Source organism: Geobacillus sp. YF-1, from assembly GCF_052692335.1.
The window spans coordinates 492,456-549,435 of record NZ_CP199850.1; the positions used below are offsets into that span (position 1 = coordinate 492,456).

The window sequence follows — 56,980 nt, forward strand, 5'->3', positions numbered from 1 at the left end:
CTAGTATAGCCAACAGGCAGCCAGATCATACGAGATGTCCGAAAATCGGGCACCTCTGCTTTCCTATTGCCTTCTTTGGCCATTTTCAGTATACCCACACGGATCAGGAGCGTATACAGCACTCACCCAGTGGTGGGGATTTTCACAGAAAAGATCCATGGGCAGCGCGATCTGCCCTCCACCCGGGGATGAAAATCCGCGTCAGTTCAGCATTTTCACAGAAAAGAAAGATTTTTTCCATAACCGAGAAAAAGCAGTATAATAGAAGGAGATGAGACAACTGCCGATAGGGCGATCCAAAGGGAAAGGGCGTGGAACCGACATGGAAAAATTCCAGCAAAGCATGTATGACTTGATCGTGGAGACGTCAACGAAGCTGCCGAAGGACGTTCGCCGAGCGATCGCTCGGGCGAAAGTGCGCGAAAACGCCGGCACACGGGCGGCGATGGCGCTCGATACGATCGTTGAGAACATTCAAATGGCGGACGAAAACGTGTCGCCGATCTGTCAGGACACCGGCTTGCCGACGTTTAAAATCAAAGTGCCGGTCGGCGTGAATCAAATCGAAATGAAAAAAGCGATCCGCGCCGCCATTGTTGAAGCGACGAAAAACGGCAAGCTGCGTCCGAACTCGGTCGACTCGCTTACCGGCAAAAACAGCGGCGACAACTTGGGAGAAGGCGTGCCGGTCATCAAATTTGAACAATGGGAAAACGATTACATTGACGTCCGTTTGATTTTAAAAGGCGGCGGCTGTGAAAACAAAAACATTCAATACAGCCTGCCGTGTGAACTCGAAGGGCTCGGCCGCGCCGGCCGCGACCTTGACGGCATTCGCAAATGCATTTTGCATGCGGTGTACCAAGCGCAAGGGCAAGGGTGCAGCGCCGGCTTCATCGGCGTTGGCATCGGCGGCGACCGCTCATCGGGCTATGAGCTCGCCAAAGAGCAGCTGTTCCGCCCGGTCGATGACGTCAATCCGATCGAAGAACTGCGCCAACTCGAAGAATACATTATGGAAAACGCCAACAAGCTCGGCATCGGCACGATGGGCTTTGGCGGCGAATCGACGCTGCTTGGCTGTAAAATCGGTGTCATGCACCGCATCCCGGCAAGCTTCTTCGTTTCCGTCGCTTACAATTGCTGGGCGTTCCGCCGCATGGGCGTGAAAATCGACCCGGCAACGGGCGAGATCATCGAATGGCTGTACCAAGACGGCGAAGACGTCGATTTCGCGAAAGAATTGGAAAAAGCGGAAGCTGCCGCGGCGCTTGAACAAGGCGACACACGCGTCATCGACCTCGTTCCGCCGCTGTCGGAGGAACAAGTGCGCCAGCTTCGCGTCGGCGATGTCGTCCGCATCAGCGGCATGATTTACACCGGCCGCGACGCTATTCATAAATATTTGATGGACCATGACGCGCCGGTCGACTTGAACGGGCAAATCATTTACCATTGCGGCCCGGTCATGTTAAAAGATGAAGAAGGCCGCTGGCACGTCAAAGCCGCCGGCCCGACGACGAGCATCCGCGAAGAGCCGTACCAAGGCGACATCATGAAAAAATTCGGCGTCCGCGCCGTCATCGGCAAAGGCGGCATGGGCGCGAAAACGCTGCAAGCCTTAAAAGAACACGGCGGCGTCTACTTGAACGCCATCGGCGGCGCCGCGCAATATTACGCCGATTGCATCAAATCCGTAGAAGGCGTCGATTTGCTGGAATTCGGCATCCCGGAAGCGATGTGGCATTTGCGCGTCGAAAACTTCACCGCCGTCGTCACGATGGATTCGCACGGCAACAGCTTGCATGAAGATGTGGAAAAATCGTCACTTGAAAAGCTCGCTCAATTCAAAGAACCGGTGTTCAAATAAAAAGAAAGAAGCGATTTCAAACGAACGGCTGGTCGCTCAGCTCACCTGGCCCCAAACGCGTGTGCCGCAGGCGCGTTTGGGGCTTTTTTTGCAAAAAATGGCGCGCGTAAAGCGCGGAGGCGGGAAAACAATAAGAAAAAGGAAACGATCGCAGCCAAGGAGGCATTGTGCGCATGAAATGGCTTCTTTCTCTTTTGTTGCTGTTCACGTTGATCCCCGCCCCCGCGTTCGCGGCAAGCCATGCCCCGATCCATTGGGGATTCAAGCGGAGCGAAAACCATCAGCCCCCATCGGCGGGAAAAGAGCTTGACGAACTGCTCGCCAAATACGATGCCTTTTATTTAGGTGATACGAGCGAAAAAACGATTTATTTGACGTTTGACAACGGCTATGAAAACGGCTATACGGCGCAAATTTTAGACGTGTTAAAAGAAAAGAACGTGCCGGCTGCCTTTTTTGTCACCGGCCATTACTTACAAACCGCCCCTGAGTTAGTGAAACGAATGGCCGCCGAGGGGCACATCATCGGCAATCATTCATGGCACCACCCCGATTTGACAACGGCAAGCGAAGAGCGGTTCCGTGAAGAGCTGGAAAAAGTAAAAGAAAAGACCGAGGAATTGACCGGGCAAAAAGGGATGGCGTACCTTCGCCCGCCGCGCGGCATTTTCAGTGAACGGACGTTGGCGCTCGCCCGCGAGCTTGGCTATTACCACGTCTTTTGGTCGCTGGCGTTCGTCGACTGGCAGACCGACCGCCAGCGCGGCTGGCAATACGCGTACGATCAAATCATGAAGCAAATCCATCCCGGGGCGATTTTGCTTTTGCACTCGGTCTCAAAAGACAACGCCGACGCGCTGCCGAAGGTGATCGACGACTTGCGCAAACAAGGGTATACGTTTGCCAGCTTAGATGAGTTGATGGCGAAAAAGATGGGCCTCCATCCGTGGCTGTTTCGTCCGTAACGCCTTCAGCGCGGCCTGTCTGCTCATGGAAGTGAGCGCTTTTCGGTGCAGAAGTCAGTGCCGACAGCTTCTGTCCCCGTGTCCGTCGTCGCGTTGCGGATGGTCAAAACAACAGGGTGCGCCGCTAGGCTATTCCCCGCCTCGCCACTAGAAACGGATCGGCTGCTTGTCCGATTCGTTGGTTTGGCGGGGCGTTTTTCGTTATAATAAGGGCACGGACGAACGAGAAAGGTGAGAACGATGTGGAAACAAACGATTACCGTGCCCGCGCCGTACGATTTTGCCCATGCGTTGGAGCGATTGGCGCTCGATCCGCTGCTGGCGGTTGATCTAGAGCGGCAGCGCGTCACCGTGCCGCTTCATCTCGATGACGTAAAAGTGCCCGTCGCGGTGGAAAGCATCGGCACAAAAGACGCCCCACGCTTGATCGTGTCGGGTCCGCATCCCGAGCGGCAACAGGAGATCATCGAACGGATTTCCGATCTGTTTCAATGGCGGACGCCGCTCGCTTCGGTACACGGCCATTTTCAGGCGACCGAGCTGGCGCCGCTATTTGCCCGTTATGAGGGGCTGCCGTTGGTGCTTGATTTTGATTTGTATTTTTGCCTCGTCAAATGTTTGATCCACCAACAGCTTCATCTCAAAGTCGGCTATCGGCTCACAGAGCGGTTTGTGAAAACGTTCGGCGAGGAGCGGGACGGCGTTTGGTTTTACCCGCGCCCGGAAGAGATCGCCGCCCGTTCGTACGAGGACTTGCGCGCTTTGCAGCTGAGCGGACGGAAAGCGGAATATATCGTCGATATGTCGCGCCTCATTGCCGAGGGGAAGCTGCGGCTTGATGAACTCAGGCAGATGGAGGACGGCGAAGTGATGGAACGGCTGACCGCCATCCGCGGCATCGGGCCATGGACCGTGCAAAATTTTCTCGTGTTCGGGCTCGGCCGCCCGAACGTCTTCCCGCCGGCGGATATTGGCTTGCAGCGGGCGGTGGAACAACTTTTTCAGCTGCCGAAGCGGCCGACCGCCCACGAGCTGGCGGCGCTCGGCGAGCGGTGGAAGCCGTATGCGAGCTACGCGGCGCTTTATTTATGGAGAAGCATTGAATGAGAGGGACCGATATGGCAAAGCGACAAACGAAGGTGAAGATTCGAAAGGGAGACCAATTTCCGCTGACGATTCAGCGAATCGGCATTAACGGCGAAGGGGTCGGCTATTTTCAAAAACAAGTCGTCTTCGTCCCCGGTGCCTTGCCGGGCGAGGAAGTGATCGTCGAGGCGACCGACATCCACCCTACCTATGCCGAGGCGAACATCAAGCGCATCCGCAAGCGCTCGCCAAACCGCATCAAGCCGCCATGCCCGCTCTATGACCAGTGCGGCGGCTGCCAGCTCCAGCACTTGGCGTACGAAGCGCAGCTGGAGGCGAAGCGCGACATTGTCATCCAGGCGCTGCGCCGCCACGCCCGCCGCCTCGATGTTGACAAACTTGACATCCGTCCAACGATCGGCATGGACGACCCGTGGCATTACCGAAACAAAAGCCAGTTCCAAGTCGGGATGAAAGAAGGGAAGGTGCTCGCCGGGCTGTACGGCCTCAACTCCCATCGGCTCATCGACTTGTCGGAATGCCGCGTCCAACACCCGCAAACGACGCGCGTGACAAACATCATCAAAACGATTTTGCAAGACTTGCGCATCCCGATTTACAACGAGCGGACAAGAACCGGCGTCGTGCGGACGATCGTCGCTCGCGTCGGCTTTCATACCGGCGACATCCAAGTCGTTCTCGTCACGGCGACGAAAGACATTCCGCGCCAAGAGCTGCTCATTGACGAAATTCGCCGCCGTCTCCCCGAAGTCAAATCGATCGTGCAAAATATCAACGGCGAAAAAACATCGCTCATTTTCGGCGATGAGACGGAAGTGCTCGCCGGCGACGAATACATTCAAGAAACGCTCGGCGACTTGTCATTTGAGCTCTCCGCGCGCGCGTTTTTCCAGCTCAATCCGATCCAAACGGTGAAATTGTACGATGAAGTGAAAAAAGCGGCCGCTCTCACCGGAACAGAGAGGATCGTTGACGCCTATTGCGGCGTCGGCACGATCGGGTTGTGGCTCGCCTGCGATGCCAACGAAGTGCGCGGCATGGATACGATTCCAGAAGCGATCGCAGACGCAAAGAAAAACGCCAAAAAACACGGGTTCACGAACACCCATTATGTCGTCGGCAAAGCGGAATATTGGCTGCCGAAATGGGTGAACGAAGGCTGGAAGCCGGACGTCATCATCGTTGACCCGCCCCGCGTCGGCTGCGACCGGGCGCTGCTCGAAACGATCCTCCGCGTCCGCCCGCAAAAAGTCGTCTACGTCTCGTGCAACCCGTCCAGCCTCGCCCGCGACCTCGACATCCTAGCGGCCGCCTATCGCGTCGCCTACATCCAGCCGGTCGACATGTTCCCGCATACGGCGCATGTCGAATGTGTCGCGCAGATCGTGTTACGAGAAACGTAAGCAGGAAACGGGTTTGTTTCCTGCTATTTCATTTTCGGAACAGAGAATCGATAAAAACGTTTTGGGCGTTCCATCGGGTTTCCACACGACCGATGAGGCGAGGGGAGAATTTTCGTTGTCCATCCATCATGAATGACGAAATCTTGCCAAATCGAAGTTTCTACCAACGATAAAACGATGTATAATTAAATTTGGAAATAATAAGGGGGCATCTATATGATGACAGGAGAATTAAAGAACAAAGTCGATAAAATATGGGAAGCATTTTGGACGGGCGGTATTACGAACCCGCTGACGGTTATTGAACAGTTTACATACTTGTTATTCATCAAAGGTCTCGACGAAGTCGAAACGCAGCGCGAACAGGAAGATGCTTTGCTGGGCATCGAATCGGAACGCATCTTTCCGCCCGATAAGCAGCACTTGCGTTGGAGCAAATTCAAACATTTTGAAGCCGCCCATATGTATGAGGTCGTTTCCAACGAAGTGTTTCCATTTATCAAAAACTTGCATGGTAACAGGGAGTCCGCTTATGCGAAATATATGGGCGACGCCATGTTCATGATCCCGACGCCGCAACTGCTCGTCAAAATTGTCGACGGCATTGACCACATTCCGATGAAAGACCGCGATACAAAAGGCGATTTGTACGAGTATTTGTTATCGAAAATCGCCACCGCGGGGACGAACGGCCAATTCCGGACACCGCGCCATATTATCAACATGATGGTCGAACTCGTAAAACCGACGCCGGAAGACATCATCGTCGACCCGGCCGCCGGGTCCGCCGGGTTTTTAGTCGCCGCCGGCGAATATTTGCGCAACCATCGCAGCGACTTATTTTTAGTGCAAAGTTTAAAAGAACATTTTCACAACCATATGTTTTACGGTTTTGACATGGACCGCACGATGCTGCGGATTGGCGCGATGAACATGATGCTCCATGGCATTGAAAACCCGAATATCGAATATCGCGACTCCTTGTCGGAACAAAACAAAGATCGCGACAAATACACCCTTGTCTTAGCCAATCCGCCGTTTAAAGGCTCGCTCGACTATGAAGCGGTATCGAGCGATTTATTAAAAGTGGTCAAAACAAAGAAAACGGAGCTATTATTCTTGGCGTTATTCTTGCGCATCTTAAAACCGGGCGGCCGCTGCGCCTGCATCGTGCCAGATGGGGTATTGTTCGGCAGCTCGACGGCGCATAAAGCGATTCGCAAAGAAATCGTCGAAAACCATAAGCTCGAAGCGATTATTTCGATGCCAAGCGGCGTGTTTAAACCGTACGCCGGCGTATCGACAGCCATTATGATTTTCACGAAAACAGGCGCCGGCGGAACCGATCACGTCTGGTTTTACGACATGAAAGCCGACGGCTATTCGCTAGACGACAAGCGCAATCCGGTGGAAGAAAACGACATTCCGGATATTTTAGCGCGCTTTAACAACTTGGAAGCGGAAAAAGAACGGAAACGAACAGAGCAATCGTTCTTCGTGTCGGTGGAAGAAATTCGGGAAAACGGCTATGACCTTTCGATTAACAAGTATAAAGAGATTGAGTATGAAGAAGTGCAGTATGAACATCCTGCAGTAATCCTTTCAAAAATTAAATCTTTAGAGGAAGAAATTGCAGAGGGGATTAAAACTCTAGAGGAGATGCTAGATTGACAATGGGAACATATAAGAAAGTCAAACTGACGGATATTGCAGATATTAATCCCAAAACAAGCTTTGAAAATCTAGAACCTTCAACTGAAGTGAGTTTTATACCTATGCAGTCAATTTCTGAAGAGGGCAGGATTATAGATTATCAAGTAAAGCAATTTGATGAAGTAAAAAAAGGATACACATCTTTTGTTGAAAACGATATATTGTTGGCTAAAATAACACCATGTATGGAAAACGGTAAAAGAGCAATAGCCACTAATTTAAAGAATGGGATTGGATTTGGTTCAACTGAATTTCATGTTATACGTCCAAAGGAATCGGTAATTCCGAAATATTTATTCTATTTTACTGTAGATGAGCATTTTTCATTACAATAATTTCCATGCCCTAAGAGACAAACAGGGGACCCCTTAGGCGACATGGAGCTGTTTTTTGATCACATCAATGGGAATATTTTGCTTCGCGGCATCGTAGATGAACTCGACGACGCTGTGCCCTTTCCGAGACCGAAGAAGCTCCAGGCCGGAAGAGAGGTCTTGCTGAGATTCGGCGATGCTGTATACGCAGGCGAACAGCACCACGGCCCAATACCGTTTCACCGCCCGAATGTGACGAACACGGTACCCATCGAGCTTCAGCTGGTCTTTGGCCTGCCGGAAAAAGCATTCGATCGTCCAGCGCTGGGCATAATAACGCAAGATCTCTTCATCGCCTAGCTCCCGGTCGGTGCTCAAGACGACATGGAGATGATCTGGCGTCATCGGTTCATCCGCCTTCCAAGCCAGCAGCACCACCGCGTCATCGAGGCCATGGATCGCTCCCTCGTAGCGATACACGCGGTAACGCTCCTTCCCCACCGTGACGAGGTGGGTGTCGTTGGGCTCGATATAGCGGGCGAACTTCTTCGCTTGGATGGCGATACCTTTCGGATAGAGAATCCGGTTCGTCTTGAGCATGGCGATGACATGGAATCCTTGTTTCAGGCAGGCTTCGATGAGCGCTTGGGACGGATACCAGGAATCCATGAGCACATACACCGGCTGAGCCCGCTTCCCCTTGAGCGAGGAAAGCATCTCGATCGCCAGGTCGATTTTGCTTCTTCCCGCCGTCTTGTCATACAGACGAAAGGCGAACGGAAACGCTTGCGAGAAAGTATGCACCATCAGCCAAACAAGCGAATGCCCCCAAACGGATTGATGATCTTTGTGCGAGTAGTGCCAATCACACCCTTGAATGGCGCGGGCAGCCCGTGACGAAGGCTTCGTTTTTTGGCAAATCGTATCATCAATCGAAACAAAAAGGGGTTGATTCTCCCGTTTGGCTAGGCGTTCGATCTGGCGAAGAATCCATTCTTGAAGCTTCTCAAGCAGTTTTTCCTCGTTCCAAGGGCTTTTCGTGAAAAAATGGCTGAGCGTGGTTCGATGGTTGGGATGAAAACTCCAGTACCGGACATCCGTCAATGTCCCCGAAAATCCCTTGGTAGTCAAGGCGTCGACAAGGTAAACGAGATGCTTGATGACCGGCTTCGAGAAATAAAGCGCCAATCCCAACGTCATGAAAAACTTGTGGATTCCTTGATGATGTGCTAATCTATTCATGAGACATGAACCTCCTTGTGTGAATGGGTTTGAGCACATCTATTTTACTCAAGGAGTTGGGTTCATGTCTCCTTTTTTGTTTAGTTGTCAATTTATGTTAGCAAATTTGCTCATCTACAGTATTTTATTAGTCAAGATCGATTTAGAAAACTAGCAGAACAAAATATGACAGGTAGTGCAGGACAAAAAAGAGTACCAGCTACATTTTTAAAATCTATCTCGCTATATGTTCCACCTTTGGACATTCAGCGCAAAATTATCTATATTCTCGATAAAGCCCAAGAACTCATCGACAAACGAAAAGCCCAAATTGAAGCGTTAGACCAGTTAACGCAAAGTTTGTTTTTGGAGATGTTCGGAAAATTAAAAGGTGAAAAGGTACCTTTAAGTGAATTGTGTGACGTGAACCCTTCAAAAAAGGAAATTGAAAATATTAACAAGGAACTTCCAGTTACATTTTTGCCGATGTCAAATGTATCAGAAAATGGAGAACTTGATCTTTCTGAAACTAGATTAATAAAAGAGGTTTTTGACGGCTTTACCTATTTTAGAGAAGGCGATGTTCTTTTTGCGAAGATAACACCTTGTATGGAAAATGGAAAAGGGGCCATAGCCCGCAATTTAATAAATAATGTAGGATTTGGCTCAACAGAATTTCATGTTTTAAGACCAAAAGAAAAAGTCAATAGTACATGGCTATATTATTTAACAAGTTTACAATCTTTTCGAAAACAAGCTGAAGCGAATATGACCGGTAGTGCTGGCCAGAAACGTGTACCAAAGCAATTCTTTAGTAAATATAAAGTAGTTTTGCCGCCTATTGAGCTTCAAAATCAATTTTCCGAAATAGTACATAAAATACAATCTCAAAAGGAGATAATGAAGAAAAGTTTAGAAGAACTCGAAAACAATTTCAACTCCCTCATGCAACGCGCATTCAAGGGAGAGTTGTTCAACGATTAACCGACAGGAAAGGAATTCGTACCGGTTAAGGAGGGGCGTTGATTGCGATCCAACTTTCAGTTTTTAATCGGCAAACCTCATTATGAGAGCTTTGCGAATGCGTGTTTGGAGGCGGAGAAAAGTTTGGTTGTCAGTCCGGCGACGTGCGCGATTTTGACGCGCCGGGCGCTGGAGCTGGCGGTGAAGTGGGTGTACAGCTTTGATGGCGCGCTGAAAGTTCCGTATCAAGATCGTCTTTCGAGCTTGATTCATGACCCCGGTTTTTTGGCCATTATTGATGAAGCGTTGCTGCCGCTGTTGCGTTACATTGTCAAGCTGGGAAATGTCGCGGTTCATACGAACTCGATGATTACGAGGGAAGAAGCGATTCTTTCCCTCCACAATCTTCATCAGTTCGTCTCTTGGATTGATTATTGTTATTCAGATGACTATACGGCGGCGGAGTTTAATGAATCGTTATTGCCCATCGGTGAGGAAAAGCGCGAGCGTCCGGAAGAGCTGAAAGATTTATACGAGCGGCTCAGTTCGAAAGACAAGCGTCTGGAAGAGATGATGAAAGAAAACGAACAGCTCCGCGCTCTTCTCACCGCCAAACGGGAAGAAAACACGAAAGAGTCCCATTTCCAAGTCGACGCACTGAGCGAATGGGAAACAAGGAAGAAATACATTGATTTGGATTTGAAATTAGCGGGCTGGGAATTTCAAAAGGACGTTGTGGTCGAATATCCCGTCGTTGGCATGCCGAATCAAGAAGGGGTCGGCTATGTCGATTACGTCTTGTTTGGCGACAACGGAAAGCCGCTGGCGGTCGTGGAAGCGGAACGGACAACCGCTGACCCGAACAAAGGAAAGCAACAAGCCAAACTATATGCCGACTGTATCGAAAACATGCACGGCCAACGTCCGATCATTTTTTACACCAACGGTTTTGAAACGTATCTTTGGGACGACCTTGCCTATCCGGCGCGGAAGGTTTCCGGCTTTTACAACAAGGAAGAATTAAGCTTGCTGATTGACCGCCGGACGATGAAAAAGCCGCTAAAACATGTGCAAATCAATGACAACATCGCGAATCGTTATTATCAAAAAGAAGCGGTGCTGGCGGTCTGTGACGCGCTTGAGAACAAACGGCGCAAAGCGCTGCTGGTCATGGCAACGGGGAGCGGCAAAACGCGGACGGCGATTTCGATTGTCGATGTTCTTACCCGTCACAATTGGGTGAAAAATATTTTGTTTTTAGCCGACCGCAAAACGCTGGTTACGCAGGCGAAAAACAGCTTTAGCCATCTGCTGCCGAACTTGACGCTTTGCAATTTGCTGGACAACAAAGACAATCCCGAGGAAAGCCGCATGGTGTTTTCGACGTACCCGACGATGATGAACGCGATTGACGAAGCGAAACGAAAAGACGGCAAACGCCTCTTTACCGTCGGACATTTTGATTTAATCATCGTCGATGAGTCCCACCGCAGTATTTATAAGAAGTACCGAGCGATTTTTGACTATTTTGACGCCATATTGCTCGGGCTCACCGCCACACCGAAAGATGAAATTGACCGCAATACGTATGAAGTGTTTGATCTGGAAAACGGTGTGCCGACGTATGCGTATGAGCTGGACCAAGCCGTTCAAGACGGCTATTTGGTCGATTATCGGACGATTGAAACAACGCTAAAGTTTCTCGAAGAAGGCATTCGTTACGATGAGTTATCTGATGAAGAAAAAGAACGATATGAAGAAACATTTGATGAGGACGTCGGCGACGATATTGACAGCTCCGCGTTAAACGAATGGCTGTTTAACGATGATACGATTGATACGGTGCTGAGAGATGTAATGGAAAAAGGAATTCGCGTCGAAGGCGGAGACAAACTCGGCAAAACGATCATTTTTGCGAAAAACCATCGCCATGCGGAACGGATCGTGGAGCGCTTTGATCAATTGTTTCCCGAATACAAGGGCGGCTTTGCGCGGGTGATTGATTACAGCGTGAACTACTACCAAACATTAATCGATGATTTTTCCGACCGCAACAAATGGCCGCAAATTGCCGTATCGGTCGATATGCTCGACACGGGAGTGGATATTCCCGAAGTCGTCAACCTTGTGTTCTTTAAGAAAGTACGCTCGAAGGCGAAATTTTGGCAAATGATCGGGCGCGGCACCCGTTTATGCAAAGACTTGTTCGGACCCGGGCAAGATAAAACGCATTTCCTTATTTTTGATTATTGCGGCAACTTTGCGTTTTTCCGCGAAAATCCGAAAGGAATCGAAGGAAAAGCGGTAGAAAGCTTAACGGAGCGTTTGTTTACCGCCAAACTGGAAATCGTTAAAGAGCTGCAGCATTTACAATATCAACAAGAAGAGTATATTGCCTATCGCCATCAATTGATTGACGAGCTGCTGGCGGAAATCAATCGGTTAAACGAAGAAAACTTCCGCGTGCGCCAACATATTCAGTACGTACACAAGTTCCAAAACCGGGAAGCATGGAACGGTTTAACGGCCATGGATGTCAATGAAATCAAAGAACATCTGGCGCCGCTCATCGTTCCGCTCAACGATGATGAGCTGGCCAAGCGCTTTGATTTGCTGATGTATACGATTGAGCTGGCGAAGCTGCAAACGAATAATGCCACAAAACCGATCCGCAGCGTGATTCGCACCGCAGAGGCGTTATCTAAGCTCGGCTCGATCCCGCAAGTGCAGGAACAAAAATACATCATCGAAAAGGTGCAGACGGAAGAGTTTTGGAGCGAAGCCGATCTGTTCGAATTGGAAGCCGTTCGCGAAGCGTTGCGTGATTTAGTGAAATTCCTTGAAAAAGAAACGCAAAAAATTTACTATACGAACTTCAAAGACCAAGTTTTGGAAGTCAAAGAAAACGGCCCGATGTTTACTGTCAATGATCTAAAAAATTATCGCAAAAAGGTGGAACATTATCTGCACGAACACCGCGACCAGATGGCCATTTACAAGCTGCGGAATAATAAAAAGCTGACCATCCAAGACGTAAAAACGTTGGAGCATATTCTTTGGAATGAGCTTGGCACACAGGAAGATTATCAAAGAGAATTCGGCGCCACGCCGATTACAAAGCTCGTCCGCCAAATCGTCGGCCTTGACCCGCAGGCCGCCAACGAAGCGTTTTCCGAATTTTTATCAAGCGAACGGTTGAACATCCAACAAAGCCGTTTTGTCAAATTGATCGTCGATTACTTTGTAAAAAACGGAGTCATGGACAAGCGCGTGCTGCAGGAAGAACCGTTTAAAACCGTCGGCAGCATCGTTGAACTCTTTCAAGACAACATGGACGACGCGCGGAGGATCATTCGCATTATCGATGAGATTAACCGGAATTCGGAAGATATTGTGGGGGCGTAGCAAAAGCGTTCCTTGTGGTAATCTAGTTAGCCGTTGGGGTTGTTGCTAACGTTTCAATATATTTTGTTTTTCTTCGGTGTTAAGGCATCTTTGAGGGTGGAAACGTCTTGAAGATGCCTTATATTATATGGAACAAGTACAAAAATTGTCTAGATAGCTTATATTACAAAAAATTCTTGACAGCACCATATTGGAAATACTATGTATTTATTGTAAGATAAAAGTAGAAATTACTAGTAATAACTTACTATAAGTTCTTAGTAAGAATACATATTATCCTTGTTCTATAATTACTAGTACTGTCTAGTTTAATTTAAATATTTAACGGCAACTTAGAAAAGCAGAAGCATTATATCCAAGAGGTGCTTCTGCTTGTTTTATATTGGAATGTAAAAAGTGATTTGAAATTTGCTTGTAGATATTAAGTAAACCACCTCTCTATCATAAAAAATAGGAGGGATTTTTTGGATGATAAGACAAATTGATATTTTAGAATACGGTCCTTATAAAAACTATAGATGGGTTGATATATTCGGAAATGATTTGGATGAAGGGTTTGGATGTAGAAACATTATTTATGGAAGAAACTATGCTGGTAAAACTACATTTTCAAGAATAATAAGAAGTCTTGAATTAGGAAAACCCCATAAAGACTTTAATAATGGGAAATTTATAATTATTATTGATGATGGTAAACAAATAACTGAATTAGATTTAGATGATGGTCCTTATAATATTAGAGTTTATAATGCTGACTTTAAAAAAGATAATCTTAGCTTTTTATATGATGAAAATGGGGAAATATTACCCTTTGCAATATTGGGTGAGGAAAATATTGAAATCCAATATAAAATTGAACAAGAAGAAAAGAAAATTCAAGAAATTAGAGAAAAATTATATAACCCTGATCATGGTGTACATAAAAAATATAATGATAATAGAAAATTTCTAGATAAGTTAGAAAAAGAATTATCAAAAATATTAAGGGAAAAGGCGAGTCAGATTAGGAATAATCCGAATCTTTTTTTGGCTAATCAAAAAAAGCAATATGACATAAGGGATATAGAACAAGAAATTCCTTTTGCTAATTCATCATTAGAAGAACAAGAAAAGAAAGAACTTGAAAATACTATTAAGGAAAATATTAAAGAAATAGTGCCTCAATGTTTAAAATTAGATTTTGATTATATGGAACTTATAGACAAAGCAATATTATTACTTTCAATGAGCCTTAAACCCAGTAAAATAATAGAGTCATTAGCTAATAATAATGACCTACAAGAATGGGTTAGAGAAGGGATTGGTCTTCATAAAGGTATTTTAGAGGAATGTGCATTTTGTGGAAATAAAATAGACGTTTCTCGTTGGGAAGAATTAGATAGACATTTTACTAGGGAAGTTGAAGAATTCACTGAAAATCTAGAAAAATTAATGGATAAAATTAAGGAAAAGAAAGAATATATTTTAAATTACCAATTACCTTTTGATAAATATAGTTTCTATTCAATTTTTGAAGAAGATTATCATTTAATAGAGCGAGAATTAGATTTATTAAAAGAGGAAGCAGTTTCAGAGTTAGACGAAGTATACCGTGTTTTAGAAGAAAGAAGGAAAAATTTATTTTCTACCTCAAATATGTTAAGAAAAGATGGAGATATTAATTTAAAAGCTAATAAATTATTATCAAAAATAAATACTTTAATAAATAAAAATAATGAATATACCTTAAAATATACAGAGAAACAGAATGAAGCAAGGAAAAAATTAAGGTACGATGAAATTTATCGATTCAAAAAGTTGATCAGCTATGAGGAAAAAAAAGCAGCAATTGAAAATCAGAGAAATTTATTGCAAGAGATAAATAATGAAAAAGAAAAATTAGAGAAAATTGAAAAAGAAAGCCTTCTTAAAAAAGCAGAATTGGAAGCGTCATTAAAGGATGAAAAGAATGCCGTTAAACTTGTAAATAATTATTTAAAGTCATTCCTCGGTCATCCTGAACTATATTTAGATATTGAAGAAGAAGGGGCTAGTAAGAAGATTTCAAAATTTGTTGTGAAAAGGAATAATCAAAAAGCGAAAAATTTAAGTGAAGGGGAGCAAAGTCTAATAGCCTTTTGTTATTTCCTTGCAACCTTAAAAGACATTTCAAATATTGAAGAATATACAATTTTCATTGACGATCCGATTTCAAGCCTAGACTCTAATCATATCTTTTATGTTTTTAGTTTAATAGATTCTGAAATAGCCAGTAAAAACTATAAACAAGTTTTTATATCAACACATAATTTAGATCTATTAAAGTATTTGCAGAAACTTACAAAACCTACAAATAACAAAAAATATAACAATAAATATTATTTAATTGAAAAAAAATTAACTGCTAATGGTGAAGCAACAAGTATTATTACGAGAATGCCGACTTATTTGCAAACATATTCAACAGAATTTATATTTTTATTCCACCAGATATATAGGGTGGCAACAGAGGATCAGTCAGACGAAAATTATGAAGTATTTTATTCATTTCCTAATACGGCTCGTAAATTTATAGAAACTTATATGTTTTTTAAGTACCCTGATTTTACTATGAAAAATGATAAAAGAATACGTGAATTCTTTGGTGGAAAACTAGAATTCGTTTCGTTTTTAAATCGAATTAATAATGAATTTTCACATGGGGAGAATCAACCGGATAGACTATTTAAACCAATCGATATCCCAGAATTCAAAAAAAATGCACTTATTATTCTTGACTCTATTCGACGAAATGATGAAGAACAGTATTATGCATTTCTAAGAAGTATAAATGCATTACCACATGATGCAATAAGTAAAAAAGAGGATAATATTCTAGTTAATAGCATGGGTACAGTTAGTTAAGCTGGGTGTATAAATTCTATATATCAAATATTCCGGTCAAGTCCGAATTATTGTGTAAAATTCCATTGCAAGTACAGTAGAGTTGGATTACGGGAAAATAAAATCGCTTTTTATCGTTTTGTTTTTACACAATTTCGCGGACTTGATCAATATTCCTGAAAATGGCCATGGGGAAATTTGTTAACCAATTTTCGTGAGCTGAAAAAAGAATTTGTAAATAAAAGGGTTGCAGATGCAAATCAATTTATTGATAATGTACTGTACAGTAAGTTAAGGAGTAAATATATTTTATGGCAAACACTGCTACATCCATATGTTGTCTGCGATCACCACTCAAGGTATGTGGAGTGTTGTGCGTTGCTTGTGAAATCATCATGAGGAAAAGCTCGTTCCCTTGACTAGAGGGAATCGGGCTTTTTATGTAACGAAGGTTGCTGCACATCGAAAAAATGGCTGAATGGGTTAGGAGGGGTTTGAACAAAATCATAGTGTAGCCGCTCGTAGGAAAGATAAAACAGGCAGGAACGTTTTAGAGAAGCAGTCAGTCGGTCAAAGCTGCCAATACGAAAAATGCATTCTAGGCAGTGGTTTTTCAAATTTGTATCCCTGAGCGCATTTTGTACTCAGTCTGGATATGAAAAGGGCTACTCAAGAATGAGCGTTTTCTTAGGAAAGTGAAATTGCCAATACGGAGGGATGAAAGATGCATTTCCAACACATAACTGTTGCTGGAAGCGGGGTTTTAGGAAGCCAAATCGCTTTCCAAACAGCGTTTAAAGGATTTAAGGTGTCGGTGTATGATATTAACGATGAAGCGATTGGAAAAGCAAAAGGACGTTTTCGAGAGCTGATGAAGCGATATCAAGAAGATCTTGGGGCTTCAGAGGAGGAAGTTCGTGCCGCTTATGAGAGAATTTCGTTTTATACCGATTTAGCAGAAGCGGTGCGTGAGGCCGATTTAGTAATTGAAGCAGTTCCGGAAGTGAGGGAAATCAAGACGGAGTTTTACAAAAAGCTTGGGCAATACGCGCCAAAGAAAACCGTTTTTGCCACGAATACGTCGACGATGTTGCCCAGCCAATTCGCGGAAGCAACGGGGCGGCCGGAGAAGTTTTTGGCGCTTCATTTTGCGAACGAAATTTGGTTGCACAATATGGCGGAAGTGATGAAGCACTCGGGGACTGATGAGAAAGTGTTTGAAGCAGTCATTGATTTCGCTCGGGCGATCGGGATGGTGCCGCTGCCTCTTCATAAAGAACAACCCGGTTATATTTTGAACTCGCTGCTTGTTCCATTTTTGGATGCAGCGCAAAGCTTGTACATTCGGGGTATAGCTGATCCGGAAATTATCGATAAAACGTGGATGATCGCAACCGGATCACCTAAAGGCCCGTTCGCCATTATGGATGTCGTCGGCATCAACACAGTCTACAACATTGTCAGTGCCAAAGCGAAAGCGGGAGATGAAGAGGCGCGGAAATTGGCGGAAAAACTGAAAAAGGAGTTTATTGACAGAGGAAAACTCGGTGTCGCGACCGGAGAAGGCTTTTACTGTTATCCGCATCCGAAGTATGAGCAACCGGATTTTCTAAAAGGATGATATGCGACGGAAAAGATCACGTATCTCGTTCCCCAGTTCGACAGTTTTGAGGCCCTTTTAGGCAAAGGAAAATGGCTAACATGCTCTCATATCAAGTATTTCACGATGCGGATCCTAGAAAAAACGCTGAATCTCATCGGCCCACGACTTGTTTATTTTAACTTTTAAAGCAGCTGAATATCGATGATCATATAGGCATGTACATAACGACGAGTCACACGCAAAAACAAAGATGGAACAACCGAGGTGTATCTCCGACTTGCTCAACGAATGGGATCCGAAAGCCAAATAGGTGAAAGCGAAGGGGATTGATTCATTGGGACGTGAAGACGAGGTGGATCGCGCTGCCTTGGAGCGTCTGGCCAAACGCATTTCGCGGTTTCTTTCCCCTAGGCAGGCTTGGGAAATCGAGACGTTGGCAGGAGAAGTGTCGGATTACGCGCGCAAATGCCTCTCGTCCCTTTGGTATCAAGGGATGAGAGGCATTTTTTTGCCTCGTCGCTGTCGGACTCGGGGAAAATCTTGCTTGTTCTTATCTGTACTATATGTTATAATACGGTTGTGTTTGTTGTGCATAATCATGTTCCTTGCTGGAAAAGTGACATCTGATTGCTCCTGCAACAAACTTTCTCCCTCTATGTCTCAGCTTACAGTTTGAGCGTGCAGGATGTTTGGGGGAAGTAATGTACTCCCTAGTGTGTATAGGTAGCAGCAGAGCAATTAAATGATAGAGGTGAAATAGATGTTGTATAAACAGTTATTCGTTGAATGGAAAAGAGCGTGCACAGTCAAAAATGTCTTGATGTGGACGACGATTGTTCTCCTTTTACCAACTGTAAGGTTTTGCATGATCAGTGAAGGGTATCAGTTTTATCAGCCGGTTGAAGTGTTTCAGGAGACGATATCGGCGATTATTCCGTTGCTTTTTCCTGTCCTTGTTATTCTCATTTATCTGCCTTCCTTTGTGCAAGAACAAAGAAATCATTTTATCACTTATACTCGCATGCGAATTCCATTGAATACGTATTTGCTTAGCAAAGGGTTGATCAATGCTTTTTTGACGGGATTTGTTTTATTTTTGTTAATTTTCCTTCCGTTTTTGTTTATCATGTATGTGGAACCAAGGTTGGGGATTATTTACTATACTCCTATCGATGAGAAGACACATATACCTGCTACAACGTTTTCATCGTTCTTGTCGTACGGGGATTTCACATATGGATTGATTTATGCTTTGTGGGTTTCGATAAATGGGGTAGTTTATTCCACAATCGCTTTTATGTTGTTGCTCACTTTAAGCCATCCTTTTGTGGCTTTATCGTTTCCATTTGTTTTTTATCATATCGTTAACTTTGTAACAGGCATACTCAACGTACCAATGTTTTCGCCGCTTAGCACTATTTTTCCATTTAATATCGAAGTGCAGTCTTTATGGACTGTGCTGGTGCCGTTCACGTTTCTGCTGATCATTTTCATAGGGATTTTCGTCTTCTTAGTGCGAAATCAAAAAGAGTGGATGATATAGTTATGAAACAAAGGATGTTCTTTCAGAAAAAAGTTCTACAGGGCGTTGTCAGTCTAAAATGGCTGGCAGTAGGGAGTGTTTTTTGCCTCTATGGTTTTATGCTAAAAAAGGAAATCGTTCAGACTGCTTCTGAGAGGAAAGTCTATTTTAACAATTGGGATCTTACGTTGCGTTTACTAAGTGATATGTATCTTATTGTTTATTTCATTATTCCTCTAGTGCTAGTTTTTTCAATCCGATCGATTTTCATTGATTTTGATTATCAAGTTTTGATTCGTTTAGGATCATTCAAAAAATGGGTGTACTATTCTTTTGGGAATTTTTGGGTCAGTATTGCTCCTTTACTGCTCTTATGGGTGTTTGTATCTTTGTTCATGGCCATCGGCTTCCCTTGGTCGTGGGATTGGAGCCAGCTTAGTGCAACGGAGCATTGGACGAATACGCTTAATGAGTTGATAGCGTTCTTTGAAATGCCCTTATTTGCCCTTGCAGCCCAGTTTGTTTTGGTAATCGTAACTTTTTCATTCACCCATCTAGTGTTAGCCATTTTGTATGTTTTGACCGAGAGCAAGTATTTCATGCTTTTCGTTAGCGTTATTGTTTTTCTGGGCAGTATCATAGGATTTAAGTTGTTGCCTAGAGAGTTAGCTTTTTTGTCTCCGCCAACATTTTTTTCTATTGTGCAAGCAGTAAACACGTTTCACTCACTAATCCTAGTTTCTATTGTCCTTTTCGTTGCTAGTGTACTGATTGTCTTGTTTTTGCAAGTTCTGGATTTAAACAAAAAAGCATATGTTCAATGGATCAAACCGTATATTCCGATTGTCATTTATTTTTTTCTTTGTATTATAGGTATAAGTTTAACAGCCCGATCTTTGCTAAAAACATCTGCCGATCTCACTATTTGGGATGTTTTGGTCATGTCTTTTGTTGGTGTCAGCGCGGAACGGTTTATGTATGTTCCCTTTTTCTTTTATGTCCTTGTATTTTTTGGGTTTGTTTATTTGGTTCAATCGTTTTTCCTCAGCAATGAGATTGAAGAGCTAGGTTATTATAAAATTATTCGTTTTAGAAGTTTGGATAAATGGTTTTGGAGTTGGATGCTAAAACTGTTTCAGGCAACAGCATTATTTCTGTGCACGTTGATGGGGTTATCCCTAGTGATCGCTGTCTGTTTTGGGCTGAATATGCGTTTTCATGTCACGGTGCTTTCGACTCCAGTGTATGAGGTGATTTATCACTTTTTTATCAACGGTTTTCTGCAGATTATTTTTTATATCATTGCCGTTTTTATTGTTTCTTGGGTAAGCAAAGAGTCAATACATGGTCTGCTTTTAGTAGGGGTGTTTATGATTCTAATGCTCCCGGGGGTAAATGGGGGAGGTGTTATTCCCGTGGGACTGAATGGCATTGTTTACTTAGCCGATGACTCACCGTATGATCTAACAGTCATTTTAGTTATTGTGAACACCATAGCTTTGTCTGTCGTTCATTATCTGTTTAAGCAAAGTCTAAAAATATAAGCAGGTGGGATGAAAAGTAATGTCCATTGTTATTTCTTTAAAAAATGTAAGTAAAGCGTATAAAGGAGTAACTCTTCTTGATGGTGTTGATCTCAATGTGGAAAAAGGGAAAATATACGGTATTATAGGGCCAAACGGTTCAGGGAAATCGGTATTGTTTAAGATGATCTGTGGGTTTGTGTTCCCGGATCAAGGGACGATTACGGTGAACGGAGCCGAGATGGGAAAAAGAGAAAGATTTCCAGAGGATTTCGGCATTATTATAGACCGTCCTGGTTACATCGCGAATAAAACAGGGTTTCAAAATTTAAAAGAATTGGCAATGATCAGAGGAAAAATTAATGATGAAAAGATTTTTGAAACGATGGAAAAGGTTGGGTTAGATCCCCGGGCCAAACAAAAAGTCAAGCATTATTCGTTAGGGATGAAGCAAAAATTAGCTATTGCCCAAGCTATTATGGAAGATCAACAAGTGCTGATCCTAGATGAACCATTCAATGCCTTAGATGCAGAAAGTGTAGATAGAATCCGGAATCTATTATTATCTTTTAAGAATGAAGGACGTACCATTTTACTTACAAGTCATAATCAGGAAGATATTAACTTTCTTTGTGATCATGTGTTCCGCATCAATAAATATAAACTGGAACCGGTTGAACGGTAATGGCAATCGTTAATGAGAAGCAACATATTTCTACTAGATACACGTCTGAAGTTTGCCAAGTGCCTTCTCCTCCCATTTGTATCAATGGGAGGCATTTTTTTGCCTCGTCGCTGCCGGACTTGGGAAGAACGGCAATGTTTCCTCGGGGGGATTGATGAGGCAGCGAAACAATGTATTTCCATTGTTGCCGTAAAAAACAGCTTCACGCGGCACAAGGAGTGCTCTGTTTGTCTTTTTCATATGGAAATGATTTTAATACAAGTGGCGCGGCTGCAGTGACCACCTCGCTTCCTATTTTGAAAAATACGCCTTGAGTCGTAGTCAAAATATATCTTCGGAACGTGATGGGAGTTTACGGGGATGCGATACGATAGGAAGCGAAAGGAGGCGAAAGGATGGCAAAAAAGATCGGGTTGTTCGTTGCCGGCGCGGCCGCTTTGCTGGTGTTCTTGTTTCATCTCGGGCCGCTTGTCGGGCTGGTGATCACGCTGGCGATCTTGTACTATGCGTTCAAGAAATGTTTGAAAGCCCCATCGACATTTGGGAAAGTGGTGTGGGCGCTTATTGGCTGTGCGGCGTTGGTGGCCAGCGCTTCGAATGTGCCGGCGCTCATGGCGCTTGTGGCGGCGTATGTGTTGTATGTCGTGTATAAACAATGGAACGGAGTGAAAGGGGAACGTGTCGTTTCGGAAAGCGACGATCCGTTTGTCAACTTTGAAAAACAATGGGCCGAGCTGCAAAAACAGTATTAAGAGGAGTGATCGATGGTGGGTGTATTCTCGCGTTTGAAAACGATCATTGAAGCCGATCTTCACGAATGGCTTGACGAAAAAGAAAAGAAAAACCCCATTGCGCTGCTCAATCACTATTTACGCCAATGTGAACAAGAAGCCGAGCGGGTGCGGCAGCTGCTTGAGCGCCAATATGTGTTAAAAGAGCAGTTTGCCCGTGAACATCGCGAGGCGGAACAGATGGCCGAAAAACGAAGCAAGCAGGCGGAGGTGGCGGCGCAGGCCGGGGAAGTAGAGCTGGCCGAATTTGCCCGGCGCGAACAAGCGCAATATGCGGAACGGGCGGGCCGCCTGAAACAGCTGCTCGAGCAAGCGAGCCGCGAGCTGTTTGAGTTGGAAGCGAAATATGAGGAAATGAAGCATAAGCTGAAAGACATGCAGATGCGGCGCATGGAGTTGATGGGGCGGGAAAACGCGGCGCGGGCGCACTACCGAATCCATCGGGTGATCAGCGGGGATGCCGGTCCGGCGCTGGCGGCGTTCGCCGATGCGGAAGCCTACCTTGACCGCCTGGAGCAGCAAGTTCGCTCCGATTATTACCGGAGCACGATCGACGCGCGCATCGCTCAGCTGGAAAAGCAGTTGCAGGAAGGAAACTAACCGGATATGCTAGAAGGTGTCCCGACATAGTGGGGCACCTTCTTTCATACTTGGTATGCACACCATGTTGGGCTTTGGGGCGAATCATCGTTTGAAACAACCTTTTTCATTTTGGACAACAGGGGGCTCCCCGCATGCTCGATCAACGGAAGAAAACGGATTATGTCAGTTGGGCGGTTTTGATCGCGCTAGTGCTTTTGGCGATTGAAATTTCGTTTTTCCATCCCGGATGGTTGTTTTCGATCGGATTATCGGTCGCTTTGCTTTATATCGGCAAACAGTCTTGGCCGCGCAGACGGGGGAAAGTGCTCTTTTCGCTCGGCGGCATTAGTCTCGTGTTTCATATGTTTACGATGGTGACGGCCCGGTTGATCGTTGTTGCTAGTTTATTTTACTTTATTTGGAAGTTTGCTCAGTCCAAGCAGCAGCCGACCGTTATTCGTCCTGTCATCACGGAAGCGACGAGTGGAAACGAGGAAATCATCGAGCGGCAGCCGTTGTTTTGTAATGTGCTGTTTGGACGGCAGGCGACTCCCGAACATGTGTATGAATGGGATGACGTCAACATTCAAACCGGCATTGGCGATACGGTGATCGACGTCAGCAACACCGTCTTGCCGAAAGGGGAAGCGGTGATTATGGTGCGCGGGTTGATCGGTCATGTGCGCGTGCTTGTTCCGTACGAGGTGGAGACGAAGGTCGTCCATTCGGCCATCGTTGGCGGTGCGACGGTGTTTGGGCATGCGACAGAACAGCTGTTTAATCAGACGTTCCTTTATCAGACCCCTTCGTATCAAGCGGCCGAGCGGAAACTGAAAATTGTCACCTCGATGATGATCGGCCATCTTGAGGTGAAGCGGCTATGAGCCGGTCGTTGATCGTTTCCGTGTTATCAGCGCTGATTGTTTTTGGTTTGTTGTTTGTTTCCTTTCTGTACACGTTTCCGCTTGGGACATGGGCGGAGCTGTGGGAGAGAACGGTGATGGGGGTCCCGTTTTTGCTGTTTGTGACAGCCGGCAGTTTGCTGGTTGGGATCGTGAGCGGGCTTCTGTTGGATATCGTTTGGCGGAGGCAGCGAGAGGCTCTCAGGCAGGCGCTGGAACACATTGAACGCGGTGAAATCGGGGAGCTTTACCGGACCGAAGCGCCATCGGAGCTGCAAGACGTCTGGCGACAAATCGAGAAGCTGCAAGCGCAATGGCGCGCGCAAACGAAGCGCGTGCAAAAGTTAGCGGCGGAAAAGGCCGAACAGGAAGAGTGGCTCGTTGAACGCATTCTTTCCGAAGAGCGCACGCGGTTGGCGCGGGAGCTGCACGATTCGGTCAGCCAACAATTGTTCGCGGCTTCGATGATGATGTCGGCCGTCATGGAAGCGATGCCGCCGGATGATGAACGGCAGCGCAAACAATTGGCCATGGTCGAGCAAATGATTCACCAGTCGCAATTGGAAATGCGGGCGCTGCTTTTGCATTTGCGGCCGGTGCAGCTGAAAGGAAAATCGCTTCAAGAAGGGATGAACGAACTGCTCACGGAATTGGCGGGCAAAGTGCCGCTTGAGATAAGATGGAACATCGAAGACGTTCCGCTCGATAAAGGGGTGGAAGATCATCTGTTTCGCATTTTGCAGGAGTCGCTGTCGAACACGTTGCGCCATGCGAAAGCGCAAACGGTGGAAGTATTGCTGATTGAACGGGACGGGTTTGCGATTTTGCGCGTCACTGACGACGGTGTCGGTTTTGATGTGGAACGTTCAAAAAGCGGTTCGTACGGGTTGAAGCACATGTATGAGCGGGCGGCGGAAATCGGCGGAACATTGAAGGTAGTGAGCTTAAAAGGCCAAGGAACACGGCTGGAAGTGAAAGTGCCGCTTTTGCATAGGGGGGATGACCGTGATCAAGGTGCTGCTTGTCGATGATCATGAAATGGTGCGGCTTGGCGTGTCCGCGTATTTGTCCGCTCAACCGGACATGGAGGTGATCGGTGAGGCGGAGGATGGGGAAAAGGGAGTTGAGCTCGCTCTCCAGTTGCGGCCGGATGTCATTTTGATGGACTTGGTGATGGAACCGGTGGACGGCATTGCCGCGACACAGGAAATCATTCGCGCATGGCCGGAGGCGAAAATCATTGTCGTGACGAGTTTTTTGGATGATGAAAACGTGTTCGCGGCGCTCGAAGCAGGGGCGACGAGCTATTTGTTGAAAACATCGAAAGCGAGCGAAATTGCCGACGCCATTCGTGCTACGTTCCACGGACAATCGGTGCTCGAGCCGGAAGTAGCGGGAAAAGTCATGCCAAACCGGCGAAAACAACGAGAGCGGCTGCCGCACGAACAGCTTACGAGCCGGGAGATGGAAGTGCTTTTGCTGATGGCGCAAGGGAAGACGAATCAAGAAATGGCTGAGGAATTGTTCATTTCCCTCAAAACGGTGAAAGTGCATGTGAGCAACATCCTCTCTAAACTCGGCGTCCAAGACCGGACGCAAGCGGTCATTTATGCGTTTCGGCATGGATTGGTGAAATGAGGAGCGTGTGAGTGGCAAGAGATGATGAAATGACAAAAAGGGGGAAATCGTCGATGAGTGGAATCGCTAACACGCCGCAGCCGCCGTATTATGCCGTTATTTTTACATCGGAGAGGACAGAAGAGGACGATGGATATGAAGAAATGGCGAAAATGATGGTAGAACTCGCTGCCAAACAGCCCGGATTTTTAGGTGTGGAAAGCGTGCGAGGGCAGAATGGAATCGGGATTACGGTTTCCTATTGGACGTCATTGGAGGCCATTCGCAATTGGAAAAAGCATGATTGGCATCAACTGGCGCAGAAAAAAGGAAAAGCGGATTGGTACAAGCGCTATGCATTGAGAGTATGCTATGTCGAACGCGATTCATTTTTTGATAGGGAGTAGGTGTTCTGTGAACACCAAAACCGCTCCATTTCATCAAACGGAACAGGAGGATGAAACAGGAGCGGTTTTGTTCGTTGCGGTGGGTCAAAAAGGCTAACGTTTCGAGAGGAATTACGCTTGTTTGGCCAATTGGCGAAGCTTTCGGTCGTGATGGAGCACCTTCGTGGTCAACACGTCGACCGAGGTTTGCGTGTCTGCGAGTTCTTCTTCGAGGCGATCGCTTCGTTCGTTCAGTTGTCTGTTCATCTGTTGCATTTCCTCACGAAGGGAATCGATTTTGGCTTCAAGACGGGTTTCGACAGCATGGATTTCGCTGCGGAGCTGCTGGCCCATTTCGTGCATTTCACCACGGAGTCGTTGTTCCATTTCCTCCATTTTCGAGCTGATTTTGTCGGAATGTTGTTCGAGGGCGTGCAGCACCGCTTGGATGATCGTGTTTTCTTCCATTCGTTTCACCTCCTCATCGCCATTATAGGCGAAACGGAACGAAAGCGAAAGAGAAAAGATGGTGAGTTTCGTCGAAACAGGGCGGTCGAATTTTTGGGGCGAACCGCGTGTTTTCGATTTATTATGTCGCTTGCTTTGCCATACAATAGAACTATAGCTTGGCCGAAAAAGGAGATGAGCAAATTGGATGCGGGGTGGACGTTTGACAACCGTTATGCAAGGCTGCCGGAACGCTTTTTCAGCCGCGTTCTCCCCACGCCGGTGCGCGCGCCAGAACTGGCGGTGCTCAACCGGCCGCTTGCGGCAGAACTTGGGTTGAATGAAGAAGCATTGCGAAGCGACGCAGGGGTGGCGGTGCTGGCGGGAAATCGGATTCCGGACGGGGCTGAGCCGCTGGCGCAGGCGTATGCCGGGCATCAGTTCGGCTATTTCACGATGCTTGGCGACGGACGGGCGGTGCTCATCGGCGAGCATGTCACCCCAAGTGGCAAGCGGGTGGATATCCAGCTGAAAGGCTCGGGACGAACGCCGTATTCGCGCGGCGGCGACGGGCGGGCGGCGCTCGGGCCGATGCTGCGGGAGTACATCGTGAGCGAGGCGATGCACGCCCTTGGCATTCCGACGACCCGCAGCTTGGCGGTCGTGACAACGGGAGAGACGATTCGGCGGGAAACCGAACTGCCTGGGGCGGTGTTAACCCGCGTCGCCTCAAGTCATTTGCGTGTCGGGACGTTCCAATACGCGGCGCAATGGGGGACGAAAGAAGAGCTGCGCGCGTTGGCCGATTACGCGCTCGAGCGGCATTTCCCTCGGTTTGAGGAGGCTGAGAACCGCTATTTGTTTTTGCTTGAACAAGTCATCGCCCGGCAAGCGGCATTGATCGCCCAATGGCAGCTTGTCGGTTTCGTCCACGGGGTGATGAACACCGATAACATGACGATCAGCGGGGAAACGATCGATTACGGGCCATGCGCGTTTATGGACACGTATGACTTGAAGACGGTGTTCAGCTCCATCGATACGGAAGGGCGGTATGCGTACGGCAATCAGCTGTATATCGGGGGCTGGAACTTAGCCCGATTGGCGGAGAGCTTGCTGCCGCTGCTGGATAAGGATGAGGAAAAGGCGGTGGCGTTGGCGCAGGAAGCGCTCGATCAATATCCGACGTTGTATCATCGTCATTGGCTCGACGGGATGAGAGCGAAACTCGGTTTGGCTGAAGCGCAAGCGGGGGATGGCGGGCTTATCGCCGATTTATTGCGGCTGATGGAAGTATACCGCGCTGACTATACGAACACGTTCCGGGCGTTGACGTTAGGCGAGTACACCGGAATGGCGCTCTTTGACGCTTCCGAGTTTCGCGAGTGGCACGAGCGCTGGCAAACGCGGCTCAGCCAAGAAGCGGTTTCGCGGGAAGAAGCGTATGAACGGATGCGCCGCCATAATCCGGCCGTCATTCCGCGCAACCATCGGGTTGAAGAGGCGTTGGCCGCCGCGGTCAATTGCGGCGACTACAGCGTGATGGAGCGTTTCCTCGAAGCGCTGGCCGACCCGTACGCTTATTCGCCGGAACAAGCGGAATACGCGGAGCTGCCGCCGCCGTCCGACCGGCCGTACCGGACGTTTTGCGGGACGTGAAAAGGGCCCTTGGGAGCCCTTTTTTTCATTTTCCTCTTTACTTTGACGTTGCGTCAAGGTGTATCGTCATCCATAGGGAGGTGAGGAACATTGAGTACACCGTGCATGAGCTGGCCAAACTGGCGGGGGTGACAAGCCGGACGCTTCGGTATTACGATCAGATTGGGTTGCTGAAGCCGGCGCGGTTGAGCGACGCCGGGTATCGGCTGTACGGGCCACGCGAAGTCGATCGTTTGCAGCAAATCCTCTTTTACCGCGAACTTGGCGTCGATTTGGAAACGATCAAACAAATCATTCATTCCCCGTCCTTTGATGAACTGAAAGCGCTAAGGGAGCACCGCCAACAGCTGTTGGAAAAAAGACGCCATCTCGATGCGTTGATTGCGAGCGTTGAACAAACGATTGCCGCGAAAGAAGGGGGAATCTCAATGAGCGACGAGGAAAAATTTGCCGCGTTCAAGGAGCAGCTGGTTGAAGAAAACGAGCGGAAATATGGCGAAGAAATTCGCCATAAGTATGGCGATGAACAGGTCGATCGTTCCAACGACAGACTGCGGAAGATGACGAAGGAACAGTTTGATGAGGCGGAACGGCTCAGTCAAGAGGTGCTTGAGGCATTGAAAGAAGCGATGCAAGATGGCGACCCGGCCGGCGAGGCGGCGCAACGGGCAGCGGATTTGCACCGTCAATGGCTTTGCTTCTGGTGGGATTATTATTCGAAGGAAGCGCATGCCGGACTGGCGCGCTTGTATGTCGAGGACGAACGGTTCAAAGCGTATTATGACCAAGTGCATCCGGGAGCGGCTGAGTTTCTCAAAGAAGCGATTTGGATCTATACGGGGATGAAAGACCGGTAAGCGGCAGGCGGCTCGCCCGAAGAATAGGCGAGCCGCCGTTTTTGATGGCTCTGGATGAAGGCGTTCGGTTTGCGATACAATCAAAGTGGTGCATAAAGGAGTCCTCGGTGAACAGCGAAAGGAAGGTGTGGGTGCAATGGAGGCGCTCAGGCAACAACTGCGGGCCATTGACCAAAAGGGATATAAAGCGTACAAAGCGATTGAGGGGGAGTATTGCTTTCCGGCGTTTACTTTGGCGATTGACCATGTGCAAGGCGACCCGTTTGCGGAACCGTCGAAAATTCGGGTGATCGTGCCACGGGTGAAGACGGTGTTGACATCGGAGTGGACGAACACGAAACCGCGCCGCGTCCGTTGCGAAGATGTGTTGGCGCGCCGCGTCCATCACGAACTGCGGCAATGGCCGGCGCGGGCGCGCGGGTCGGGAAAAAGCGGGCTCGTGTCGATCGACGCACCGGGGCAGAAGGTGCTCGAGCGAACGGCGGTGCAAATCACCGATGAGACGATCGCCATTTGTTTATCGGTTGGCTTGCCGGCCAACGGGCGGCGCATTTTAGCGAAGGAAGCCGAGAGCATTTTTTTTGAACAAATTCCAGCCGTGATCGAGCGGGCGGTGTACGGCCTTCGTGAAGAGGAGATCCGCCTGGCGGTTGAGCTGGCCGATCAACAGCATGCCATCCGCCGCTATTTGCATGAGCGCGGATTGGTGGCGTTTGTCGCCAACGGCGCGATCTTGCCGCGCGAAAGCGGGGTGAGCGACAAGCCGCTGCGGAAAGGTGCGGTGCCGTTTCAAAGCCCGCCGGAGCTCGAGGTGGCGATTCCGGTGCCGCATCGCGCCGAACCGATCAAAGGCATGGGCATCCGGAAGGGGATCACGCTCATTGTCGGCGGGGGTTACCACGGAAAATCGACGCTGCTTCAGGCGTTAGAGCACGGTGTGTATGACCATATCGCCGGCGATGGCCGGGAGTTTGTCATCACTGACAGCGGGGCGGTGAAAATTCGCGCTGAGGACGGCCGCAGCGTGGCCAATGTCGATATTTCCCCGTTTATCGGCACGCTGCCGTACGGCAAGGAGACGACGCGCTTTTCGACGGAAAACGCGAGCGGCAGCACTTCGCAAGCCGCGAGCATGATCGAAATGATCGAAGCGGGGGCGTCGGCGTTTTTGATCGATGAAGATACGAGCGCCACCAATTTGTTCATGCGCGACGCGCGCATGCAGGCGCTCATCGCGAAAGAAGCCGAGCCGATCACCCCGTATATCGACAAAGCCCGCCAGCTGTTTCACGATTACGGCATTTCGACTGTCTTGGTCGTCGGAGGGTTAGGGGATTATTTTGAGATTGCCGATTGTGTGATCAAACTGGAACAGTATGTTCCATCCGATGTGACCAGCGAAGCGAAACAGATCGCGGCCAAGATGCCATCGGGGCGGAAAGCGGAAGGCGGAGTGTCGTTTGGCCGCATTCGTGAACGCATCCCGCTGCCGGAGAGCTTAAACAGCCAAAAAGGAAAGAAAGCGAAAGCGGTCGCGCGCGGTCGCCATGTCATTCAATACGGGCTGACGGACGTGCTGTTGTATGCGCTCGAGCAGCTTGTTGACGACAGCCAGACGCGAGCGATCGCTGCGGCGTTTTTGTATATGGAGCGAAAAGGGTGGCTCGACGGAACGAAGACCGTCCGGCAATTGCTCGATGCCATCGAGGAACGGTGGGACCAACATGGGCTTGGCTCGATTTCTTTCCGCAACGGCCATCCCGGCGAGTTCGCCCGCCCGCGCCGCTTCGAGCTGGCGGCGGCGCTCAATCGGCTGCGGACGCTTCGCTGCCGGCAGTGCTAGGAATAGAGGGCTGCGCGAAGCGGTGTCCGCTTTTTGCCACCCGGCTGTGCTTCCGCCTAAACAACCGGCGCTTGTTGCGGGGAGGAACATCAGTGCTTTTACTGGGAACAAAATAAACACGCCCCGCTGGATCATAGGGCAAAAGAGAAACATCAGCCCCTTTGCTCGGAACAGCGGCGGCTGTCCCCTGTTTTCCGGTGATTTGACTCTAGCGCCATGAAGCCATTGCCGCTATAATAAAGGTTATGAGTGCAACGTGGCGAAAGCGGCGGGAAGCCGCGGCAAGTGAGGGGGGACAGGGCATGAACAAATCCAAAGGCTGGATCGAATCCGAAATCAGCAAAGCGTTGACGAAATGGGAAAAAGACTTTCTTGGCCGCGGCTCGGTGTCGGTCAAAACCGATATTTTGCGCGACATGATCATCGTGTCCTTGCACGGCATTTTGACGCCGGCGGAGTATGCGCTGTGCGAGACGAAAGAAGGGATGCTGGCGGTGAAACGGTCGAGAACGAGTTTGGTCGAATCGGGAGTCGATGAGTTGAAAGAGATGATTTTCGAGATCACCGGCGAGCAGGTGAAAAGCTTCCACACCGATTTGAGCACGCGAACAGGCGAGCGCATCATTGTTTTTAAGCTGTTTCACGATTTGGAAAAGCAGCTGACAAAGTAACGTTTTTCATGACACGTCCATCAAGATGTTGTATAATAAAAACAACTTTTGTATAGTAAGGATAAAAGAAAATCGAGAGGACGATGCTGTCGGCAGCCCTTCAAAAAACCTACGTCGGCTTAGGTTCGTTGAAGGGAAACCGACCGTCGCCCATTGCGAGAGAGCGCGCGGGAGATCTTCAAACAATCGCATCGAAGATTGGTTGAAGGTAAACCGGCTATGAGCAATCGCTCGGCAATGGAACGGCCTTGTGGGGCCGCCTTGCCGGATTGACATAGCCGGTTTTTTCTTTTCTTCCGCACCAAGGGCTCATCAAACAGAGGGGAGGAGACGGAATGGGAATGGAATGGATCACTTGGGGATGGTTTGCATCGGCGGCCGTTGTCCTCATCAGTGCGCTGATCTGGCTGTTCCCGCGTGTGCCGGAGCGATACGTGCATGTTCATGCTTGGCTCTTGCTTCTGCCGGGGGCTGTCGCGCTGATCGGGTGGATCGGCGCTGGGACGGTGGATATCGGCCGCTTTCGGTTTGATGCCGTCAGTTGGCTGTCCGGCGTGTATGTTTCTTTGTTGAGTTGGGCGATCCAACGGTTTTCGATTCGCTATTTGCATGGAGATCGCCGCTATCGGTGGTATTTCTCGCTTTTGACGTGGACGACGGTGGCCGCTTCGCTCACGTGGGCCGCTCATGACTTGCGGTGGATCGCCGCGTGCTGGGGGTTGCCGCTCGTGGGGCTTGTGGCGTTGACGGCGTTGAAAAAAGAATGGAGTCCGGTTCCGTTCGTCGTTCGGCAAATGGGGCTAATGTTTGGCGCGAGTTGGCTCGCTTTGATCATTGTGGCTGTCTGGCTTGGGGTCGACAGCGGGGAATGGACGTTGACCGCTGCGTTATCCGCCGAGCGGATCGCCCACTTGGAAGCTTGGGAACGGGCGGTGTTCAACGGGTTGCTGTTGGCGGCGGCCATCATTCCGGCCGGCCAATGGCCGTTTCACCGCTGGCTAATGGAATCGGTCGTGACACCGACGCCTGTGTCAGCTGTCATGCACGCCGGATTGGTGAATGCAGGTGGTTTGTTGCTCGGGCGCTTTGCCCCGCTCTTTACCGACACGTGGGCGCATGTTTTGCTCTTTTTGCTTGCCTTTGTCTCGATTTTGATCGGCACAGGCATCAGCTTTGTTCATGTCGACTACAAGCGGCAATTGGTCGGTTCGACGATGGCGCAAATGGGGATGATGCTTGTGCAATGCGCTCTTGGCGCTTACGGGGCGGCGGTGGTGCACTTAGTGCTGCACGGATTGTTCAAAGCTACGCTCTTTTTGCAGTCCGGTTCGGTCGTGCCGCGAGTGGGCCGGGCGGGAGAACGGGTCACGGCCGGTTCGTGGCGCGGAGGAATGGTTGTCGGGCTGGTGCTCGGTGCGGTCTTTTGGCAAGCGGCTCCGCATGAGCCGGCCCGGTTGTTGAGTTCGGTGCTGCTGGCGGCGTCGGCGGCAGTGGCTTGGGGGAGGCTGGCAGATTTTCGCGAAGGGCGGTGGCTCGGTTTAACGGCGGTTGTCGGGCTGGCGTTATTGTCCGAAACGGTGCGCGCTCAATTGTTGCGATTGGTCGATCTGCGAATGTCATCCGCCTTTTTGCCGCCTTCTTCGTTTGAATGGGGCGTTTGCCTTTTGTTTGCCTTGGCTGCCTTGGCAGCGGTTTGGACGGCGAAGCACCGCCACTCTCCGCTTGCCGTTCGTTTGTATATGCGGCTCGTGCATTGGGGGGAACCGCGCCCAGCGGCGACTGAAGCCCACCCGCGTTATCTCGCATCCTATTTAGAGGAGGGGATGGCCCATGAGTAAAACCGTTGTTTCCGCCGGGCGGACATCGGCTGAACGGAAAAAAGACGTCCGTCCGCTCACTTCCCTCATCAGTGAGGCGGCCAAGGTCATTGCCCCGCTTTGGCCGATTTCGGCGTTTATCGCCCGCCATCCATGGATGGGGCTGGAGGAGGAGCCGTTTGTCCATGTCGCGGATCGGCTGCAGGAAATGCACGGCATTGACCTGTATCCGCCGATGGCTGTTTTCCATGCCGCTTTGGCCAAAGGCGACATTGATCTTGCGTTTGTCGAGCGGCGGCTACAGCGGTGGCTCGACGCCACCGCGCTTCCGGCTCCTCGCCACGAAGCGGAGCGGTTATGCCGCGCCCTTCTTTGGAACGATGCGCTGCCGGACGGAGCGCTTCCGGATGTGGAGCTGGAGTCGTTGGTGCCGCGCCGCCGTTGTGTTTTTCCCGTGTCTGCCCGCCTTCAGTTGACCCAGCGGCTTGACCAGCAAACGGCCAAATGGTGCAAGCTGTTTTATGACCGCGGTGAGGCGGTGTGGGCGTTGCCGCATCGCGAGCAAGGCTTTTATGCGGCTTGGCGGCGCTTGGCGCCCGAAGACCCCTCGCTGTCGAAGGACGAGAGAAAGCGGATTTGCGAGTGGCCGGAGCGCGCTGAAGAGGCGTTGCAGCAGGCGCTGAACAAGCTTGGCGTGCGGACGGAAGACGTGCAAGCGTATTTGGAAGCCCATTTGTTGGCGCTGCCGGGATGGGCGGGCATGGTCTTGTGGCAATCGCGCCGCAGTGGGGACGAAATCGGTGGGCTGCTTGATTATTTGGCTGTCCGTTTGTCGCTTGAATGGGTGTTCGCTGCTTTGCATGTGCCGCTTGAGGAGGAAGAAAAGAAAGAAGACCGCGCGGCGGCGTTCCTCTTGGCGGCTTGGATTCAGTGGGGCGGGATGACGCTTGACGAATGGCAGCGTTTGCCGCTTTCAGACCGCCAAGCCCGCTTGATGTTCGTTGACCGGTTTTGGCGGATTGACCGCCGTCATCTCTGGCTCGGGGCATGGGAGGATACGTATGAAGCGAAGTTGAAAGAGGCGATTCGCCCCGTTCGTCCGGACGACGCGAGCCAAGAGCAGGCGGCCGCGCAGCTACTGTTTTGCATCGATGTCCGCTCCGAGCCGTTCCGCCGTCAGATCGAAGCGGCAGGGCCGTTTGAAACGTATGGTTGCGCTGGCTTTTTCGGCTTGCCGATTCAAACGCGCGTTTTGGACGGTCATGATGCCCATCCATCTTGTCCGGCGATTGTGGCGCCGCAGCATGAAATCAAGGAAACCGCTGCTCCCGAAGTTGCCGAGCCGTATCGTCGCCGGCGCGATCTCGTCCGTTTTGTTGGCCGCACGTTCAAAAAAGTGAAGCAGCACTTGCTGGCCAGTTTGCTTCTTCCGGAAATGAGCGGGCCTTGGCTCGGCTTGCATACGCTCGCTCGCAGCGCGGCGCCGGCTTGGGCGGGAAGCGCCGTGCATGAAGCGTCCGCCGCGGCGGAGCAAAAACCGAAGACGACGCTGTCGCTGGATTGCCAAGGGCATGACGAAACGACCGGCTTGCCGATCGGGTTGACAAAAGAAGAGCAAGCGCAGTACGTAAAACAACTCCTCGTCAATATTGGGTTGACGTCCTCGTTTGCTCCGCTTGTCGTCGTCTGCGGTCATGAGAGCGAAACGGCCAACAATCCGTACGCTTCTGCGCTAGATTGCGGAGCGTGCGGCGGCGCCGCTGGGGCGTTCAACGCCCGTGTGTTTGCGGCGCTGGCCAATTTGCCGCACGTGCGCGCGCAGTTGGAAAAAGAAGGGATTGTCATCCCGGATGAGACGGTATTTATTGCGGCCGAACATATTACGACCGTTGATGAATTGCAGTGGGTGGAAGTGCCGCCGTTATCGGGGGCAGCCGCGCAGGCGTTTGAACGATTGCAGCAGGCGTTACGTGAAGCCGGTCGCCGAGCGAACGAAGAACGGATGGCAAAGCTCCCGCATGTCGGCCGCCTGCCGCGCGATCCGGTTGCTGAAGCGCGGCGGCGCGCGGTGGACTGGAGCGAAATCCGCCCGGAATGGGGGTTGGCGGGCAACGCCGCTTTCTTGATTGGCCGCCGGGCGTTGACGAAGGGAGCTCATTTGGACGGACGAGTGTTTTTGCACAGTTACGATTGGCGCGAGGATCCAAGCGGTGAGGCGCTCGCCGGCATCATTGCCGGACCGGCGACGGTCGGGCAGTGGATCAACTTGCAATATTACGCCTCCACCGTTGCGCCGCATTATTACGGAAGCGGCGACAAAACGACGCAGACGGTGACCGGCGGCATCGGGGTGATGCAAGGAAACGGCAGCGACTTGCTCGCTGGCTTGCCATGGCAGTCGGTGGCCGTTTCTGACGGCGAGTGGTTCCACGCGCCGCTAAGGCTGCTTGTCATCATTGAAGCGCCGTCCTCGTCTATCGAGCGCCTGCTCGATACAGACGAAGCGTTTCGCCGCAAAGTGCAAAACGGTTGGCTTCGGCTTGCCTCGATCGATCCTGACAGCGGGGAGTGGCTGAACTGGGAAGCAACCCATCCCTGCATTTGAACGGGATCGTTGAGCAAGCATCATCGGCCGCTTGGGGATGACCCAAAAGGCGATCTCCCCTCAAGAAAGACACAGCATCTAGTGTGGAGGGGCGGTTAGTGTCTATATGTAGCGATGAGAGAGGGTGTCCCGCTCCGTTTGGGACACCCTCAGCCGTTTTTTCGCTTGCTGCCAAACGCAGCAGGGAAAAGCGAAGCGGGTGGCGAACATGGATCATGACGGATGTCAGCGCGAAAGGAGGAAAACTCGTGAAAACGCAATTTATCGCTGGCCATGCGCGACTGCCGGCCGGAATGGCGGCCAAAAGCTTGTATGATACGCTGACGATTACGGCGGAAATTGATAAAAAGTATGGGGTGATCGTCGAAGCATCGTGCACGCTCGCCACCGAACATGGACGTGATTATATCGCGCGGATGCTGCGTGGCCATTCGCTTCGTGAGGGCATTGATGAGCTGTTGGCCGAGCTCGATGAGGGATATTTGGGCAAGGCGCATTCCGCTCTTTGCGCGGCGTTGAAAGACTTGTATAAACAATATTGCAAAATGGACGAGTAAAATCAGGAAGCGGCTGTTCCCCGTCCGCCGATGGAGAACAGCCGCGTTTTTGGGCGCGCGGGCACCGTCCGTTCAGCTCTCAGCGGGCCGCCATGCCGGCAACGTTTTGCGCAGCGGTTTGTCTTGGCGGTAGCCAAGCACGTATTCCGCCTGCATGATCGTATGGATTTCCCGCGTTCCTTCGTAAATGACCGGCGCTTTCGAGTTGCGCAAGTAGCGCTCGACCGGGTATTCGTTCGAATAGCCGTAGGCGCCGTGGATTTGCACGGCGTCATCGGCCGCTTGATTGGCATAGTCGCAGGCGACCCATTTGGCGAGCGAGGTTTCTCGCGTGCAGCGCCGGCCTTCGTTTTTGAGAAAGCCGACTTTGTAAACGAGCAGGCGGCTGATTTGCAACCCGGCTTCCATGCGGGCGATCATTTGTTGAACGAGCTGATGGCGGCCGATTTCTTTGCCGAATGTTTTTCGCTCATGGCAGTATTTCACGCTCGCCTCAAGACATGCCATAATAAGGCCAACCGCGCCGGCGGCAACGGTGAAGCGGCCGTTGTCAAGCGCAGACATGGCGATTTTGAATCCTTCGCCTTCCTCACCGAGCAAGTTTTCTTTCGGGACGCGGACGTTGTCAAAAAACAGTTCGCCCGTGTTGCCGGAACGGATGCCGAGCTTCCCTTTGATCGGCTGCGAGGAAAAGCCCGGCATCGTCCGCTCGACAATGAAGGCGGAAATGCCGCGATGTTTTTTAGTTTTGTCGGTGTAAGCAAACACGAGGAAATGATCTGCGATATCGGCGAGAGAAATCCACGTTTTTTGTCCGTTTAAAATGTAATCATCGCCGTCGCGAACGGCCGTCGTTTGGATGGAGGCGACGTCCGATCCGGCGTTCGGTTCGGTGAGTCCAAAGGCGCCAATTTTTTCCCCGCGCGCTTGCGGGACGAGGTATTTTCGCTTTTGTTCTTCCGTGCCCCACTGCAGCAAAGTTAAGCTGTTCAGCCCCGTGTGGACGGAGACGGCGGTGCGGAAGGCGGTGTCGCCGCGTTCGAGTTCTTCGCAGACGATAGCGAGCGAGTTGTAATCCATGCCCATGCCGCCGTACTCTTCCGGAATGCAGACGCCCATTAAGTTCAGTTCGGCGAGCCGTTTGAAGATGGCGCGGTCAAATTCGCCGCGTTCATCCCATTCCTTAATATGCGGCATAATCTCGCGGTCGACGAATTTGCGCACCGTTTGCCGAAGCATGTCTTGTTCAGGTGTAAAATCAAAGTTCATCATCTATGGATCCCCTTTCTGTCCGATTGGTTTGAATTCGATCATCAGTTGCGGCGGTTGTTTCGCCTTCATATTCCGGCCGCTTTTCCCACGCCTTGGCGGCTTCGTCGTTATGCTCGCCGGGAAGGGGCGGAGGGAGCCGGTACGACACCGGCGTGTCAGAAAGTTTCAGCGGACTGGCGACCAGCTTCAAGGAACCGATGAGCGGGTGATGCATCGCCACCGTCATTTCCCGGGCGGCGGTTTGCGGATGGCTGAACAGTTCGTCAAGCGTCTGCACCGGCCCGCACGGAATGCCTTTTTCGGCGAGCAGCCGCTGCCATTCGGCTCGCGGTCGTTGCTTGATCTCGGCGTTCAGCCGCCGATTGAGCTCGTCGCGATGGGCGACGCGGCCGGCGTTCGTCTGAAAGCGCGGGTCGGTCCCGAGAGCGCGGTCGGACAAAAGCGAACAGAGCGCTTGAAATTGCCGATCGTTGCCGACGGCGATGACGATCGGCCCGTCGCTGGCCTCATAAGTAGAGTAAGGGACGATGTTAGGATGTTCATTGCCAAGCGGCTTCGGAACCGCGCCGGACAATAAATAGTTGGCGGCGACGTTCACGAGCGCGCTGACCGCGCAGTCGAATAGCGCCAGATCAATTTTTTGTCCGCGTCCCGTTTTTTCTCTAGCGAACAGCGCTGCTTCGATCGCGATGGCAGCGTACAAGCCGGTGAACACGTCCGTGACGGCGACCCCGACTTTGAGCGGGCCGGTTTCCTCGGTGCCGTTAATGCTCATCCACCCGCTCATCGCTTGAATGATGTAGTCATAGCCGGCCAATGCGGCGAGCGGGCCGGTCTCGCCAAATCCGGTGATGGAACAATAAATGAGACGCGGGTTGAGGCGCGATAAGTCGTCATAGCCGAGTCCCCACCGTTCCATCGTTCCGGTTTTGAAATTGTGAATGAGAACGTCGGCTCCCCCAGCGAGGCGGCGAATCGCTTCCCGGCCTTTTTCCGATTTTAAATCAACCGTCATGCTTCGCTTATTCCGGTTGATCGCCGTGTAGTAGGCGCTCATGCCGTTTTGAAACGGCGGTCCCCAAAACCGAGTGTCATCCGAGCCGCCTGGCGCTTCGACTTTGATGACATCGGCGCCTAAATCGCCTAAAATCATCGTCGCATACGGACCGGCCAAGACGCGTGACAAGTCGAGCACGCGCACGCCATCTAGCGCTCCTAGCATGGCATTTCCCTCCCTTCCGCGTTCATGGAAAAAGCCGGTTCCTATGCAGTCGTTTGGATAGGAACCGGCTGGAACGGACTGAGAAGACACCCCGGCATAGGGTGGCGTCAGGCCGCACAGTTCTTTGCGAATCGGTCTAGGAGGCTGGTGATTTAATCCTAGATCCCTCTTTGCCATCTCATTTCTCAACTAGAAAAACCTTGTTGCATCGATCCTGTTTTTCGAGCGTTCCCGATTGATGAGGGGAACTGGCGGTTTTTCACCGTCCTCCTAGGAGGACGGTGAAAATCACCATCTTCGTTCGACTTGTCGGAAATTACAAGGAATAAAATGATGGTGTTGCAAGGTTTTTCAATTTGATAAACAACGTTGGACAGCAGTATTTCCCCTTAAATCACCGGCCTTCTAGGTCAGAGAGCGATCGGTGCTGCCGATGGGGGCAGCCCGCGGCGAAAAACGGACCGTCTGCGCCGTCTGATCTGCACAGGCGGCTGTGCCGGCAGGAGACGGCTAGTTATTTTTATTATAAATTTTCGTTTGTCAATTGTAAATATTCAGATAGAAAAAGGGCCGGGCGGCGTTTGTTCAAAGGTTAGGCGGGACCAAGGCGGTTTTTGCGTCCCCGTTACGGGCGTTGGTTCATGGCGGGACTAGCCCGCTACGTGCCCTAGAAGGCCGGTGAAAAACCGCTGTCGCATACCAATCAACGGCATTTTCATTCAAAAAAGAAAGCTGATTCTGCAAAGTTTCTCTAATTGAGAAATGGGTGGAATCAGCAACATTTTACACGAAATCACCGGCCTCCCAGAAGAAGCGGAAAAGCGTTGTGATCGGAGACAGGAGGAAAGGGGGCGAGCGCCGTTTGGCTCTTTTCTTGAAAGGGAAAAAAATTTCTTCTATCCTAAAAGCGTAACCGTTTCGGTGAGACAAGCTGGGCGGTGTCGTCTTCCCTTTGAACGAACCGAGCGCCCGCTTTCCCGACCATCGGGCTTTCGAGGCGCTCAAGGGAAAAGAAGTGAAGCGTCTGGGACAATTGAAGGCAACCGCGAGAAAAGCGCGAATATACTTGGTAAGGAAGGGGAATCGATGCTGCAAAGGAAGTGATGGGTCGATGTTTCATGTGTTAGTGACGACAGACGCCAATTACCTTCCACCGCTAAAGGTGTTGATGCATTCGTTGTTTTGCAACAATCAGCGCCCGTTTACGTTTTACTTGCTTTATTCACGCATTGCCGAACAAGACCTAGAAGCGCTCGGGGAATTCGTTCGCAGACAAGGGCATAAGCTTGTATCGATCTATGTGGACCCGCAACTGTTTTGTGATGCGCCTGTGTTCCGCCACTACACGGTTGAGATGTACTACCGATTGGCAGCCCATTTATTTTTGCCTCCGCATGTTGAACGCGTCTTATACCTTGATCCGGATATTGTGGCGATCAATCCGATCGATGAGCTGTACGAGATGGACTTTGAAGGGAATTTATTCATTGCCGCTGAACACACCCATTCGACCAAAGTGGCGAATTTATTCAATAAGCTGCGGCTGAAAACGCCGAACGCCAAGGGGTATTTCAATACGGGCGTGATGATGATGAACGTGGAGTTGATGCGCACGCACGTTCATCTTGCCGACATTTATCAATTTATCCGCGATCACCGCTTTAAGCTCGTCCTGCCCGATCAGGATGTAGTGAACGGGCTGTATTGGGACAAAATTAAGCCGGTCGACGGCTATCGTTACAATTACGATGCGCGTTATTACGATTTTTTGCAGCTGTTGCCCAACCCGAAACACGATTTAGCTTGGATTGAGGAAAACACCGTTTTTATCCATTATTGCGGGAAAGAAAAACCGTGGAAAGACCATTATAAAGGGGAGCTCGGACGGTTTTATAAACGGTACAGCCAAGTGCTGGAGCTCGAGGGCGAAGCGACAGTGTAAGGAATGGGGAGACAAAGGTGTCCCGTTGCGGCGGGACACCTTCGTTGTTACCGTTTGCGCTCTTGGCGGCGGATGCCAGCGGCCGCCGCGCGCGCTTGCGCTTCGAGATCTTCATGGTCAGCAAACTCTTGCGAATATTCCACGTCAATGCCGTCAGATTTCAGCTGTTTTGGCACTTGCGGCAAAGTCGCTTTGTTTTTGTCGCGCGTTCGTTGTCCGCGAGAACGGCCCATTCCCCATGCCCCCTTGCTGAAAGATGTGAATCGTACGATTCATCGATTAGGATGGCTTGAACGGGGCAAAGGTATAAATGGTAATCCTATCTAAGAGGCTGGTGATTTCATCGTGGATATGCCTTTACAATGTTAGTTCTCAATTAGAAAAACCTCGTTGTATCGGTCCTTTTTTCCGCGCATTCTCCCATTGATGAAGGGGATCAGCCGTTTTTCACCAGCCTTCTCAGTGCGGGCTGAATGGTCAAAGCTAAGGGCGGCTTTTTAGTGGCGAGCTTTTTTCGCTGTATAGCCGCCCGCTTGGTCCGCCAGTTTGAAATCGCGGGCATAGCTGACTTCTTGCGCGCTTGTTAGCGTATGTTTCGCTTTTTCGCGTTTTCGTTTTTCCGCCATCGCTTGTTCCCTCGCTTTTCATCGATCGTTTGTTGATTTTCATTTTGGACGAATTCTTCCGTTTTTATGCATAAAAAAGAATGTCCGGACGGACATCCTTGTTTGACTGCTCCGATCGGCGCGCCTACGCTTCCTTTCGTTTCCCCTCTTCGGCGGCGAAGGAGGGATGGCGCATCGTATAGAGCGTGTAGTTGTCTTTCGTAATTTCATACAAATCGTACACGTCCGCACCGATTTGTTCAAGCAGCGGCCGCCGCGTTTCGTTGGCGGGCGTGATGTAGGGCAGTTTTTCAGCCGCTTTGATCGAACGGACGTTAGCTTTGCGGATGCGCAAAAACACCGTTTCAATCGACAGCTCATAAAACAGTTCATGGAAAAACGCTTCTTTCGCGCGGCGATTGTAGCCGAGCCCATGATACGGTTTGCCGAGCCACGTGCCTAAAAAGCCGGTGCCATTCTCGATGTCAAACAAACTGATCGTGCCGATCGGGTTGCCCCATTCGTCCAAAATCGTGCGCGAAATCAGTTCGCCGCGTTCTTCCGCCTCGATGAGCTGTTTGGTCATAAACAAAAACTCTTCGTACGAGCGGGCTTTCTGGCGCACGAAAGGGAAGACGTCCGGGTGCACCATCAGCTCGTACAGCGCATGGCAGTCTTGCAGCTCGCGTTTTTTCAACATGGCCAATCCCTCCTTCGAGACGAGGGCAGCCTCCCAGCGGGACCCACCCTCGAAATTTTTTATCGAACGTTCATGAAAAAAATTTCGGGGTGGGAATCGAACCCACTAGAACCAGCGCGAGCGCTGGTGGCGCACCATTTGCCTTCCCCTTCTTCTAGTCCGTATGCGGTTATGAACGAAAACTGCCTTCAAGTCCCTTTTATCATACACGATCTGTGTGAAAAAGAGAATCGCTTTTTTGTTAATTTTGTTTGGATATTTTTTGTCGGTCTTGTTGTAACAGCAAATCAGCGAGACAATCTTCCAACGTTGGAAACGAAAAGCGAAATCCGGCTTGCAGCAGTTTTTCCGGAATGACGCGTTGCCCTTCTGTCACGAGCATGCTCATTTCGCCAAGGAGAAGGCGGAGTGCTGCCTCGGGGACCGGAAGCCAATGCGGGCGGCGCAGCAAACGGGAGACGGTGCGCCCAAACTCATTCATCGAGACCGGATGGGGCGCCGTGAAGTTGATCGGGCCGGATAGCGTTTCGTGTTTGATAAGATAAGAAACGGCGCGGACGACGTCGTCAAGGTGAATCCATGATAGCCATTGCCGGCCGCTGCCGATCGGGCCGCCGACGAACAGCCGATACGGTTTGACCATCATCGGCAAGGCGCCGCCATGTCGGGCCAGCACGACGCCCAAACGGGCATAGACCGTGCGGATGCCGAGCTGTTCGATCGGACGGGCCGCCGCTTCCCACGCTTGAACCGTTTTGGCGAGAAAATCTTGTCCATACTCGTTCGTTTGTTCCGTAAATGTTCCGGTGTCCGATGTCCCGTAAATGCCGATGGCGCTCGCGTTGATGAACACGTTCGGATGGCGGGGGAGGGAAGCGATATATCGGGCCATCGCGTCGGTTGCCTGCAAGCGGCTGGCGACAATCCGCTCTTTTTGTTTGGCGGTCCAACGTTTCCGGTTGAGCGGTTCACCGGCTAAATTGACGGCCACATTGATCGTGTCCGGCCTTCTTTTGTCATCGTCCAAGGAAAGATAATGAAGGCGGCCTTCCGAAGGACGGGGGGAGCGGGTAAAAATATAAACGTCATGCCCTTGTGCGGAAAAATGGCGGGCAAGCGCCCGGCCGATCAGTCCGGTTCCGCCGTTGATGGCGATGCGCATAGCGGTCTCTCCTTTCGCCAAACGATTTCTTTATTTACTATGTTCGTGCTGTGCGCGCCAATTCCTTTTTGTGATACGATAAAACGAGAGGAGAGATGGACAGGATGGGGACGATTATTGAAATCGCGCCCACGAAGGGAAACGGGGAACGGTTTTGGCTTGTCATTGACCGCGCCGAAGAGCCGCCGCTCAAGCTGACGGTCGACCAAGATGTGTTGCTCCAATTCCGGCTGAAAAAAGGGATGGCGGTCGATGAGGCGCTTTTGCGCGAGATCATTGCTGCCGATGGCGTAAAAAAGGCGTATCAGCAAGCGTTGTACTTTTTGGCGCGCCGGATGCGCTCCGAGCAGGAAATCATTCGCCATTTGCGCAAAAAGGGCGTTGCCGATGCGGTGGCGGAGCAGGTGCTCAACAAGCTTCGCGCCGAGCGGTATGTGGATGACGAGGCGTTTGCGCGGGCTTATGTATGCACGCAGAAAAAGGCGGCGAAAGGGCCGCTGCTCATTCGCGCCGAATTGGAGCGGCTTGGTGTACCGACTGATTTGATCGAGCAAAGTTTGGCCGAGTATTCGTGGGAGGAACAACTGCATGGCGCCCGCGCTCTTTTCGAAAAGGCCAAACGACAACGCCGGGCTGAATCGGCCCGCGCGTTTTCCGAGCGGGTTCGACAGCAGCTTGGGCGCAAAGGATTTCCTCATGAAGTGATTGCGGCGGTGCTGGAGGAAGGGAGTGGGCAAACGGACGAGCAGGAGTGGGAGGCGCTTGTCGTTCAAGCAGAAAAAGCGCACCGTCGCTATGCGCAGCACCCGCGCCCGCTGTACGAGCAAAAAATGCGCCAGGCCCTGTATCGCAAAGGGTTTTCCCTCCCTCTCATCGACGAATGGCTGCGATCTCGCGATGGCTGACGTTAGTCACCGCCGGCGCTCGGTCGAACGTCCGGGAGCGCCGGGGCGTAGCCATCGCGTCGCGAAGCCGTCCGGATTCATCCGATCGACCATCAAGGTGGGTGAAAAAACGCCGTTTGCCTTGATCGATGATGGAACGCGTGAACATCGAGGCTGATGCAGCAAGTGTTTTGGCTCTTCACCAAAAGTTGTCCTTGATTTGTTCGTCACGTACCTTAACTTATGCCACCAAGAAAGAACAGGAAACGAATCATGTTTTGCATACACTTATGCAAAGAAGTGAACCGTCTGCCAAGTACATGTTGTGGTGAGGAGCCAGTTTTTCTCCTTGAGAGCCGATGCCGAGAAGGGGTTGCGCGAGCCAATCCTCAGCCTCCACCGACAACGCGATTTCGCAGGCTGCAAGGGCAAAAAGAAAGGGGGAACTTCCGATGATAAACGAAGGAGCCAAGCGGTACAGCGAAATGACGAAAGAAGAATTGCAACAAGAAATCGCCGTGCTGGCCGAAAAGGCGCGCAAGGCAGAGCAAATGGGCATGGTGAACGAATATGCCGTCTATGAGCGGAAAATCGCCATGGCAAGAGCGTATATGCTCAATCCGGCTGATTTTCGCCCGGGCGAGATTTACGAAATCGAAGGGGCGCCCGGCGAGTATTTCAAAGTGCGTTATTTAAAAGGGGTGTTTGCTTGGGGATGGCGATTGAAAGGAACCGGTGAAGAGGAGGCGCTCCCGATTTCGCTTTTGCGCCGACCGGTGAGAGAGGAGAACTAGGAAAAAGGGGCGTCCGCATGAAACGGAACCGCCCCTTTTGGCTAGGACTGCTTGCGCGTCTGCCGCTCCAAAATGATGAGGTCGAGCGTTTGTTGCGTTTCCCCGTTGACTTGCGAGTGGGCATGTTTCGGATTGGCCCACGGCTGTTGGAACGGATTGGAGTAAAGGTGATCGTAAAACGGTTTGTGCCGATGGCGACCCATGGCTGTTCACCTCGCTGCCGGAATGTGCCGGGGAGGGCGGTGGGCCGCACCGTGCCCCGGTGTGGCTGTTAGAAAAAGTCGCTTCGCTCTCCCGAGGCGCGCATCCGTTCCTGCGGGTGGGTGTTGGTTGTGCCGTCAGCCCGCTTCGATGCATATTCGGCTTTGGCGCGCGGCTCGCCTTCGAGCTTGTTGTTGTTTTGGTTTGGGAAATGGCGCTCTTTATTCCGCACGGCACATTCCCTCCTTTATGGCGTGCCCGTGTTGGGTGGCCAACACGGTATTTTTAGTATGGGACGCCGTGCGGTGCTTATGTGCGAAAATGACTGGACGGCCATCCATCAGTTGTTAGGGCAATACGATCATTTGTTCTGCTGGCGATCCGGCGACCGTCCGAACGGCCTCCATCAGTTGTTGGGGGCCAACTCCAGTTTTTTGCGCCGCCACGTTGGCACGGTAATGATGTCAGTGGCACCATTCACCGCGGCGCGGACGAGCTGTTGGCGGAAGCGGAACCCGTAGTAGATGACCATGAGTCCGTAAACGGCGAGGAAGGTGTAGCCGGGATGGGCGCCGAGAAACAGGCCGCCGATGCCGGCGAAATCGTTTCATGCGTTTGGTTTGGCAGCCGAGGGGCGCTTTGGCCAACGAAAAAGGCCGATGCCCGAACGGGAGATCTGCTGTTTCGGGTCGGCCTTTTTTGCCGCGCTTGATGGAATGGACGTTACTCCTTGCTTCCAAGCTGTTGGCCGATGGCTTTCAGCGCGGACAGGCCAAACCGGATTGCCCGGTTCGTGTCTGGATCGTTGAGCGCTCGCAACAAGTCAAGCAGCCCAATTTTTTTCGTCTCCGTCTCTGTCTGTTCGTACGCGTCCATCACGCCAGCGGCAAGTTGTCCGAGCAGTTTGGCTGTCTTTTCCGGGTCGAGAGAAGCGGCCAAACCAGCGATGGAGAACAGATGGTTGATCATCGTTGTCACCGGTTTTTGATTGAGCTGGCCAACGACGATTTTGGCTACGTCTTCCCGCGCTTTCAATAAGGCGTTGGCTGCTTCGAGCAAGCCGCTTTCGTGAAGCTGCTCGATGAACGCCAAGAGCTCGCGGACCGCCTCTTCGCTGTCGCCGACCGCCGCTTTCAGTTTGGCCAAAGCTTCGGCCCGTTTTTCTTCCTCGGTCAGTTGACGCTTCTGAATGGTGGTAATCGGTTTAGCCACCGATTTTCACCCCCTTGGTTTCCTCGGTGAGCGGCACGTAATCGCGGCGCCGCCATTTCCGTTCAACTTCCACCCCGTTTTGCGGATGACGCTGTTTAAAGCGCGGGTTTGTGCGCGGCAGCGGCGTCCTGCCGGATCGTTCAATCACTTCCATACGCACGCGCGCTTGTTTGTAGGCCGGCGTGTTCGTGCGATGGTCGGTCTGCGGGCCGGTCAACATATTAATGGCGCTCTCATTGGCGGTGGAGTGCATCGGCAAGAACAGTTCATTGCCTCTGACCCGATCGGTGACAAGCACGCGCACGTTGACGCGGCCGTACGGCGAGATGAGCCGGACGAGCGCCCCGTCCTCAATGCCGCGCTCGTTGGCGAGTTCCGGCGACACTTCGACGAACACTTCCGGGAATTTGTGCTCGATGCCTTTGGATTTATACGTTAAATTCCCTTCATGGAAGTGTTCCAGCAGCCGGCCGTTGTTGACGAGCAAATCGTATTCTTCCGGGTATGGCACCGGTTCGACCCAATCGGCCAGCGCAAAGCGGGCTTTGCCGTCCGGGAAGTTGAACCGCTCTTTGTACAAAAGCGGGGTATCCGCGCCGTCATAGCTGCCCCAACATAAGCTGTTCCAGCCCTCGAGCCGGTCGTAATGCGCCTGCGAATAGAGCGGGGCGAGGCTGGCGATTTCGTCCATGATTTCTTTCGGACCGGCGTAATTCCAGTCGGCGCCAAGCCGTTTGGCAATTTCTTGAATGATCCACCAGTCTGGCTTGGAGTCGCCAAGCGGCTCGAGCGCTTGGTAAAACCGTTGGATGCGGCGCTCGGTGTTCGTGAATGTTCCTTCTTTTTCCAAACTTGGCGCGGCCGGCAAGATGACATCGGCAAATTGCGCCGTTTTGGACAAGAAAATGTCTTGAACGACGACAAAGTCGAGCTTCGCCAACGTCTCTTGCACGTGGCTGGCGTTGCAGTCAACAAGCGCCATATCTTCGCCGACGATATACATCGCTTTCAGCTCGCCGCGCTCGGCCGCTTCAAGCATTTGGATGTTGTCAAGCCCTGGTTTCGCATCGATGCGGACGCCGTACGCTTTTTCAAACTTCGCCCGCGCCTCATCATCGGTGACATGTTGGTAGCCAGGCAGCCAGGCAGGAAGCGAGCCCATGTCGCAGGCGCCTTGCACATTGTTATGGCCGCGCAATGGGAACGCGCCCGCCCCCGGACGGCCGTAGTTGCCGGTTGTAAGCAGCAAGTTGGAAATCGCCGCCGATGTGTCGCTGCCGCCCGTGTTTTGCGTCACGCCCATGCCCCAGAGGACGCACGTGCCGTCCGCTTCGTGAATCATTTCGGCGATGCGGATGAGATCGGCTTTGGCGACGCCGGTGACTTGTTCGGCATAGTCGAGCGTATAGTTTTCAAGCAGTTGCCTAAATTCAGCAAAGAAATGGACGCGCTCGCGAATGAACGCTTCATCGTGCCAGCCTTGGTCGATGATGTATTTGGTCACGGCCATCAGCCATACTTGGTCGGTGCCTTGTTTCGGACGGATGAACAAATCGGCCCGCTCGGCCATTTCGTTGCGGCGCAAGTCGGCGACGATCAGTTTTTGCCCAAACAGTTTATGCGCCCGTTTGACGCGGGTCGCAATCACCGGGTGCCCCTCGGCAGGGTTGGCGCCGATGATGATGACCAAGCCGGCGGAAGCGATGTCATGAATCGTGCCGGAGTCGCCGCCCATCCCGACCGTGCGGAACAGGCCGTCCGTCGCCGGCGACTGGCAATAGCGCGAACAGTTGTCGACGTTGTTCGTTTCAAATACTTGCCGCGCCAACTTTTGCATTAAATAGTTTTCCTCGTTGGAAATTTTCGAGGAGGAAATAAAGCCAATGGCATTGCCGCCGTATTGTTGCTTAATGGCGCCAAGCTTTTCAGCCACTAGATCGAGCGCTTCTTCCCACGTCGACTCGACGAACACGTCGCCTTTGCGGATGAGCGGCTTCGTCAGGCGCTCTTCGCTGTTGACAAAATCCCAGCCGAATTTTCCTTTGACGCATGTGGAAATCGCGTTGACCGGCGCTTCGGAAACCGGCTGGATTTTTAAAATCTTGCGCCCTTTCGTCCACACTTCAAACGAACAGCCGACGCCGCAGAACGTGCAAACCGTTTTCGTCTTTTTGATCCGCTGTTCGCGCATGGCGGCCTCGATTTCAGAAATGGCGAAAATGCTCGTATAGTTTGGCTCGACTTCTTTGACAAAATCGATCATCGGGTTGAGGACGTCTTTGTCCAAGCCGGTGAGAAAGCCCGCTTCGCCAAGCATCGATTTTTCCATTAAGGCGTTGCACGGGCAGACGGTGACGCAATGCCCGCAGCTGACGCATGACGATTCGTTGATCGGCACGCCGCCATCCCAAACGACGCGCGGCCGTTCCGCTTCCCAGTCAATCGAGAGCGTTTCGTTCACTTGCAAGTTTTGGCAAGCCTCCACACACTGCCCGCAGGCGATGCATTGGTTCGGGTCATAGCGGTAGAACGGATGCGACATGTCCACCTCGGACGGGTCGACTTTCGGCCGGTACGGATATGTTTGATGTTCGATTTGCATCATTTCCGCTGTGTTGTGCAGCTTGCAGTTGCCGTTGTTGTTGTCGCACACCGTACAGTAGAGGAGATGGTTCTCCAACAGGCGGTCCATCGCTTCTTTTTGCGCCGCCTTTGCCCGCGGCGAGCCGAGCTCGACGACCATGCCGTCCGCAACCGGCGTCGAACAGGCGCGAAGAAGCGTGCCGTTGATCTCGGCAATGCATGTGTCGCACGTTTGAATGGCGCCAAGCTCCGGCGTGTAACAAACTTGCGGATGCCCAATGCCGTGTTCATTGGCGACGTCCAAAACGGTCATCCCTTGTTTGGCGCGATACGTGCGTCCGTTGATGGTCAATGTCACCATGGATGGTTCCATTCTCGCTCCCCCTTTTTCCAAAATAAAACTCCACCAACGATGCGTGCTTCATCGTGGTGGAGTAGTTCTTTAGCATGGCGATACTAAACAACCAATCCATCGTTTTGGCGACTTCGTAGAAAAATCACAAGGTCATGACCTTGCCTTATGATTTTTCCACTATGGATACATTTGCTATAGTTTATTATAGTACGGCAAAACGAAGAACACAACGGCTGGGCCGGAACTTTTTCTGGTGGCTTTCGGAAAGGGGGAAGAAAAATGTCTAAAAAAGAAGCCGCTTTCAACGACATTGTGCGCAAAGTGCGCAAACAGCTGTTTGGCAAAGGGCCGGAACGGATTAAAACGTATTTTGTCGACAACTTGGCGATTACGATTTTGCACGGCAATTTAACGCCGACGGAAAAATTTATCGCCCGCACCCCGGAAGGCCGGGAGATGGTGCACGCGGCGAGAACGAAAATGATTCAAGACGTGTACGCTCAGCATGTGCCGGACGGCATGGAAGAGCTCATCGGTTCGAAGCTTCTTTATTTGTTCAGCGACATTAAAGTGGAAGAAGATATGGCCGTGTCCGTGTTCGTGTTTGAAAAACCGATTGAATTGTGACAAATTTGTGAACAAAACGGTTGTCTTTCCCCGCTGTTCATGGTATGCTTATGAATGTAAACAAGGTAAAACTAAAAGAAGCTTGGCCGGCTAGCCGCGGCTGTTCGGTTGGTTGGCAAGTTTCGAAAACGGATGTGCGTTGGTTTCGCTGCAGAAGCGCTGGGCGCAAACTACCGCCGCTTTTCGCTGACAGGGGCAAACAGTGCCTTTGTCCGGAAGGCGGCGGTTTTATTTTGGGGGAAAGGGGGGATGGCAAGGGTGAGCGGATTTGCGGCGAAGCGGCGGCCGATTGTGAAATACCGGAACGGCCGCTTGGTTGAGGAAGAGGACGAGATCGCGCTCGAGTTTCCGTTGACCATAATGGTCAACGGCGAGGAGTTTGCGACGATCGTTTGCACGCCCGCGCATATCGATGAACTGGTGAGCGGATTTTTAGCCGCGGAAGGAGTCATTCGGACGTATAGCGACATCAAAGCGATGACGATCGACGGCGAGCGGGGGTTTGCGTACGTCGAGCTCGCCGCAGGGGGACTGCCGGCCAAACAGTTTTATGCGAAGCGGTTCATCGGCTCGTGCTGCGGAAAAAGCCGCCAGTTTTATTTTTACAACGATATGAAAACGGCGAAAACGATTGTCGGCGGCATTACCGTGAAAGCGGATGACTGCATTCGCCTCATGGAAGCGCTGCACGATCAGTCGACGGACTTTGCGGCGACCGGGGGGCTGCACAATGCCGCGCTCGCTACACCGAATGGGATAGTCGTCGCCCGTTCCGACATCGGGCGTCATAATGCGCTTGATAAGTTGTACGGCTATTGCCTGCGCCATCAAGTGGCGATGAAAGACAAGCTGATTGTATTCAGCGGCCGCGTCTCGTCGGAAGTGCTTTTAAAAGCGGCGAAAATGGGCGTGAGCGTCTTGCTCTCGAAGTCGGCGCCGACGACGCTCGCTTTGGATCTCGCCGACGAGCTCGGCATCACTGTGGTCGGCTTTTTGCGCGGACAAGCGTTTAACGTGTATACGCATGAGAATCGGATTATCAGTGGATGAAAGGGGAAAAGAGGCGATGAAAAACCGTTGGCTCATTGCGCTGTCGGCCGTTGGCATTCATCTTTCGATTGGGTCGGTGTATGCATGGAGCAATTTTACCAACCCGCTAAAACAATTGTTTGGTTGGTCGGACCAAAGTGAAGGCCGGAAAAGCGAAACCTTCGCTAGATTTGGCGCAGCTTACGGCCAATGAGGCGGTGAAAACAAGACGGTTTTGGTATTTATGGTTCATGCTGTTTATTAATGTGACATGCGGCATTGCCGTTTTGGCGGTGGCGAAACCGCTGGCAGTGGAAAGCATCGGCATCAGCCAAGCCGCCGCGGCGGCATTAGTTGGCGCCATCGGAGTGTTTAACGGGTTGGGACGCATCGGCTGGGCGTCGGCTTCGGATTATATCGGCCGTCCCAATACGTATACGGCGTTTTTCGTTTTGCAAATTTTGATTTTCTTCCTGTTGCCGAACGTGTCCATCAAATGGTTGTTTGTGGTGATGCTGACGATTGTGTATACGTGCTACGGCGGCGGATTCGCCTGTATTCCGGCGTATATCGGCGATTTGTTTGGAACAAAGCAGCTCGGTGCCATCCATGGTTATATTTTGACCGCTTGGGCCGCGGCTGGCCTCGTCGGACCGATGTTTGCCGCGTATATTAAAGACACGACCGGTTCGTACGAAGGAAGTTTGGCCTTTTTTGGCGGATTGTTTGTCATCGCTTTCATCATCTCGCTGCTCGTGCGCATCGATATTCGCCGATTGCGCGCCCAACATGAACAAATCGCCTATGTTTCGGCGGCCAAGGAAAGTTGAGAACCATGTCCTTTTGCTCCCTCGGCGTGCGGCAAGCCACGCCGGGGGTTTTTTGCTATAATAAAGTGGATATTGATTATAGGCATCATGGGGGAAACATTGCATGACAAAGGAAACAGAGCGATTTCCAGCGCGCGCGTTTCAGCGCGCTTTGCTTGACTGGTTCGCCCGCGAGCGCCGCGACTTGCCGTGGCGGAAAGACCGCGACCCATATAAAGTATGGGTGTCGGAGGTGATGCTGCAGCAGACGCGCGTCGAGACGGTCATTCCGTATTTTGAGCAGTTTATCGAGCGGTTCCCGACGCTGGAGGCGCTCGCTGACGCTGAGGAGGACGAGGTGCTGAAGGCGTGGGAAGGGCTCGGCTATTACTCGCGCGTGCGCAATCTGCACGCGGCGGTGAAAGAAGTCAAAGAGCGGTACGGCGGCAAAGTGCCGGACGATCCCGATGAATTTTCCAAGCTGAAAGGAGTCGGGCCGTATACGGTCGGGGCGGTGTTGAGCCTCGCCTACGGCGTCCCGGAGCCGGCGGTCGATGGCAACGTGATGCGCGTCTTGTCGCGTCTGTTTCTCGTGACAGATGACATTGCGAAAACATCAACGAAAAAACGGTTTGAACAACTGATCCGCGAAATCATGGCGTACGAACATCCGGGGGCATTCAATGAGGCGTTGATCGAGCTTGGCGCCCTTGTTTGCACGCCGCGCCGCCCGTCGTGCCTGCTATGCCCGGTGCAAACCTACTGCCGGGCGTTTGCCGAAGGGGTAGCGGAAGAGCTGCCGGTAAAAACGAAAAAAACAGCGGTCAAACAAGTGCCGCTCGCGGTGGCGGTGCTAGCCGATGAGGAAGGCCGCGTGCTCATCCGCAAGCGCGACAGCTCCGGCTTGCTTGCGAATTTATGGGAATTTCCGAGCTGCGAAACGGCCGGTGCAGATGGAAAAGAGACGCTTGAGCAAATGGTTGGGGAACAATACGGCTTGCAAGCGGAGCTGACAGAAGCGATCGCTTCGTTGGAGCATGCGTTTTCCCATTTAGTCTGGAAGTTGACGGTCTTTCCCGGCCGCCTGATCAGCAGCCAGTCCGTCAAAGAGCCGCTTCGGCTTGTGTCTGAAGATGAGCTCGAAGCGCACGCTTTTCCGGTGTCCCAGCAGCGCGTTTGGCGCGAATACAAAAAATGGGCGGGCCAAATGCGCCGCCCCGATTAATCCGGCACCGGCATCGTGCCGTGTGTATACGTTGCTTCACGGCGCCCAAGGCCGCCGCGCGCTTCGATCTCTTCGATGATTTCGCGGTGAATCGTCTGCCCTTCGACGTTTAAATACGGAGCGATTTGTTGGAATGAATGATGAAAATAAGCAAGTTCGTCATCGGTCCATTCCGTTTTCGGAATCATCGCCAGCTCGGTCATGTCCCGGCCGACATACATAGGCAGCGCCTCCTTTGTTTGCGGAATTCGGCTATATTATACGTAAAGGAGAGGAAAAACATGAGCGGAAAAGTAGCAGTCGTCACCGGCAGCAGCCGCGGTATCGGCAAAGTGATCGCCTTGCGGTTGGCCAAGGAAGGATACGATATTGTCATCAACTACGCCCGCAGCAAAACCGCCGCCGAAGAAACGGCGCGTGAAATTGAAGCGCTCGGGAGAAAAGCGCTCGTCGTGAAAGCGAACGTTGGCGACGTTGAGAAAATTCGCGCCATGTTCGCCCAAGTCGATGAGGCGTTTGGGCGGGTCGACGTGCTCGTGAACAACGCCGCCTCCGGCGTGTTGCGTCCGGCGATGGAATTAGAAGAAACACATTGGAACTGGACGATGAACATCAACAGCAAAGCGCTGTTGTTTTGCGCGCAGGAAGCAGCTAAAAGAATGGAGCAAGTCGGCGGCGGGAAAATTGTCAGCATCAGCTCACTCGGGTCGATCCGCTATTTGGAAAACTATACGGCGGTCGGTGTCTCGAAAGCGGCGCTTGAAGCGCTGACCCGCTACTTGGCGGTCGAGCTGGCGCCGAAAAACATCGCCGTGAACGCCGTTTCCGGCGGAGCGGTCGATACCGATGCGCTGAAGCATTTCCCGAATCGCGATGAGCTCCTCGCTGACGCCGCGGCGAACACGCCGGCCGGCCGCCCCGTCAAACCGGAAGATCTCGTCAATGCCGTAATGTTTTTATTGTCCGATGCCGCTGAGATGATCCGGGGGCAGACGATCATTGTCGACGGTGGAAGATCTTTACTGTTGTAACGACAGCGGATAGAACGATCACCTCCGGGGCACAGTAAGGGATGTGGAGGTGAGAACAATGGCCAAACAAACGAACAAAACATTTGCTGGCACGAACATTCAAGAAGTAAAACAACAAAACGCACAATCGGCTCAAGCTGCTCAAGCTGGCCAATTCGGCACTGAGTTTGCGGCTGAGACGGACGTGCAACACGTCAAACAACAAAACGCGCAAGCGGAAGCCCGCAAAGCGCAAAACGTCAACCGATAAACGAGTCATCACCGACGGCTGGGGCTTGCCCCTAAGCGATGGCAGCGGGTGCTGCGGAAGCGGGAGCAAGAACTGGCCGAACGAGGAGAGACGAAAAAAGCAGGGGCGGCACGCCTCTGCTTTTTTGTCGACAAAAGCAGTCACGGTTGCGCAAAATTCGTGCAAGGGATTTTTCCATCGAACCGCGAACTGATAAGAAAAACGCATGGTCAACGGGAGGGGAGAGAACATGGGGTACGCATGGGCGGACGCAGAGGATGACGCGCTGTTTTTATGGCATGAAATGCAACGTTGTGAAGAGATCGCCCGCCAGTTGGAAGAGCTTGAGCATGAAGCGCCGACCGCCGCTCTTCGCGAGGAGGTTCGGCGGATGAGACAGCAGGTGGAAGACATTCGGCGCCTCTTTTTCGCCCAGCTTTCTCTAGAAGGCCGGTGATTTAAGGGAGCAGGGAGCAAGCCGCTTATCCAGCCTGTTTCTCAAATAGAAAAGCCTTGTCGCATCAGGATCGTCTTTCAAACGCTCCCCCCCATTGCTCAAAAGAAACAACCGTTTTTCACCAGCCATCTAGAAGGCTGGTGAAAAACCGATGTCACACACCGATCGGCAGCCATTTTCATTCAGAAAAGAAAGCTGATTCTGCAAGGTTTCTCTCATTGAGAAATGGATGGAATCAGTAGTATTTGGCACTAAATCACCAGCCCCTAGGCGTTTCATGAGGCGAGATGGCTGTTTCCCACCGCTCGTTTGGCCGCTTCGGCGCGGCGAGCGGACTCGCTTTCTTTCCATTTGCGCAGGAAACAAGGTATAATAGGGGAAAGAAAAAGCTCCCATTGGAAAGTAGGGAAGAATGATGCCAACGCACCCTCGAGAAGGGAAAATCATTCAAATCCATAGTTATAAGCATAATGGGACGATTCATCGCATTTGGCAGGAAACCGTCGTGCTCAAAGGAACGCCGTCATATGTGATCGGCGCCAACGACAAAACGCTCGTCATGGAGGCGGACGGCCGGACGTGGGTGACGCGCGAGCCGGCGATTTGTTTTTTTCACGCCAAGCACTGGTTTAACATTATTGCGATGATCCGCGAAGACGGCGTGTATTATTACTGCAATTTGAGCTCGCCGTTCGTCTGGGACGAGGAGGCGCTGAAATATATTGATTACGACTTGGATATTAAGGTGTTTCCAGACATGACGTATATGCTGCTTGACGAGGACGAGTACGAGCGTCACCGTCGTGAAATGAACTATCCGGAAGTGATCGATCGCATTTTAAAAAACAACGTCCATAAGCTCATTGGTTGGATTCAAGAGCGGAAAGGGCCGTTTGCCCCCGAGTTTGTCGACAAGTGGTACGGAACGTTCCAAGCGTATCAAAGATAACATAGCGGCACGAAAAAAGCCTGTTCGGCACCGCTGGCAGGTTTTTTCTGCTTTTCGGGGGGAATCGCCATGGACAGCATTCGTTGTTATTCATTGAAAACGGGCAAATCGTTGAAAGTGGCACGCATGAAGAACGTATGGCGAAGCGGGGAGTTATGACCAGCTGTTTACGGTTCAGCATTTGTGATGGTAGACAAAATAATATTTTTGAAGAAGCAGGTTTGTCCCGAAGAGCATGGTGTTGCAGCGGAGGAGGCACTACAACGAAGACCGAGCAGCTTTGCTGATGCTCCATTGATCTGTACGGCCCTTATACTAAGGGGTTCGCTCGCCGCCATCCTTCCGGACAAAGCTGCTTTTTTATTGTTTTGATGATTTTAATTTTTTGAAATATTATATTGTTTTATTGGATGAGACATGGCATAATTTTGTTCAGGGGGAAAAGTTTGTTGGCATGGGACGGCGAGGAGGTGAGGCTGGTGGAAGGAGAGGTTTTGCTGGACGTTCGTGGGCTGCGGACATCTTTTTTTACCGATGAAGGCGAGATTCCAGCTGTCGACGGAGTGGATTTTGCTGTACGAGCAGGCGAGGTGCTTGGCATCGTCGGCGAATCGGGCTGTGGAAAAAGCGTCACATCCTTGTCGATTATGGGGCTGCTGCCAAAAGGAATCGGCAAGGTGGTCGGCGGCGAGATTTTGTTTAAAGGAGAGAATCTAGTGGAAGCGTCCGAGCGGCGGATGAAGCAAATCCGCGGCAACGAGATCGCGATGATTTTCCAAGAGCCGATGACCTCCCTAAATCCATTGTTTACCATAGGCAATCAATTGGTTGAAGCGATTTGCTTACATACCAAAATGGCGAAAAAAGAGGCGCGAGTGCGGGCGGCGGAGATGCTTCAGCTCGTCGGATTGCCGCGGGCTGAACAGCTATTGGACGCGTATCCGCACGAGCTGTCGGGCGGCATGCGCCAGCGGGTGATGATCGCCATGGCGATGGCGTGCCGGCCGGCGCTTTTGATCGCTGATGAGCCGACGACGGCGCTTGATGTGACGATTCAGGCGCAAATTTTGGCGCTGATGAAAGAATTGAACCGGACGTTCGGCACGGCGATCATGATGATCACCCATGATTTGGGCGTGGTTGCCGAACTATGCGACCGCGTGATCGTCATGTACGCTGGCCAAATCGTGGAAGAAGGAAGCGTGCGCGATATTTTCCGCCATCCGCAGCATCCGTACACTGCCGGCCTGATTCGCTCGATCCCGGATATCCGCGGCAAAAAGGAGCGGCTATACTCCATACCGGGCCAAGTGCCAAAACCCGGAGCGGTCCGCCGCGGCTGCCGATTTGCTGACCGGTGCGAATGGGCCGTTGACCGCTGTCGCCAAGAAGATCCGCTATTGTACGAAACGGGGGAACAAGGCCATCGCGCCCGTTGCTTTTTGGCGGTAGAGAAGGGAGGGCTAGCCGATGCGCGAACCGCTGCTCGAAGCGAAAGGGCTTAAAAAATACTTTCCGATCACTGGGGGCGTTTTTGGAAAACAAGTGGGGACGGTCAAAGCGGTCGATGATGTGACATTCACCGTGTACCGCGGCGAGACGCTCGGCATTGTCGGCGAGTCCGGCTGCGGCAAGTCAACGACGGGGCGAATGCTGCTGCGGCTCATTGAGCCGACGGACGGTTCGATCGTATTTGAAGGGAAACATGTAACCGCTTTATCAAAAGCGGAGTTGCGCCGGCTGCGGCGCGATATGCAAATGATTTTTCAAGATCCGTTCGCCTCGCTCAATCCGCGCCATAC

56 protein-coding genes and 1 pseudogene (2 of these 57 only partly in view) are annotated in these 56,980 nt (G+C 51.2%); 44 read left to right on the plus strand and 13 right to left on the minus strand.

Features of this window, described 5'->3' with window-relative positions; all coding sequences use genetic code 11:
* The 7 genes from ACTVIM_RS02410 to ACTVIM_RS02440 all read left to right on the plus strand — a co-directional run.
* Positions 1–4, plus strand: partial view of an IS110 family transposase gene (locus tag ACTVIM_RS02410; RefSeq protein ID WP_445613533.1) — the end only. Its footprint begins 1,133 nt before the window's first position; 4 of the gene's 1,137 nt are visible here — the last part of the coding sequence; the start codon falls outside the window, past its left edge; its stop codon occupies positions 2–4.
* Positions 5–322: 318 nt separating this feature from the next.
* Entirely contained in the window at positions 323–1,870 is a 1,548-nt protein-coding gene (locus ACTVIM_RS02415) for a fumarate hydratase (protein WP_172418767.1), read from the plus strand.
* A gap of 173 nt (positions 1,871–2,043) precedes the next feature.
* Positions 2,044–2,835: a delta-lactam-biosynthetic de-N-acetylase gene (pdaA, locus tag ACTVIM_RS02420; protein WP_031405691.1), complete on the plus strand. Its 792-nt coding sequence runs from the start codon at positions 2,044–2,046 to the stop codon at positions 2,833–2,835.
* A 240-nt stretch (positions 2,836–3,075) separates the two neighbouring features.
* Positions 3,076–3,942: a DNA-3-methyladenine glycosylase family protein gene (locus tag ACTVIM_RS02425; protein WP_445613534.1), complete on the plus strand. Its 867-nt coding sequence runs from the start codon at positions 3,076–3,078 to the stop codon at positions 3,940–3,942.
* Positions 3,939–5,345, plus strand: a complete 1,407-nt coding sequence (gene rlmD / locus ACTVIM_RS02430; RefSeq protein ID WP_445613535.1) for a 23S rRNA (uracil(1939)-C(5))-methyltransferase RlmD — start codon at positions 3,939–3,941, stop codon at positions 5,343–5,345. The genes ACTVIM_RS02425 and rlmD overlap by 4 nt, the downstream gene beginning before the upstream one ends.
* A 216-nt stretch (positions 5,346–5,561) precedes the next feature.
* Positions 5,562–7,016: a type I restriction-modification system subunit M gene (locus ACTVIM_RS02435; protein ID WP_445613536.1), complete on the plus strand. Its 1,455-nt coding sequence runs from the start codon at positions 5,562–5,564 to the stop codon at positions 7,014–7,016.
* Between the two features lie 2 nt (positions 7,017–7,018).
* A complete protein-coding gene (locus ACTVIM_RS02440) occupies positions 7,019–7,393 on the plus strand; it encodes a restriction endonuclease subunit S (RefSeq protein WP_445614288.1) in 375 nt (124 codons plus the stop codon).
* 33 nt (positions 7,394–7,426) lie between these two features.
* On the opposite strand, the gene ACTVIM_RS02445 is transcribed toward ACTVIM_RS02440, so the two are convergent.
* Positions 7,427–8,614, minus strand: a complete 1,188-nt coding sequence (locus ACTVIM_RS02445) for an IS701 family transposase (RefSeq protein WP_445612345.1) — start codon at positions 8,612–8,614, stop codon at positions 7,427–7,429.
* A 165-nt stretch (positions 8,615–8,779) separates the two neighbouring features.
* Between ACTVIM_RS02445 and ACTVIM_RS02450 the strand changes: the two genes are divergently transcribed.
* From ACTVIM_RS02450 to ACTVIM_RS02510, 13 genes are all read left to right on the plus strand, one after another.
* Positions 8,780–9,577, plus strand: coding sequence for a restriction endonuclease subunit S (locus tag ACTVIM_RS02450; protein ID WP_445613537.1), 798 nt, complete (start codon positions 8,780–8,782; stop codon positions 9,575–9,577).
* Between the two features lie 42 nt (positions 9,578–9,619).
* On the plus strand, positions 9,620–12,961 hold the full coding sequence (locus tag ACTVIM_RS02455) for a DEAD/DEAH box helicase family protein (RefSeq protein ID WP_445613538.1): 3,342 nt from the start codon (positions 9,620–9,622) through the stop codon (positions 12,959–12,961).
* Between the two features lie 468 nt (positions 12,962–13,429).
* Positions 13,430–15,844: an ATP-binding protein gene (locus ACTVIM_RS02460; RefSeq protein ID WP_445613539.1), complete on the plus strand. Its 2,415-nt coding sequence runs from the start codon at positions 13,430–13,432 to the stop codon at positions 15,842–15,844.
* A gap of 703 nt (positions 15,845–16,547) precedes the next feature.
* On the plus strand, positions 16,548–17,444 hold the full coding sequence (locus tag ACTVIM_RS02465) for a 3-hydroxyacyl-CoA dehydrogenase (protein ID WP_445613540.1): 897 nt from the start codon (positions 16,548–16,550) through the stop codon (positions 17,442–17,444).
* Positions 17,445–18,186: 742 nt separating this feature from the next.
* Complete coding sequence (locus ACTVIM_RS02470; protein ID WP_445613541.1) at positions 18,187–18,969, plus strand: ABC transporter permease; 783 nt, start codon at positions 18,187–18,189, stop codon at positions 18,967–18,969.
* A 2-nt stretch (positions 18,970–18,971) separates the two neighbouring features.
* A complete protein-coding gene (locus tag ACTVIM_RS02475) occupies positions 18,972–20,492 on the plus strand; it encodes a hypothetical protein (protein WP_445613542.1) in 1,521 nt (506 codons plus the stop codon).
* 19 nt (positions 20,493–20,511) lie between these two features.
* A complete protein-coding gene (locus ACTVIM_RS02480; protein WP_445613543.1) occupies positions 20,512–21,156 on the plus strand; it encodes an ABC transporter ATP-binding protein in 645 nt (214 codons plus the stop codon).
* 395 nt (positions 21,157–21,551) lie between these two features.
* On the plus strand, positions 21,552–21,908 hold the full coding sequence (locus ACTVIM_RS02485; protein WP_445613544.1) for a lmo0954 family membrane protein: 357 nt from the start codon (positions 21,552–21,554) through the stop codon (positions 21,906–21,908).
* Between the two features lie 12 nt (positions 21,909–21,920).
* Positions 21,921–22,547: a PspA/IM30 family protein gene (locus tag ACTVIM_RS02490; RefSeq protein WP_445613545.1), complete on the plus strand. Its 627-nt coding sequence runs from the start codon at positions 21,921–21,923 to the stop codon at positions 22,545–22,547.
* Positions 22,548–22,681: 134 nt separating this feature from the next.
* Positions 22,682–23,413 carry a cell wall-active antibiotics response protein LiaF gene (gene liaF, locus ACTVIM_RS02495; protein WP_445613546.1) on the plus strand — a complete coding sequence of 244 codons (732 nt, stop codon included), beginning with the start codon at positions 22,682–22,684 and terminating at the stop codon, positions 23,411–23,413.
* Positions 23,410–24,462: a sensor histidine kinase gene (locus tag ACTVIM_RS02500; RefSeq protein WP_445613547.1), complete on the plus strand. Its 1,053-nt coding sequence runs from the start codon at positions 23,410–23,412 to the stop codon at positions 24,460–24,462. The genes liaF and ACTVIM_RS02500 overlap by 4 nt, the downstream gene beginning before the upstream one ends.
* On the plus strand, positions 24,437–25,069 hold the full coding sequence (locus ACTVIM_RS02505; protein WP_445614289.1) for a response regulator transcription factor: 633 nt from the start codon (positions 24,437–24,439) through the stop codon (positions 25,067–25,069). Before ACTVIM_RS02500 ends, ACTVIM_RS02505 begins: the two co-directional genes overlap by 26 nt.
* Before the next feature lie 53 nt (positions 25,070–25,122).
* Positions 25,123–25,455: an antibiotic biosynthesis monooxygenase family protein gene (locus ACTVIM_RS02510; RefSeq protein ID WP_445613548.1), complete on the plus strand. Its 333-nt coding sequence runs from the start codon at positions 25,123–25,125 to the stop codon at positions 25,453–25,455.
* A gap of 111 nt (positions 25,456–25,566) precedes the next feature.
* Here ACTVIM_RS02510 and ACTVIM_RS02515 read toward each other — a convergent pair whose 3' ends face one another.
* The gene (locus tag ACTVIM_RS02515; protein WP_033020030.1) at positions 25,567–25,902 is read right to left on the minus strand and encodes a hypothetical protein; all 336 of its coding nucleotides are present in this window, start codon (positions 25,900–25,902) and stop codon (positions 25,567–25,569) included.
* Positions 25,903–26,076: 174 nt separating this feature from the next.
* On the opposite strand from ACTVIM_RS02515, the gene ACTVIM_RS02520 reads away from it, so the two are divergent.
* The 7 genes from ACTVIM_RS02520 to ACTVIM_RS02550 all read left to right on the plus strand — a co-directional run bounded on the left by ACTVIM_RS02520 (position 26,077) and on the right by ACTVIM_RS02550 (position 35,890).
* A complete protein-coding gene (locus ACTVIM_RS02520) occupies positions 26,077–27,540 on the plus strand; it encodes a protein adenylyltransferase SelO (RefSeq protein ID WP_445613549.1) in 1,464 nt (487 codons plus the stop codon).
* 68 nt (positions 27,541–27,608) lie between these two features.
* Positions 27,609–28,397, plus strand: a complete 789-nt coding sequence (locus ACTVIM_RS02525; RefSeq protein WP_445614290.1) for a MerR family transcriptional regulator — start codon at positions 27,609–27,611, stop codon at positions 28,395–28,397.
* Positions 28,398–28,533: 136 nt separating this feature from the next.
* Positions 28,534–30,240, plus strand: coding sequence for an ABC-ATPase domain-containing protein (locus ACTVIM_RS02530; protein ID WP_445613550.1), 1,707 nt, complete (start codon positions 28,534–28,536; stop codon positions 30,238–30,240).
* Positions 30,241–30,542: 302 nt separating this feature from the next.
* Positions 30,543–30,911 carry a DUF2294 domain-containing protein gene (locus ACTVIM_RS02535; protein ID WP_033020034.1) on the plus strand — a complete coding sequence of 123 codons (369 nt, stop codon included), beginning with the start codon at positions 30,543–30,545 and terminating at the stop codon, positions 30,909–30,911.
* Between the two features lie 335 nt (positions 30,912–31,246).
* Positions 31,247–32,749, plus strand: a complete 1,503-nt coding sequence (locus ACTVIM_RS02540) for an NADH dehydrogenase subunit 5 (RefSeq protein ID WP_445613551.1) — start codon at positions 31,247–31,249, stop codon at positions 32,747–32,749.
* Complete coding sequence (locus ACTVIM_RS02545; protein WP_445613552.1) at positions 32,742–35,333, plus strand: DUF2309 domain-containing protein; 2,592 nt, start codon at positions 32,742–32,744, stop codon at positions 35,331–35,333. The genes ACTVIM_RS02540 and ACTVIM_RS02545 overlap by 8 nt, the downstream gene beginning before the upstream one ends.
* Positions 35,334–35,581: 248 nt before the next feature.
* Entirely contained in the window at positions 35,582–35,890 is a 309-nt protein-coding gene (locus ACTVIM_RS02550) for a DUF3870 domain-containing protein (protein WP_033020043.1), read from the plus strand.
* A gap of 72 nt (positions 35,891–35,962) precedes the next feature.
* Here the strand turns inward: ACTVIM_RS02550 and ACTVIM_RS02555 are convergent, their stop codons facing one another.
* Positions 35,963–37,162 carry an acyl-CoA dehydrogenase family protein gene (locus tag ACTVIM_RS02555; protein WP_445613553.1) on the minus strand — a complete coding sequence of 400 codons (1,200 nt, stop codon included), beginning with the start codon at positions 37,160–37,162 and terminating at the stop codon, positions 35,963–35,965.
* Positions 37,149–38,384: a CaiB/BaiF CoA transferase family protein gene (locus ACTVIM_RS02560; protein WP_445613554.1), complete on the minus strand. Its 1,236-nt coding sequence runs from the start codon at positions 38,382–38,384 to the stop codon at positions 37,149–37,151. Before ACTVIM_RS02560 ends, ACTVIM_RS02555 begins: the two co-directional genes overlap by 14 nt.
* Positions 38,385–39,495: 1,111 nt before the next feature.
* Between ACTVIM_RS02560 and ACTVIM_RS02565 the strand changes: the two genes are divergently transcribed.
* Positions 39,496–40,326 carry a glycosyltransferase family 8 protein gene (locus ACTVIM_RS02565; RefSeq protein WP_033844563.1) on the plus strand — a complete coding sequence of 277 codons (831 nt, stop codon included), beginning with the start codon at positions 39,496–39,498 and terminating at the stop codon, positions 40,324–40,326.
* 47 nt (positions 40,327–40,373) lie between these two features.
* Here the strand turns inward: ACTVIM_RS02565 and ACTVIM_RS02570 are convergent, their stop codons facing one another.
* The 4 genes from ACTVIM_RS02570 to ACTVIM_RS02585 form a co-directional block, all read right to left on the minus strand.
* Entirely contained in the window at positions 40,374–40,559 is a 186-nt protein-coding gene (locus ACTVIM_RS02570) for a YfhD family protein (protein WP_445613555.1), read from the minus strand.
* Positions 40,560–40,823: 264 nt separating this feature from the next.
* On the minus strand, positions 40,824–40,952 hold the full coding sequence (locus tag ACTVIM_RS02575) for a YfhE family protein (protein ID WP_081897257.1): 129 nt from the start codon (positions 40,950–40,952) through the stop codon (positions 40,824–40,826).
* A gap of 124 nt (positions 40,953–41,076) precedes the next feature.
* The gene (locus ACTVIM_RS02580) at positions 41,077–41,631 is read right to left on the minus strand and encodes a GNAT family N-acetyltransferase (RefSeq protein ID WP_033018873.1); all 555 of its coding nucleotides are present in this window, start codon (positions 41,629–41,631) and stop codon (positions 41,077–41,079) included.
* A 241-nt stretch (positions 41,632–41,872) separates the two neighbouring features.
* Positions 41,873–42,793 carry a TIGR01777 family oxidoreductase gene (locus tag ACTVIM_RS02585; protein ID WP_445613556.1) on the minus strand — a complete coding sequence of 307 codons (921 nt, stop codon included), beginning with the start codon at positions 42,791–42,793 and terminating at the stop codon, positions 41,873–41,875.
* A 104-nt stretch (positions 42,794–42,897) separates the two neighbouring features.
* Between ACTVIM_RS02585 and recX the strand changes: the two genes are divergently transcribed.
* The 3 genes from recX to ACTVIM_RS02600 all read left to right on the plus strand — a co-directional run bounded on the left by recX (position 42,898) and on the right by ACTVIM_RS02600 (position 44,471).
* Positions 42,898–43,698 (plus strand): recombination regulator RecX, encoded by an 801-nt coding sequence (gene recX, locus ACTVIM_RS02590; protein WP_445613557.1) that lies wholly within the window; start codon positions 42,898–42,900, stop codon positions 43,696–43,698.
* Entirely contained in the window at positions 43,691–43,855 is a 165-nt protein-coding gene (locus ACTVIM_RS02595; protein WP_324699271.1) for a hypothetical protein, read from the plus strand. The genes recX and ACTVIM_RS02595 overlap by 8 nt, the downstream gene beginning before the upstream one ends.
* 274 nt (positions 43,856–44,129) lie before the next feature.
* Positions 44,130–44,471 (plus strand): YfhH family protein, encoded by a 342-nt coding sequence (locus tag ACTVIM_RS02600; protein WP_144972819.1) that lies wholly within the window; start codon positions 44,130–44,132, stop codon positions 44,469–44,471.
* A gap of 41 nt (positions 44,472–44,512) precedes the next feature.
* Here the strand turns inward: ACTVIM_RS02600 and ACTVIM_RS02605 are convergent, their stop codons facing one another.
* Positions 44,513–44,674: a YpzG family protein gene (locus ACTVIM_RS02605; protein ID WP_081897256.1), complete on the minus strand. Its 162-nt coding sequence runs from the start codon at positions 44,672–44,674 to the stop codon at positions 44,513–44,515.
* Positions 44,675–44,742: 68 nt separating this feature from the next.
* Positions 44,743–44,904, minus strand: a complete 162-nt coding sequence (locus ACTVIM_RS02610; RefSeq protein ID WP_033018877.1) for a small, acid-soluble spore protein K — start codon at positions 44,902–44,904, stop codon at positions 44,743–44,745.
* Positions 44,905–44,977: 73 nt separating this feature from the next.
* Here ACTVIM_RS02610 and ACTVIM_RS02615 point away from each other — a divergent pair, with 73 nt between their 5' ends.
* On the plus strand, positions 44,978–45,193 hold the full coding sequence (locus ACTVIM_RS02615; protein WP_445613558.1) for a hypothetical protein: 216 nt from the start codon (positions 44,978–44,980) through the stop codon (positions 45,191–45,193).
* 44 nt (positions 45,194–45,237) lie between these two features.
* Positions 45,238–45,384, plus strand: coding sequence for a hypothetical protein (locus ACTVIM_RS02620; protein ID WP_445613559.1), 147 nt, complete (start codon positions 45,238–45,240; stop codon positions 45,382–45,384).
* Between the two features lie 11 nt (positions 45,385–45,395).
* Here ACTVIM_RS02620 and ACTVIM_RS02625 read toward each other — a convergent pair whose 3' ends face one another.
* Both ACTVIM_RS02625 and fdhF read right to left on the minus strand, forming a co-directional pair.
* Positions 45,396–45,884, minus strand: coding sequence for a DUF1641 domain-containing protein (locus ACTVIM_RS02625; RefSeq protein WP_445613560.1), 489 nt, complete (start codon positions 45,882–45,884; stop codon positions 45,396–45,398).
* Positions 45,877–48,840 (minus strand): formate dehydrogenase subunit alpha, encoded by a 2,964-nt coding sequence (gene fdhF / locus ACTVIM_RS02630; RefSeq protein ID WP_445613561.1) that lies wholly within the window; start codon positions 48,838–48,840, stop codon positions 45,877–45,879. Before fdhF ends, ACTVIM_RS02625 begins: the two co-directional genes overlap by 8 nt.
* Positions 48,841–49,101: 261 nt before the next feature.
* Here fdhF and ACTVIM_RS02635 point away from each other — a divergent pair, with 261 nt between their 5' ends.
* The 5 genes and pseudogenes from ACTVIM_RS02635 (at position 49,102) to mutY (ending at position 52,512) form a co-directional block, all read left to right on the plus strand.
* On the plus strand, positions 49,102–49,449 hold the full coding sequence (locus tag ACTVIM_RS02635) for a DUF2294 domain-containing protein (protein WP_011229964.1): 348 nt from the start codon (positions 49,102–49,104) through the stop codon (positions 49,447–49,449).
* 258 nt (positions 49,450–49,707) lie between these two features.
* The gene (fdhD, locus tag ACTVIM_RS02640; protein ID WP_445613562.1) at positions 49,708–50,499 is read left to right on the plus strand and encodes a formate dehydrogenase accessory sulfurtransferase FdhD; all 792 of its coding nucleotides are present in this window, start codon (positions 49,708–49,710) and stop codon (positions 50,497–50,499) included.
* A 16-nt stretch (positions 50,500–50,515) separates the two neighbouring features.
* Positions 50,516–50,692, plus strand: coding sequence for a hypothetical protein (locus ACTVIM_RS02645; RefSeq protein ID WP_369802265.1), 177 nt, complete (start codon positions 50,516–50,518; stop codon positions 50,690–50,692).
* Positions 50,634–51,308, plus strand: a pseudogene (locus ACTVIM_RS02650) (MFS transporter); the annotation flags it as partial. The gene ACTVIM_RS02645 and the pseudogene ACTVIM_RS02650, both read left to right, overlap by 59 nt.
* A gap of 103 nt (positions 51,309–51,411) precedes the next feature.
* Positions 51,412–52,512 (plus strand): A/G-specific adenine glycosylase, encoded by a 1,101-nt coding sequence (gene mutY, locus ACTVIM_RS02655; RefSeq protein WP_445613563.1) that lies wholly within the window; start codon positions 51,412–51,414, stop codon positions 52,510–52,512.
* Here mutY and ACTVIM_RS02660 read toward each other — a convergent pair.
* Complete coding sequence (locus ACTVIM_RS02660) at positions 52,509–52,733, minus strand: hypothetical protein (RefSeq protein ID WP_031405621.1); 225 nt, start codon at positions 52,731–52,733, stop codon at positions 52,509–52,511. The genes mutY and ACTVIM_RS02660 overlap by 4 nt on opposite strands.
* A 60-nt stretch (positions 52,734–52,793) precedes the next feature.
* On the opposite strand from ACTVIM_RS02660, the gene fabL reads away from it, so the two are divergent.
* From fabL to ACTVIM_RS02690, 6 genes are all read left to right on the plus strand, one after another.
* Positions 52,794–53,543 carry an enoyl-[acyl-carrier-protein] reductase FabL gene (gene fabL, locus ACTVIM_RS02665; RefSeq protein WP_033018885.1) on the plus strand — a complete coding sequence of 250 codons (750 nt, stop codon included), beginning with the start codon at positions 52,794–52,796 and terminating at the stop codon, positions 53,541–53,543.
* A 58-nt stretch (positions 53,544–53,601) separates the two neighbouring features.
* Positions 53,602–53,793 carry a gamma-type small acid-soluble spore protein gene (locus tag ACTVIM_RS02670; RefSeq protein ID WP_033018886.1) on the plus strand — a complete coding sequence of 64 codons (192 nt, stop codon included), beginning with the start codon at positions 53,602–53,604 and terminating at the stop codon, positions 53,791–53,793.
* A gap of 229 nt (positions 53,794–54,022) precedes the next feature.
* Entirely contained in the window at positions 54,023–54,229 is a 207-nt protein-coding gene (locus tag ACTVIM_RS02675) for a YgaB family protein (protein WP_200878272.1), read from the plus strand.
* Between the two features lie 415 nt (positions 54,230–54,644).
* Positions 54,645–55,178: a nucleoside tri-diphosphate phosphatase gene (gene ntdP / locus ACTVIM_RS02680; protein ID WP_445613564.1), complete on the plus strand. Its 534-nt coding sequence runs from the start codon at positions 54,645–54,647 to the stop codon at positions 55,176–55,178.
* 479 nt (positions 55,179–55,657) lie between these two features.
* Positions 55,658–56,683, plus strand: coding sequence for an ABC transporter ATP-binding protein (locus tag ACTVIM_RS02685; RefSeq protein WP_033844540.1), 1,026 nt, complete (start codon positions 55,658–55,660; stop codon positions 56,681–56,683).
* On the plus strand, positions 56,649–56,980 hold the 5' end (the start) of the coding sequence (locus tag ACTVIM_RS02690) for an ABC transporter ATP-binding protein (RefSeq protein ID WP_445613565.1). Its footprint extends 691 nt past the window's final position; 332 of the gene's 1,023 nt are visible here — the first part of the coding sequence; the start codon lies at positions 56,649–56,651; its stop codon lies off the right edge, out of view. Before ACTVIM_RS02685 ends, ACTVIM_RS02690 begins: the two co-directional genes overlap by 35 nt.

Excerpts from the sequence above, each read along its gene's own strand:
- ACTVIM_RS02535 (WP_033020034.1), top strand. The coding sequence starts at position 30,543 with ATGAACAAATCCAAAGGCTGGATCGAATCCGAAATCAGCAAAGCGTTG.
- ACTVIM_RS02510 (WP_445613548.1), top strand. The coding sequence starts at position 25,123 with ATGAGTGGAATCGCTAACACGCCGCAGCCGCCGTATTATGCCGTTATT.
- fdhF (WP_445613561.1), bottom strand. The coding sequence starts at position 48,840 with ATGGAACCATCCATGGTGACATTGACCATCAACGGACGCACGTATCGC.
- recX (WP_445613557.1), top strand. The coding sequence starts at position 42,898 with ATGGGGACGATTATTGAAATCGCGCCCACGAAGGGAAACGGGGAACGG.
- ACTVIM_RS02560 (WP_445613554.1), bottom strand. The coding sequence starts at position 38,384 with ATGCTAGGAGCGCTAGATGGCGTGCGCGTGCTCGACTTGTCACGCGTC.
- ACTVIM_RS02675 (WP_200878272.1), top strand. The coding sequence starts at position 54,023 with ATGGGGTACGCATGGGCGGACGCAGAGGATGACGCGCTGTTTTTATGG.
- pdaA (WP_031405691.1), top strand. The coding sequence starts at position 2,044 with ATGAAATGGCTTCTTTCTCTTTTGTTGCTGTTCACGTTGATCCCCGCC.
- ACTVIM_RS02515 (WP_033020030.1), bottom strand. The coding sequence starts at position 25,902 with ATGGAAGAAAACACGATCATCCAAGCGGTGCTGCACGCCCTCGAACAA.
- ACTVIM_RS02490 (WP_445613545.1), top strand. The coding sequence starts at position 21,921 with ATGGTGGGTGTATTCTCGCGTTTGAAAACGATCATTGAAGCCGATCTT.
- ACTVIM_RS02540 (WP_445613551.1), top strand. The coding sequence starts at position 31,247 with ATGGGAATGGAATGGATCACTTGGGGATGGTTTGCATCGGCGGCCGTT.
- ACTVIM_RS02575 (WP_081897257.1), bottom strand. The coding sequence starts at position 40,952 with ATGGCGGAAAAACGAAAACGCGAAAAAGCGAAACATACGCTAACAAGC.
- ACTVIM_RS02645 (WP_369802265.1), top strand. The coding sequence starts at position 50,516 with ATGAAAAACCGTTGGCTCATTGCGCTGTCGGCCGTTGGCATTCATCTT.
- ACTVIM_RS02605 (WP_081897256.1), bottom strand. The coding sequence starts at position 44,674 with ATGGGTCGCCATCGGCACAAACCGTTTTACGATCACCTTTACTCCAAT.
- ACTVIM_RS02425 (WP_445613534.1), top strand. The coding sequence starts at position 3,076 with ATGTGGAAACAAACGATTACCGTGCCCGCGCCGTACGATTTTGCCCAT.
- ACTVIM_RS02480 (WP_445613543.1), top strand. The coding sequence starts at position 20,512 with ATGTCCATTGTTATTTCTTTAAAAAATGTAAGTAAAGCGTATAAAGGA.
- ACTVIM_RS02595 (WP_324699271.1), top strand. The coding sequence starts at position 43,691 with ATGGCTGACGTTAGTCACCGCCGGCGCTCGGTCGAACGTCCGGGAGCG.
- ACTVIM_RS02580 (WP_033018873.1), bottom strand. The coding sequence starts at position 41,631 with ATGTTGAAAAAACGCGAGCTGCAAGACTGCCATGCGCTGTACGAGCTG.
- ACTVIM_RS02450 (WP_445613537.1), top strand. The coding sequence starts at position 8,780 with ATGACAGGTAGTGCAGGACAAAAAAGAGTACCAGCTACATTTTTAAAA.
- liaF (WP_445613546.1), top strand. The coding sequence starts at position 22,682 with ATGCTCGATCAACGGAAGAAAACGGATTATGTCAGTTGGGCGGTTTTG.
- ACTVIM_RS02600 (WP_144972819.1), top strand. The coding sequence starts at position 44,130 with ATGATAAACGAAGGAGCCAAGCGGTACAGCGAAATGACGAAAGAAGAA.
- ACTVIM_RS02530 (WP_445613550.1), top strand. The coding sequence starts at position 28,534 with ATGGAGGCGCTCAGGCAACAACTGCGGGCCATTGACCAAAAGGGATAT.
- ACTVIM_RS02435 (WP_445613536.1), top strand. The coding sequence starts at position 5,562 with ATGATGACAGGAGAATTAAAGAACAAAGTCGATAAAATATGGGAAGCA.
- ACTVIM_RS02465 (WP_445613540.1), top strand. The coding sequence starts at position 16,548 with ATGCATTTCCAACACATAACTGTTGCTGGAAGCGGGGTTTTAGGAAGC.
- ACTVIM_RS02475 (WP_445613542.1), top strand. The coding sequence starts at position 18,972 with ATGAAACAAAGGATGTTCTTTCAGAAAAAAGTTCTACAGGGCGTTGTC.
- ACTVIM_RS02565 (WP_033844563.1), top strand. The coding sequence starts at position 39,496 with ATGTTTCATGTGTTAGTGACGACAGACGCCAATTACCTTCCACCGCTA.
- ACTVIM_RS02415 (WP_172418767.1), top strand. The coding sequence starts at position 323 with ATGGAAAAATTCCAGCAAAGCATGTATGACTTGATCGTGGAGACGTCA.
- ACTVIM_RS02545 (WP_445613552.1), top strand. The coding sequence starts at position 32,742 with ATGAGTAAAACCGTTGTTTCCGCCGGGCGGACATCGGCTGAACGGAAA.
- rlmD (WP_445613535.1), top strand. The coding sequence starts at position 3,939 with ATGAGAGGGACCGATATGGCAAAGCGACAAACGAAGGTGAAGATTCGA.
- mutY (WP_445613563.1), top strand. The coding sequence starts at position 51,412 with ATGACAAAGGAAACAGAGCGATTTCCAGCGCGCGCGTTTCAGCGCGCT.
- ntdP (WP_445613564.1), top strand. The coding sequence starts at position 54,645 with ATGCCAACGCACCCTCGAGAAGGGAAAATCATTCAAATCCATAGTTAT.
- ACTVIM_RS02445 (WP_445612345.1), bottom strand. The coding sequence starts at position 8,614 with ATGAATAGATTAGCACATCATCAAGGAATCCACAAGTTTTTCATGACG.
- ACTVIM_RS02585 (WP_445613556.1), bottom strand. The coding sequence starts at position 42,793 with ATGCGCATCGCCATCAACGGCGGAACCGGACTGATCGGCCGGGCGCTT.
- fabL (WP_033018885.1), top strand. The coding sequence starts at position 52,794 with ATGAGCGGAAAAGTAGCAGTCGTCACCGGCAGCAGCCGCGGTATCGGC.
- ACTVIM_RS02520 (WP_445613549.1), top strand. The coding sequence starts at position 26,077 with ATGAGCAAATTGGATGCGGGGTGGACGTTTGACAACCGTTATGCAAGG.
- ACTVIM_RS02555 (WP_445613553.1), bottom strand. The coding sequence starts at position 37,162 with ATGATGAACTTTGATTTTACACCTGAACAAGACATGCTTCGGCAAACG.
- ACTVIM_RS02670 (WP_033018886.1), top strand. The coding sequence starts at position 53,602 with ATGGCCAAACAAACGAACAAAACATTTGCTGGCACGAACATTCAAGAA.
- ACTVIM_RS02660 (WP_031405621.1), bottom strand. The coding sequence starts at position 52,733 with ATGTATGTCGGCCGGGACATGACCGAGCTGGCGATGATTCCGAAAACG.
- ACTVIM_RS02620 (WP_445613559.1), top strand. The coding sequence starts at position 45,238 with ATGGGCGCCGAGAAACAGGCCGCCGATGCCGGCGAAATCGTTTCATGC.
- ACTVIM_RS02570 (WP_445613555.1), bottom strand. The coding sequence starts at position 40,559 with ATGGGCCGTTCTCGCGGACAACGAACGCGCGACAAAAACAAAGCGACT.
- ACTVIM_RS02440 (WP_445614288.1), top strand. The coding sequence starts at position 7,019 with ATGGGAACATATAAGAAAGTCAAACTGACGGATATTGCAGATATTAAT.
- ACTVIM_RS02500 (WP_445613547.1), top strand. The coding sequence starts at position 23,410 with ATGAGCCGGTCGTTGATCGTTTCCGTGTTATCAGCGCTGATTGTTTTT.
- ACTVIM_RS02635 (WP_011229964.1), top strand. The coding sequence starts at position 49,102 with ATGTCTAAAAAAGAAGCCGCTTTCAACGACATTGTGCGCAAAGTGCGC.
- ACTVIM_RS02470 (WP_445613541.1), top strand. The coding sequence starts at position 18,187 with ATGTTGTATAAACAGTTATTCGTTGAATGGAAAAGAGCGTGCACAGTC.
- ACTVIM_RS02485 (WP_445613544.1), top strand. The coding sequence starts at position 21,552 with ATGGCAAAAAAGATCGGGTTGTTCGTTGCCGGCGCGGCCGCTTTGCTG.
- ACTVIM_RS02460 (WP_445613539.1), top strand. The coding sequence starts at position 13,430 with ATGATAAGACAAATTGATATTTTAGAATACGGTCCTTATAAAAACTAT.